The organism is Sinorhizobium chiapasense (assembly GCF_036488675.1).
Classification (GTDB): domain Bacteria; phylum Pseudomonadota; class Alphaproteobacteria; order Rhizobiales; family Rhizobiaceae; genus Sinorhizobium; species Sinorhizobium chiapasense.
On sequence record NZ_CP133148.1, the window covers coordinates 3,831,570 to 3,889,240 of the forward strand.

Consider the following 57,671-nt stretch of genomic DNA (forward strand, 5'->3'; position numbering starts at 1 on the left):
AAGATCCCAAACGATCGCTGTCAGGTGCGATGGACGATTTTCGATCTTGATATTTGGAACGTTCTAAATTATTCCATGGCGCAAATCTAGGAGGATTCACGCTCATGACCAGCCTGCTCCTGCCGCGCCAAGACGGCTCGCTCGAAGACTATCGGCTCCAGGGAACGCCAATCGCCCGGCCCGCCAAGGTCCCGGCTTTCAACCGCATCGCCTATGCGGCCGCGCATGTCGTTTCCGATCCTCTGCGCGATGCCGATCCGTGGGGACGGCCGGCAATCGACTGGGAAGCGACAATGGCCTTTCGTCATCACCTCTGGAGCCTTGGCTTCCGCATCGCCGAAGCGATGGACACCGCCCAGCGCGGCATGGGGCTCGCCTGGCCGGACGCGCAGGAGCTGATCCGCCGTTCGCTTGCCGAGGCGCGTAGCGTTCCCGGCGCCGATCTCGCCTGCGGCGCCGGCACCGACCATCTTTCTCCCGACGCGGCGCGTTCGATCGAGGACGTCGTCGCCGCCTATGAGGAGCAGATCGGCTTCGTCGAGGCCGAGGGCGGCCGGGCGATCATGATGGCGAGCCGCGCTCTGGCCCGCATTGCACGATCGGCCGATGACTACCGCCGTGTCTACGGACATATCCTGCGCCAGGCCAAGGACAAGGTCGTGCTGCACTGGCTCGGCGACATGTTCGACCCGCAGCTAAGGGGTTACTGGGGCTCGGAGAATTTCGAGGAAGCGCTGGAAACGGTGCTGTCGATCATCGAGGAGAACAGCGCCAAGGTCGAAGGCATCAAGATTTCGTTGCTCGACAACGCCAAGGAAGTAGCGCTGCGCAATGGCCTTCCGGAGGGCGTGCTCTGCTTCACCGGCGACGACTTCAACTATGCGCAACTCATCGAAGGGGATGGCCAGAGATACAGCCATGCGCTGCTCGGAATCTTCGACGCCGTGGCGCCCTCGGCTTCGAAGGCACTCGCCGCCCTGGCAGAAGGCGATGTCACCACCTTCCGCAGCGTGATCGAACCGACCGTGCCCCTGTCGCGCAAGATCTTCGAGGCGCCGACGCAATACTACAAGGCCGGCGTCGTCTTCCTCGCCTGGCTGAACGGCCACCAGCGCCATTTCACCCTGCCCGCCGGCCTGCAGTCCTCCCGCGGTCTTCTCCACTACGCAGACATCTTCCGCCTCGCCGACCAGGCAAATGTGCTCGACAAGCCGGAACTGGCGGCGGCGCGCATGCGCAATCTGTTGGCGGTCCTGGGGGTAGAGCAGGGGGGTTAACGTCGGCGAATCGCCCCTCATCCCGCTGCCGCGACCTTCTCCCCATTTTGATGGGGAGAAGGGATTTCGCTGCGAGCTCTCAGTCCCCTCGCCCCGCTTGCGGGGAGAGGGCTAGGGTGAGGGGCGATTCCTGCACTTTAGAGCGCCGTGCGTTCAAGTGAACGCACAAAGGACGCTCTAGCACTTTGATTCTAGAGCATCTTATCCGCTTTCAGTGATTCCACTTGAAAGCGGGATGCTCTAGAGAATCGAGCCTACGCCAGCCCCTTCTTCGCCAGCATCGCGTCCGGGCTCGGCAGCTTGCCGCGGAAAGCCTTGTAGGCATCCTCGGGGTCGATGGCACCGCCGACCGAATAGATGTTGTCCTTGAGCTTCTTCGCAGTCTGCGGATCGAACGGATTGCCCGTTTCCTCGAAGGCGGCGAAGGCGTCGGCGTCGAGCACCTCCGACCACATGTAGGAATAGTAGCCGGCCGAATAGCCGTCGCCGGAAAAGACGTGCAGGAAATGCGGGCTGCGGTGGCGCATGACGATCGATTTCGGCATGCCGATCTTTTCCAGCGTCGCCGCTTCCAGCGCCATCGGCTCGGCGATGGTTTCCGCCGTGTGATAGGCCATGTCGACCAGCGCCGAGGAGGTGAATTCGACGGTGGCGAAGCCGGAATTGAAGGTTCTCGCCGCCAGCACCTTGTCGAGCAGGTCCTGAGGCATCGGCTCGCCGGTCTGGTAGTGCACCGCGTAGGTCCTCAGGATATCCGGCACGGTCAGCCAATGCTCGTAGAGCTGCGAGGGCAGCTCAACGAAATCGCGCGAAACGCCGGTGCCGGATACGGACGGGTAGGTGACGTTGGAGAGCATGCCGTGCAGGGCATGGCCGAATTCGTGGAACAGCGTGCGCGCATCGTCGATCGACAGCAGCGCCGGCTTGCCGTCCGCGGGCCTCGCGAAGTTGCAGACATTGTAGACGATCGGTATTTCGCCTTCGTCGCCGTTCTTCAGTTTCAGCTTGTGCTGTGACTGGAACGAACTCATCCAGGCGCCGGAGCGCTTGGAGGACCGGGCGAAGTAGTCGCCGAGGAACAGAGCGACCAGCTTGCCGGCGGCGTCGCGGATCTCGAAGACGCGGACATCGGGATGATAGGCGGGAACGCCCTTCTTCTCCGTGGCGGTCACGCCGAAGAGGCGATGGGCGACATCGAAGCAGGCATCGATGATCTTCTCGAGCTGCAGATAGGGCTTCAGCTCACTCTCCGAGAAGCTGAACTTTTCGGCGCGCAGCTTCTCCGCATAGTGGCGCCAATCCCACGGCATGACCTCGTGATTGCGGCCCTCGGCAGCGATCAGCTTGGCGAGATCCGTCTCTTCCTCGCGGGCGCGCACCACCGCCTTCTCCCAGACCTGCATCAGCAGGCCGTTCACGGCATCCGGTGTCTTTGCCATGGTGTCATCGAGCTTCAGCGCCGCGAAACTCTCGTAGCCGAGCAGCTTTGCCTTCTCGGCCCGGAGCGCAAGCGTCTCGGCGATAATACCGAGATTGTCGGTCTCACCGCCGTTTTCACCGCGGGCCGTCCAGGCCCTGAACGCCTGTTCCCGAAGCTCGCGATTGTCGGAAAAAGTCAGGAACGGTTCGATGATCGAGCGCGACAGGGTGACCGCATATTTGCCGTCTTCGCCTCGATCGCGGGCCGCCGCTGCCATGGCATCCTTGAGGAACTCCGGGATGCCGGCGAGTTCCTCGTCACTTGTCAGAAACAGCGCCCAGTTCTTCTCGTCGGCAAGCACGTTCTGGCCGAACTTGGCGCCAAGGCCGGCAAGCTTCTCGTTGATCGCGGCAAGCCTTTCCTGCTCAGGTTTGTCGAGCTTGGCACCGGATTTTACAAAACCCTTCCAGTGGCGTTCGAGGACGCGCGTTGCCTCCAGATCGAGGCCGAGCTCTTCGCGCTTCTCCCACAATGTGTCGATGCGGCTGAACAAGGCAGGGTTCATGCCGATCTTCGAATAGTGCCGCGACATCTTCGGCGCGATCTCGCGTTCGAGCGCCTGGATTACGTCGTTGGTATGGGCGCCGGCCTTGTTCCAGAAAAGCGCCGAGACGCGTGAAAGCTCGTCTCCGGCAATTTCGAGGGCAACGACCGTGTTTTCGAAGGTCGGCGGCTCCGGATTGTCGGCGATTGAATCGATTTCCGCCTCGTGCGCCGCGAGCGCCCCATCGAAGGCAGGCGCGAAATCTTCGTCCTTGACCGCATCGAAGCGCGGCAGGCCTTCGTGTCCGGTCCAGTTCACCAGGGCAGGGTTGAGCGAAGCGCTTGCAGTCATCGGGATTCCTTTCGCATGCAGAACGGGCGGACGCACGAGAGCATCGGCGTGCCGGCGCAGACGTTTGAAGTGGTTGGCAATCTGACCAAGGTCAAGGCTTGCGCAGGCCGAAAAGACCGGGCGCCGCATGCCAGACCGCCTGCGCGGCGAAGCCGATGAACAGAAGGCCCGAGAGCCGGACGATCGCCAGCTCGTGGCGGCGATAGAAGCGGCGGACGACAGACGCACCGATGATCGCGATCAGGATCACGTCGGCGACGAGGAAACCGACGAGCGATACGGCGAGCAGCATCGGCAGGGCGTTGAACTCGAGCGCATTGGCGGAACCGGCAAGCAGCGCCGTGAACGTCGCCAGCGCCACCGGATAGCCCTTGGGATTGGTGAGCCCGAAAATCAGGCCGCGGCGCAGCGGTCGCTCCACCGTCAGCAAGGCACGGTTCTCGCCTTTCGGCCGGGCGCGAAGCGCAGTCCAGCCGATCCAGGCGAGGTAGGCGCCGCAGAACAGGCCGAGCACGTCGAAAATTGCCGTGCCGATCGATCGGGCACCGACGATCGCAACAAGCGCCAGCGTCGACCAGACGATGTCGCCGGCGAGATGTCCGCCCATGAAGAGCGCACCGGCCTTCCGGCCCTGGCCGGCGCCGATACCGAGCAGCGCCAGAAAGGCGGGGCCGGGGATAAGCGTATAGGAAAGCGCCGCGAGAAAGGCACCGACAAGAAGCGTCTCGGACATCTCGAATCCCCGGTTTTCAATCCGGCCATTCGAACGTCGAGGCGCCTGTCCGTCAAGCGGAAAGCAGCGCGGCTTCCGGATCTGGCCGACCACTCGCCGGCATGAACCGTCGGCAGGCGCCGCAAGAGGTGGCGCGCACAATTCTTTCGTCACAAAGATTTCCCTCGATACGAAGTTGCGCTAGAACGCGCGCGAGTTTCCCCCTCGAGAAGGATTTTCCATGACTGTGCGCAATCTCTTCCTTCTGCCCGGCGACGGCATCGGCCCGGAAGCCATGGCGGAAGTCCGCAAAATCATCGCCTACATGAACGCCGAGCTCGGTGCCGGCTTCGTGACGGACGAGGGCCTTGTGGGCGGCTCCGCCTATGACGCCCATGGCGTGGCGATTTCGGAAGGGGACATGGCGAAGGCGCTCGCCGCCGATGCCGTGCTCTTCGGCGCCGTCGGCGGACCGAAGTGGGATGCGGTACCCTACGAGGTGCGCCCGGAAGCGGGGCTCCTGCGCCTGCGCAAGGATCTTGAACTCTTCGCCAATCTGAGGCCCGCCATCTGCTATCCGGCGCTCGCCAACGCCTCCTCGTTGAAGCCGGAGCTGGTCGAAGGCCTCGATATCCTCATCGTGCGCGAATTGACCGGCGGCGTCTATTTCGGCGAGCCGAAGGAGATCATCGACCTCGGCAACGGCCAGAAGCGCGGCATCGACACGCAGGTCTACGACACCTACGAGATCGAGCGCATCGCCGGCGTCGCCTTCGAACTGGCGCGCACGCGCCAGAACCGCGTCTGCTCGATGGAAAAGCGCAACGTGATGAAATCGGGCGTGCTCTGGAACCAGGTCGTGACCGAAACGCACAAGACGAAATATTCAGACGTGCAGCTGGAGCACATGCTGGCGGATGCCGGCGGCATGCAGCTGGTGCGCCAGCCGAAGCAGTTCGACGTGATCGTTACCGACAACCTCTTCGGCGACATGCTGTCCGACGTAGCCGCCATGCTCACCGGCTCGCTCGGCATGCTGCCGTCGGCCTCGCTCGGCGCGCCGGATCCGAAGACCGGCAAGCGCAAGGCGCTCTACGAGCCCGTGCACGGCTCGGCACCGGACATTGCCGGCAAGGGCATTGCCAACCCGATCGCCATGATTGCCTCCTTCGCCATGTGCCTGCGCTATTCCTTCAACCTCGTGAAGGAAGCCGTCAACCTGGAAAAGGCGATCGCCAACGTGCTCGACAAGGGCATCCGCACCGGCGACATCATGGCCGAGGGCGCCCGCCAAGTCGGCACCGCCGAGATGGGGGACGCGATCCTCGCCGAGTTCAAGGCACTTTCGGCCTGACTCTTCTCCTCTCGGCATATGCCGATGAGGTTCGACAAAAAACACCTCCGGAGAGGCCCCCGGAGGTGTTTTTCATTCGGGTCTTGATTTCGGCGCGTTCGGCTTCACATGCAGGAGGATGCGGAAAAGGTAAGGTATGAATCAACCGCTTGCTTCCACAGCCTGGATCTTCCTGACGACGCTGCTGCTCGTGCTTGCGCTCGTTCCCTTCGATCCGCAATTGTCGCAATGGGCGCAACGCCTGCCGGACGAGATCGTCGATTTCAACCGGACGATCACCGATTTCGGCACCTTCGCGTGGATGATCTACACCGCGGCTTTCCTGCTGCTCGTCGCCTACATCGCCCGACGCAGCGCGCACCAAGATGCGGTCCGGCGCAAGGCTCGAACCGCGCGCAATCTGTCCGCCTACTTTCTTCTGACGATCGGCACCGCAAGCGTGCTGGTGCACGGGTTGAAATTCCTGATCGGCCGGGCGCGGCCGGAGCTTCTTGCCGACTACGGCGGCTATAGCCTCACTCCCTTCACGAGCGACAGGCTTTTTGAAAGCTTCCCTTCGGGTCATTCGATGGCCGCCGGCGCCTTCTTCGGCGCCTTCGCGATGCTCATGCCTGAGTTGAGACCCGTATTTCTGATCCTGGCGGTGGTGATCGGCGTTTCGCGCGTGGTCGTCGGCGCGCACTATCCGAGCGATGTTGCCGCCGGCCTGCTGCTCGGCCTCTGGGTCGCAGTCATGATCGCCTTCGTTTTTGCCCGGCAAGGCTGGCTCTTCCGGCTCGACGCAGGTGGCTGGCCGGCGCCGAAAAAAGCGAGTTCCCAGCAAGGGGGCAAATAAAAAGCCGGCGCGGAAGGCCGCGCCGGAGTCAGGAGAGTTCGGCGGCGGGATGAGAAGCGGATTCTCCGCCCGCATCCCGCCTCATGAGCCGCCGCTCAGTCCATCGCGTGGATGTCGCGGTCCTTGGTTTCCGGCAGGAACAGGAGGCCGATGACCAACGTGATGCCGGCAAAGACGATCGGGTACCAGAGGCCGTAATAGATGTCGCCCTGGGCCGCGCTCATTGCGAAGGCCGTTGCCGGCAGCAGGCCACCGAACCAGCCGTTGCCGATGTGGTAGGGCAGCGACATGCCGGTATAGCGGATGCGGGTCGGGAAGAGCTCGACCAGCAGCGCCGCGATCGGGCCGTAGACCATCGTCACATAGATGACGAGAACGGTCAGCACGGCGATGATCGTCGTCCAGTTGACGCGGGCCGGATCGGCCACCATCGTGAAGGCGCCGCCCTTGTCGATCGAATAGACCGCCATTTCCGTGGCGCCGCCGACTTCTTCTTTCGTCAGCAGCTTGTCGGCAATCAGCTTGTCGGCCGGCACCATGGTCTTTTCGCCGGCGCGGACAGCAGCCGCGTCGAGGGCGAGTTCCGGATTGCCCGCAACGAAGGCGTCGAGCTTGGATTCCGGTACCTTCGCCGCACCGCGCACCAGCGGGTAACCGGAGGCCTGGAGCGCCATGTTGACCTGCTTGCTGAAGGCCGCATCCTCGGCTTTCGCCTTGTCGCCCGCGGCAACCGCATCGTAGCTGGTGATCGTCGTTTCGCCGACCTTGACCGCCGCCGGCGTTCCCGCCGCCGCAGTGCTCACGACGTCATAGGGAACGGAATTCTTGGTCAGGAACGCGGTCGCGATATCGCACGAGCTCGTGAATTTCTGCACGCCTGTCGGGTTGAACTGGAAATTGCAATCCCCGGGGGCCGCGGTAACCGTGGCGCGGACGTTCTGTTGGGCTTCGGCAAGCGCCGGGTTTCCGGCCCAGGTCAGCGCCTTGAACAGCGGGAAGTAGGTGAGCATGGCAAGCAGCAGGCCCGCCATGATGATCGGCTTGCGGCCGATCTTGTCTGACAGCCAGCCGAAGACGACGAAGAAACCAGTGCCGATCAGCAGCGAGGCGGCAACCATCAGGTTGGCCGACTGACCGTCCACCTTCAAGACGCCCGTCAGGAAGAAGAGCGCGTAGAACTGTCCCGAGTACCAGACGACCGCCTGGCCGACCACCGCACCGAAGAGCGCCAGAAGTGCGATCTTGGCATTCTTCCACTGCCCGAAGGCTTCGGTCAGGGGCGCCTTGGAGCCCTTGCCCTCTTCCTTCATCCGCTTGAAGGCCGGAGATTCGTTCATCTTCAGGCGGATCCAGACTGAAACGCCGAGAAGGACGCAGGAGAGCAGGAATGGCACGCGCCAGCCCCAGGCGGCGAAGGCTTCCTTGCCGACCAGGTATTGAACCAGCAGGATGACGACCAGCGACAGGAACAGGCCAAGCGTCGCCGTCGTCTGGATCCAGGAGGTGAAATAGCCGCGGCGCCCATGCGGCGCATGCTCTGCCACATAGGTTGCCGCACCGCCGTATTCACCGCCGAGCGCCAGACCTTGCAGCAGGCGCAGACCGATCAGGATGATCGGCGCTGCGATACCAATCGAGGCGGAGCCGGGCAGAACGCCGACAAGGAACGTCGACAGGCCCATGATCAGGATGGTGACAAGGAACGTATATTTGCGGCCGACGAGATCGCCGAGGCGGCCGAAAACGAGTGCGCCGAAGGGGCGCACCAGGAAGCCGGCCGCGAATGCGAGCAACGCGAAGATGGCCTGCGTTGTCGGCGGATATTGGCTGAAGAAGGTCGCGCCGATATAGAGAGCAAGCGAGCCGTAAAGATAGAAATCGTACCATTCGAAGACGGTACCGAGCGACGAAGCGAAGATAACCTTCTTCTCCTCGCCGGTCATGGGACCGGCTTTTACGCCGTCCACGGTTGCGACATTTGCCATTTTGATGATCCTCCACTCCAAAATCGGCATATTGGAGCGCCCATTCCCCGATCCGACGTTCCTCCCTGAACATCCGGACGTGGTGCGCCTTGTGTGAAGATGTCAGAAAAATGGTGCGCGAGGCAGCGATGCTTTCGGCTTATGACTTTGGTCTAATGCGGCGATCGGGCGCGGCGCCGAGAGGGCATCACGCAAAAGTGTGGCGCGGCGATCGCTCTTTCCGGCACTGATGCTCGGGACGCGATCGCGGCAAGCGCCGGCGGCGGCTTGACTCTTGCCGAAAACCGCGTATGAGCAGCGGCGAACGAGGAAACCGCCATGCGACCGAACGGTCCGTCCATCGCTGCGCTGATCTTGCCGGCCGCTGTCGCCGGGCAAGTTCGCCATTTCTCGCTCGCTAGCAAAACAACGGCCAAAACGACGACGAAAACCGTCTGACGTCTCTGGCCCTCCGCTCTCTCCCCGGTAAGGCCGGGGACAGGAACCTCGCGGGCCTCCGTGCGGCTTCCCCCTCCACCAGACGAGGAGAGACAGAAAGAGAGCTTAGATCATGGGTTTCAAGATTGCAGTCGCAGGCGCCACCGGCAATGTCGGCCGGGAGATGCTGAACATCCTTTCGGAACGCGGTTTTCCCGCCGATGAAGTCGTGGCGCTCGCCTCGTCGCGCTCGGTCGGTACCGAAGTTTCCTATGGCGACAAGACGCTGAGGGTCTCCAACCTCGAAACCTATGATTTCTCCGACACCGATATCTGCCTGATGTCGGCCGGCGGCACGGTTTCGCAGAAGTATTCGCCGAAGATCGGCCAGCAGGGCTGCGTCGTCATCGACAATTCCTCCGCCTGGCGCTACGACGCCGACGTTCCGCTGATTGTCCCGGAAGTCAACCCCGATGCGATCACCCTTTTTTCGAAGAAGAATATCATCGCCAACCCGAACTGCTCGACGGCCCAGCTCGTCGTCGCGCTGAAGCCGTTGCATGACCGCGCCAAAATCAAGCGCGTCGTCGTCTCCACCTACCAGTCGGTCTCCGGCGCCGGCAAGGATGGCATGGACGAGCTCTTCAACCAGACCCGCGCCGTTTTTGTTGCCGATCCGATCGAGAGCAAGAAGTTCACCAAGCGTATCGCCTTCAACGTCATCCCGCACATCGACGTCTTCATGGAAGACGGCTACACGAAGGAAGAGTGGAAGGTCCTGGCGGAAACCAAGAAGATGCTTGATCCGAAGATCAAGGTGACCTGCACGGCCGTGCGCGTTCCCGTCTTCATCGGCCATTCGGAATCGGTCAATATCGAATTTGAGAACGAAATTACCGCCGATGAGGCGCGCGAGATCCTGCGCGAAGCGCCGGGTTGCCTGGTGGTCGACAAGCATGAGAACGGCGGCTACGTCACGCCTTACGAATGCGCTGGCGAAGATGCGACCTACATTTCGCGCATCCGCGAGGACGCGACGGTCGAGAATGGCCTCAACATGTGGGTCGTCTCCGACAACCTGCGCAAGGGCGCCGCGCTCAACGCCATCCAGATCGCCGAATTGCTCGTCAACCGCGGCCTAGTAAAGCCACGCAGGCAGGCCGCTTGATCGGCCCCGCTCGGGATTGAATTCAAGCCCCGCCCGATCCGTAAGGGACCCGCGGGGCTTGCCATTGGTTTTTCCGCACGTGTTGGGCGGATTCACGTGAAACATGACATCCCGTAACGCGGGACCAGTAATAGGGCCGGCAGAGTCCGGCGCTTTTGAAGACAAGCGATTGTTCGGGCAAATGACGGGGTATTCCATGCACAGGGCAAAGTGCGTAGTGGCGGGGCTTGCGGCCCTGGTTTCAACGGCGATCCTTTCCTCGACCGCGGCGGCGGCCCAATGCGGCAACGACGCGAGCGGCTTTCAGGCCTGGGTGGCCGAGTTCAAACAGGAAGCCGCCGGCAACGGAATCAGCCCCGCCGTCATCGACCAGGCGCTCTCCAATGTCGCCTACAGCAGAGCGACGATCCGCGCCGACCGCGGCCAGAAGAGCTTCAAACTCTCGTTCGACCAGTTCATGCAGAAGCGCGGCGGCCAGGCGATCATCTCTCGCGGCAGGAAGATGCGGGCGCAGAACGCCAGGCTCTTCGACAGCATCGAGCAGCGCTTCGGCGTGCCGGCCGGTCCGCTGATCGCGATCTGGGGCATGGAGACCGGCTTCGGCTCGTTCATGGGCAAGGAGCATACGCTCTCGGCCGTCTCGACGCTCGCCTATGACTGCCGGCGTTCGGACTATTTCACCAATCAGCTCTACGCGGCGCTGCAGCTCGTCGAGCGCGGCGATCTAAGCCCGGCTGCCCGGGGTGCTGCCCATGGCGAGATCGGACAGACCCAGTTCCTGCCGGTAAACGTTTTGAGATATGGCGTGGACGGCGATGGCAACGGCCATATCGACATGGTTCGCTCCAAGGCGGACGCTCTTGCCTCGACGGCAAACTTCCTGCGCGGACACGGTTGGCAGCCGGGCGGCGGCTATCAGCCCGGCGAAGTCAATTACGCTGCGATCCAGGGATGGAACGCAGCCAGCGTCTATCAGCAGGCGATCGCCATCATCGGCGCCGAGATCGACGGCTACTGATCGCGTCCAACAAAAATCGAGCGAGCCCGGTTCGAAAGGACCGGGCTCTTTCAGAGCAGGATGAGGAAAAGTGTGTGCGGCTTTCGGCCCGCATCCCGCGTCTCAACTTATCAGAATCGATCACGTTTCTGATGTCCGCCGTTTACATGCCCGGTCGCGCAAAGTCGCCGGTCTTGGCGTCCATCACCCAAAGCTCGCCGGTCGAGATGTCGAACCAGGCGCCATGAAGCTGCAGCTTGCCCTTGGTCTCGAGAATCTGGACGCAAGGAAAGGTCCTGAGATTGGCGAGCGAATTGCGGATCGACACCCGTTCGAGCGCGCGCTGGCGCTCCGCCTGGGTCATATATTCATTGCTCTGGATCTGTTCGGTGGCCGGCCCCAAGAGGTTCATCCACCGCCCGATGAAATCGCCGGGGGACAAGGGTTCCGCATCCGGATCGAGCGCCGCCTTGATGCCGCCGCAGCGCCCATGTCCCATGACGACGATGTTACTGACACGGAGCGACTGGACGGCGAATTCGAGCGCAGCGGAGGTCGAGTGATAGTGCCCGTCCGGCTCGTATGGCGGCATCATGTTGGCGACGTTGCGGATGACGAAGAGTTCTCCGGGACCGCTGTCGAAGATCGTTTCGGGTGCGGCCCGCGAATCGCAACAGGCGATAACCATCGTCTTCGGCTTCTGGCCGCTCTCGGCAAGCGTCTTGTAGCGTTGCTGCTGCTCGTTGAAACGACCGCTCATGAAATTGCGGTAGCCGGTTAGAAGATGTTCCGGAAAACCCTGCATATCCATCGATAACCCCGCGTCATTCACTCATTCATTGCTGCATCGCTCCTACTGCATGTTTCCGTAAATCGTAGCCGATTTAAGGACAAAACATGCAGCAATTCAAAGTGCTACAGCGTCCTTAGCGCGTCTGATCCGACGCGCGGCGCTGTAGGACCAATGAAGCGTCGAAGTGTTACAGCGACCGCGTCGCGCCTGAAAGGGCGACGAGCGCTTATGAGCCATTTCTTTTTTATCCGCCGCTATTTCTTCCGCACCTGGCTCGGATGCAAGAGGCGCCGCATCTGCACCATGGCCATCGGCGTCGCGAGGCTCGAGGCATCCTGCTCGAGCGTCAGCTCGTCGGCATCGCGTTTGCGGCTGCGGGCAATGATCTCGAACACGCTGGCGGTCGCCATCTGCAGCGCCCGCTCTTCCGGAAGCCCCTGGAGCAGCCGCGACAGAAACACGGCCGCCAACAGATCGCCGGTGCCCTTCGGCGGATTGTCGACCAATCGGTGTTCGGCGAGCAGCGCATGACTGCCGGACAGGTAGAGATTGCCCGTGCCACCGGTCATCATCGGGATCGCCGAGGTCACCAGCACGCGTGAAGGTCCGAGACCGAGTGCCGCGTCGAGGATCGCCGTATTCGTTTCAAGTGCTGCCCCGACGAGCCAGGAGAGCTCGAACCGGTTGGGGGTCGCAAGTGTCGCCAGCGGCAGCAGCCGGTCGCGCACCGCGGCCGCGATTTCGGCCGAAACATAAAGGCCGTTGCCGTCGCCGATGACGGGATCGCACGCATACAGAAGCTCTGGATTGCGCTGGCGCAACGCCGTCACCAGTTGCGCAACCCCGTCGACCTGGCCCGGCGAGCCCAGATAGCCTGACAGAACGGCCCGGATTTCACCAATCCAGCGCGCATTGACGAGATCATCGATGATCGATCGGAAGTCCGTGTCGGCGATCGTCACCCGTGTCGAGCGGCCGTGACCCGGATGCCATGGCAGGATCACCGTCGGCACGGCCCAGACGCGATGCCCGAGCGTCTCCAGTGCGAAGACTGCAGCCCGGTTGCCGACGGTGCCGCGAACCACATGGCTTGAAATGACGATGACGGCGCCGGGTGCTGCAGGCATTTCGGGCATCGGACAATTCCACTTCTTCGAATCGAAGTGTGATCGCGCGACTGTCACTGGCCTGTCAACAGGGCGTGTCAGACAGGGACGGAAACAGCACTTCGGCGTTTTCGTTCGTTTCTACGGTTTTTCGAGCAATTTTTGCAAAATCGCCTTCGATTTAAATGGATTTAGGCCGAAATCGCGTGAATTTCTCCAAACTTCGGCTCGATTTTGCCGAAATCGAGCATAAAACGGTCGCCATTGGCCATGGTTCTGATAGGTTCTTCTATCACGAATGGGGAGAGAGTTCATGGGCGTGAAATACAATCCGAAACGGGACAGGCATATCGACGCGGCCAAGGCGGCTGCAAGCAAGATCGGCGCCGAGGCGCTGGCGCCTGAGATCCTCTTCGGCGGGGCAAGCAATGACGACCTCGATCTCTACACCGCCGACATGCTGGCGCTGACCGCCGCGCATGCGCGCAAGGAACTGGCGCGCTGGGACGGCGGCAAGCCGCAGGTTTCGGTCGAAACCGTACCAGGGGTCGCGCCGGGTGGCACCGATGTCTCGATCATCGCCGTCACCGAACGCAACATGCCGTTCCTCTATGATTCGGTCATGGGCGAGGTGACGAGCACCCACCGCGACATCCACCTCGCGATCCATCCCATTCTGGTCATGGAACCCGGCAAAGCCATCAAGCTGTTCGATCCGGAAGAGGAAAGCGACCCGGCCCACCGGGTGAGCCATATCCAGATCCACTTGAACAAGCTCGCGCCGCTCGAAGCGCGTTCGCTGAGCAAGCGCATTGCCGAGGTGTTGGAGCAGGTCCATCAGGCCGTCCACGACTGGCCGGCGATGACGGCATTGCTTAAGCAGGCGATGCAGGAACTGGAAGACTACAATGCGTCGCGCAAGAAGAGTGATCGTGACGAGGCGCTCGCTTTCCTTCGCTGGCTAAGGGACAACAATTTCACCTTCCTCGGTATGCGGGAGTACACCTATTCCGGCAAGGGCGAGAAGGCGAAGGTCGAACGCGGCAAGGGCAGGGGCCTCGGCCTTCTCTCCAATCCTGACGTCCGCGTGCTGCGCCAGGGGAAGGATGCCGTGCTGACGACGCCGGAAATCCTCGCCTTCCTCGAGGGGCCCGAGTTCCTGATCGTCACCAAAGCCAATGTGAAATCCGTCGTCCACCGCCGTGCCTATATGGACTACATCGGCGTCAAGCGCTTCGACGCCTCCGGCAACGTGGTCGGTGAATTGCGCATCGTCGGCCTCTTCACGTCGACGGCCTACACCCGCCAGGCTTCGGAAATACCGTTGCTCAGGCACAAGATCGAAAAGATCATCGACCATTTCGGCTACGATCCCCAGAGCCATTCCGGCAAGATGCTGGCAAACACGCTGGAATCCTATCCGCGCGACGACCTTTTCCAGATCGACGTGGGGCTGCTCGCCGCCTTCTGCGAGCAGATCAACGAACTCAGCGATCGGCCGCGCATCAGGGTGTTGCCGCGTATCGACCACTTCGACCGCTTCGTCTCGATCCTCGTCTTCGTGCCGCGCGAGCAATATGACTCCGATGTGCGCGAGAAGATCGGCAACTATCTGAAGACGGCCTATGACGGCCGCGTTTCCGCCTATTACCCGGCCTTCCCCGAAGGCGGGCTGGCACGGGTCCATTTCATCATTGGCCGCTACGCCGGCAAGACACCGCGGGTTCCGCAGGCCAAGCTCGAGGAGGCAGTTCGCAGCATCGTCACTCGCTGGACCGATCGCTTCAACCTGCTTGCCCGCAAGGACGGCATCGAGATCGCGGTTGGCGAAGCCTATCAGGCGGCCTTCACGCCGACGGAGGCGTATGACGACCTCCACGACATCGCTGCCTGCAAGGCCGACGACCCGATCCGCATCTCGTTCTATCATAAACAGCAGGAAAGGCCGGACACACTGGAACTCAAGATCTTCCACGCGGAGGATCCGGTTTCGCTCTCGCGTCGCGTACCGCTTCTGGAAAACCTCGGCTTCCGCGTGATCAGCGAGCAGACCTACGACATCGGCGTCACCTCCCATGCGGAAGAACAACGGCACGTCGTGCTGCACGACATGGAGCTCGTTCACCGGGACGGACATGCGCTCAATCTCGCCAAGACAGGTCCGGCGCTCGAAGAGGCGTTTCTCGCCGCCTGGAACGGCACGACCGAGGACGACACCTTCAACCGTCTGATCCTGCTTGCGGGCCTCACCGCGCGCGAAGTCACGGTGCTGCGCGCCTATGCGCGCTATCTGCGCCAGGCGGGCATCACCTATTCGCAGGGCTATATCGCCGACACGCTGAACAAATACCCGGCGATCGCCGCCGACATCTTCCGGCTGTTTGCGACGCGCATGGATCCGAAGACCGAGGTGAAGGCGCGCACGAAGAAGAGTAACGCCTCGCTTTCGGCGATCGAGGAAGCGCTCTCGGCAGTGCCGAGCCTCGACGAGGATCAGATCCTGCGCCGCTACGTCAACGTGATCCAGTCGACGCTCCGGACCAACTATTTCCAGAGGGATGCGGACGGCAAGCCTCGCGCTGTTCTTGCCTTCAAGCTCGACCCGAAACAGCTCGACGGCCTGCCTGAACCTCGGCCTTTCCGCGAAATCTTCGTCTACGGCACCGAGGTCGAAGGCGTACACCTGCGCTTCGGCAAGGTGGCGCGCGGCGGCCTTCGCTGGTCCGACCGGGCACAGGACTACCGCACCGAGGTGCTTGGCCTCGTCAAGGCACAGCAGGTGAAGAATGCCGTTATCGTCCCGGTCGGCGCCAAGGGCGGCTTCTACCCGAAGCAGCTGCCGATCGGCGGAACGCGCGATGAAATTTTCAGGGCCGGCACGGAGGCCTACAAGACCTATATCCGCACGCTGCTGTCGGTGACCGACAACATCGTCGGCCAGGATGTCGTGCCACCGGCCGATACGCTGAGGCTCGACGGCGACGACCCCTATTTCGTGGTCGCGGCCGACAAGGGTACCGCCACCTTCTCCGACACCGCCAACGGGCTTGCGCAGGAAGCGGACTTCTGGCTCGATGACGCTTTTGCCTCCGGCGGCTCGGCGGGTTACGACCATAAGAAGATGGGCATCACCGCCCGCGGCGCCTGGGAAACCGTCAAGCGTCATTTCCGCGAGATGGACATCGACATCCAGACGACACCCTTCACCGTCGCCGGCGTCGGCGACATGTCCGGCGACGTCTTCGGCAACGGCATGCTGCTTTCGGAGAAGATCCGGCTGATCGCCGCCTTCGACCATCGCGACATCTTCATCGATCCGAATCCGGATACCGACCTTTCCTTCGCCGAACGCAAGCGCATGTTCGCGCTTCCGCGCTCGAGCTGGCAGGACTACGACCGCAAGGCGCTATCGCAGGGGGGGATGATCATCTCGCGCACGGAGAAGTCCGTGACGCTGACGCCGGAAGCGATAGCGGCAATCGGCATCGACAAGCAGAAGGCGACCCCCTTCGAGATCATGAATGCCATCCTCAAGAGCCAGGTCGACCTGCTCTGGTTCGGCGGCATCGGCACCTATGTGCGCGGCAGCAATGAAACGGACGCCGAGGTCGGCGACCGCGCCAACGACGCGATCCGCGTCGCGGCGGAAGAGGTCGGTGCGCTTGTCATCGGAGAAGGCGCCAATCTCGGTGTCACCCAGAAGGGCCGCATCGGCTTCTCGCTTGCCGGCGGGCGCTGCAATTCCGACGCGATCGACAATTCGGCTGGCGTCAATTCCTCCGACGTCGAGGTCAATATCAAGATCGCGCTTGCTTCCGCCATGCGGGACGGTCGTCTGACAAGGCCGAAGCGCAACACGCTTCTGGCGTCGATGACCGACGAGGTGGCCCATCTTGTGTTGCGCAACAACTACCAGCAATCGCTGGCGATCTCGCTTACCGAAAAGCAGGGTATCGCGAACCGTACGTCGCTCGCGCGGCTGATGGCGCGGCTCGAGGCCGACGGCCACCTCAACCGCAAGGTCGAGACCCTGCCGACGGAACTCGCCATGAGCGAGCGTTACCAGGCGGGCAAGCCGCTGACGCGCCCCGAGATCGGCGTGCTGCTCTCCTATGCGAAGCTGGTGCTGTTCGATGAGCTGATCGGCGGCGATCTGCCGGACGATCCCTATTTCACCACGACGCTCGAACGCTATTTCCCGGCAAAGATGCGCAAGACCTATGCCGGCGACATCCGCGGCCACCGGCTGCGCCGCGAAATCATCGCGACGGTCCTCGGCAACGAAACAATCAACCGCGGCGGTCCCGCCTTCGTTTCGACGCTGACGGATGCGACCGGCTTTCTTTCCAGCGACGTCGTCAAGGCTGCCGTGCTGGCCCTCGACGGCTTCGAGCTGCAGCGGATTTACGGAGAGATCGACGCGCTCGACAACAAAGTCGGTGGCGGCGTTCAGAATGCGCTCTATCAGGAGGTGGCCCGCATCTTCGCCCTCGTCACCGAGAAGGCTTTGCGCACGGGCGCCGCAAGGGGGCCGGTATCCGATGCGGTTTCGCGTCTGCGTGACGGCTTGCAGAAGCTGCGCGGCACGATGCGCACCGCGATTTCCGGCGAAGGCGCCGAAGAAGCGCGATTGAAGGCCGCGACCTTCATCGAAAGCGGCGTACCGGCAAAGCTCGCGGAGGAAATCGCCGAACTGTCGCTGATGACCCTCGTGCCGGAGATCATGCAGATCTCCACCGAAACGAAGGAAACGCTGAGCCGCACCGCGCAGGGTTATTTCACGGTGACGGAGAACCTCAGGATCAACCGGCTGCTCGCCGCGGCCGATCGCGTTCCTGCCACGGAGCAATTCGAGGCCATGGCGCTTTCGCGCGCCGTCGCCGATATCGGCGCCGCACGGCGCGATATCACCGTCGCCGCACTCGTCGAGCAGAAGCGCGAACGCAATCCGGTGCTTGCCTGGCAGGACAGCGATCGCGAACGCGTCTCGCGCGTCGACGACCAGTTGAAGCTGCTCACCGAGAAGGGCGAGACGACACTCGCCAAGATCACGGTCGCGGCCGGCCTGCTCAACGACCTTGCACGCGCCAAGGCGAAATGACACAGTCCGTCCGGGCAATCGGCCCGGAGGACTGATTCCGCTTCGGGTTTAATCGCGATTTCAACGCGTTATCGCCCTCGCCGAAACAGCCGGCGGGGGCGATAGATCCAGGAGGGGAAATTGGACGTTACGGCCGTAGCGAGGGAGCAGCCCAGGGCATCACGCCTCGGCATCATCGGCTGGATGCTGTTCGACTGGGCCGCGCAGCCTTTCTTCACCGTCATCACCACCTTCATCTTCGCGCCCTATTTCGTTTCCCGACTCACGGCCGACCATGTGCAAGGGCAGGCAGTCTGGGGCTATACGCTGACTGTCTCAGGCATCATCATCGCGGTTCTTTCGCCGGTACTCGGCGCGATCGCGGACGCAACCGGGCCGCGCAAGCCGTGGATCGGCTTCTTCGCCGTCATCAAGATCGCCTCGCTCGCCATGCTGTGGTTCGCCGCACCGGGCTCACCCATCCTCTATCCCGCGATTTTCCTCGCTCTGGCGACCGTCGCCGCCGAATTCTCGATCGTCTTCAACGATTCGATGATGACGCGCCTGGTGAGCGAGAAGGAAGTGGGCCGCATCTCGAACATTGCCTGGGGGCTCGGCTATCTCGGCGGCATGATCGTCCTGATCGCCGTCGTTGCGCTCATTGCCGGAAACCCTGCGACGGGCAAGACGGCACTCGGCCTCGACCCGATCTTCGGCCTCGATCCCGCCAAAGGCGAGGATGCCCGCATCACCGGGCCAATCTCGGCCACCTGGTACCTGATCTTCATCCTGCCGATGTTCCTGTTCACCCCGGATGCGGAAAAGGCGGCGATGTCCTTGGGCAAGGCCACCGCGACGGGCCTTTCTGAGTTGAGAGGCACGCTCGCGGAATTGAAGCAACGGTCGGGGATACTGCGCTTCCTGATCGCCCGGATGATCTTTCAAGACGGCGTCAATGGTCTGTTGGCGCTCGGCGGCACCTTTGCTGCGGGGATGTTCGCCTGGCAGACGATGGAACTCGGCATCTACGGCATCATCCTCAACGTCGTCGCAATCGTCGGCTGCCTTTGTGCGAGCTGGCTCGATGCGCGGCTCGGCTCGAAGACGATCGTGGTCGCGAGCCTTGTCTGTCTCACCATCGCCACGCTTGGGATCGTTTCGACCGGCCCCGGTTTCACGCTGTTCGGGCTGATCGAGCTTCCGGCGGCGGATTCGGGCGGTCTCTTCGGCACGGCGGCGGAAAAGGCCTACATTCTCTACGGCCTCCTGGTCGGCATCGCCTTCGGACCGGTTCAGGCCTCGTCTCGCTCCTATCTCGCCCGAAGCGTCGCGATCGAGGAAGCAGGGCGCTATTTCGGCCTCTATGCCCTTTCCGGACGCGCGACCTCGTTTCTTGCACCCGCTTCTGTCGCTACGATCACGGTGTTGGCCGATTCCGCCCGGATCGGCATGATGGCGCTGGTCGCTTTCCTCGCCGTCGGCCTCGTCATACTTATCCGCACGCCCTATCCGGCGCATCGCCCGGCATAAAAAACCGCCGCACGGCAGCGCGGCGGGTTCGCGAACAGGCTGTCGGCAGGCTCAGTGGCGGAAATGGCGCATGCCGGTGAAGACCATGGCAACGTTGTGCTCGTTTGCCGCGGCGATCACCTCCTCGTCACGCATCGAGCCGCCAGGCTGGATCACGGCGGTGGCGCCGGCGGCGATCGCCGACAAGAGGCCGTCGGCGAAGGGCAGGAACGCCTCTGATGCCACCGCAGAACCGCGCGTCAGCGGTTCGGCGAGGCCGAGCGCCTTGGCGGCTTCCTCTGCCTTGATGGCGGCGATGCGGGCGGAATCGACACGGCTCATCTGGCCGGCGCCGATACCGGCCGTCTGGCCGTCCTTGGCGTAGACGATGGCGTTCGACTTGACATGCTTCGCCACCTTGAAGGCGAATTTCATGTCTTCAAGCTCCTGCGCGGTCGGCGCGCGCTTGGTCACGACCTTGAGTTCGAGGTCCTCGACCATGCCGTTGTCGCGCGTCTGGACGAGCAGGCCGCCGGCGACCGTCTTTGCCGAAAGGCCGGGCACGCGCGGATCCGGAAGGCCTCCGGTCGCAAGCAGCCGAAGGTTCGGCTTGCGCGCGATGATCGCCTTCGCCTCGTCACTGACCGACGGCGCAATGATGACTTCGGTGAAGAGCTTGACGATCTCGTCCGCCGTCTCGGCGTCGAGCTCCTGGTTGAGCGCGATGATACCGCCGAAGGCCGAGGTGGAATCGCAGGCGAGCGCCCGGCGGTAGGCTTCCGCAAGCGACGGCGCGGTCGCCACGCCGCAAGGGTTGGCGTGCTTGATGATCGCGCAGGCCGGCGCCTTTTCCGGCAGGAACTCGGCCACGAGCTCGAAAGCGGCGTCGGTGTCGTTGATGTTGTTGTAGGAAAGCTGCTTGCCCTGCAGCAGCGCGGCGGTCGCGACCCCCGGCCGGTTCTCGCCGGTCACGTAGAAACCCGCCTTCTGATGCGGGTTTTCGCCGTAGCGCATTTCTTCCTTGAGCACGCCGCCGATCACGCGATGGCGCGGCATCGGGGTATCGAGCGCGTCGGCGAACCAGTTGGAGATCGCGGCATCGTAGGCCGCCGTGCGGGCATAGGCCTTCGCCGCCATTTTCTGGCGGAAGGCATAGTGCGTCGTGCCATCGGCGATCTCTTCGAGAAGCGGCGCGTAGTCGGCGGGATCGGTGACGATCGTGACATAGGCGTGGTTCTTCGCCGAGGCCCGGATCATCGCCGGGCCGCCGATGTCGATGTTCTCGACCGTCGTCGGATAATCGCCGCCCTTGGCGCGAACCTCCTCGAACGGATAGAGATTGATGACGGCAAGATCGATGGCGGCAATGCCGTGCTTCTCCATCGCCGCCACGTGCTCGGCGTCATCGCGAATGGCGAGCAGGCCGCCATGAACACCGGGGTGAAGCGTCTTGACGCGGCCATCCATGACCTCCGGAAAGCCGGTCAGCTCTGAAACGTCGCTGACCGGAAGCCCGGCGTCCGACAGTGCCTTGTGCGTGCCACCCGTCGAAACAAGGCGCACGCCTTTTTCATGAAGGGCACGTGCGAGCCCGACAATGCCGGTCTTGTCGGAAACCGAGAGGAGGGCGGTGCGGATCCGGACTTTGTCCGGGGCGGGGATTTTCTTGGAGGCGACAGCCATCAACCATGCTCCTTTGGCGGCGCCGGACGCTTGGGGAGAAAGTGCCGGCGATTGGGATGGCTGCCCGTTAGCATAGCTTGCCCCGTGAAGGAACCTTCAGCGCCGCCGCGAGCGGAAAATAGGCGACGATCCAGACTTGGGGCCTAGCTCTCGCGGGTAAGAGTCCACTGGATTTCCGGCTGTGCAGCGGCAGCGAAGGTGACGGTTATCTGAGACGAGGCCCGCACGCCCGAAGGATCGGCGAAGAAGATATCTTCCTCGATCGCCAACTCCCCATCCCGGCAGGCGAAGAGCCAGGCCTCACCATCGGGCGCGGCCAGATAAATCTCGCTGTCGCTCGCCCGCCGCATCGCGATCGCCGGGTGGATGTGAAAGCGGGCCACGGCACTGGCGGCGTTGGCCGCATCCGGATCGGCACCATCCCCTCGCGAAAGCCGATCGCGCCCACGAAGCAACCGGCCTCCGCTCAAGATGCTGATATCACGTTCATGAAGCAGGCCGAATGACGCGAGATAGCCGTCGTGACTGGCCCAGAGGGATTCGATCCGGCCCGGCTCGTCCCTTCGCTCGACCAGCACCGCCGAGAGCCCGGACGTCATGATCGGCCCCAGGAAACGCGATTGGGAAAAGCGGCACGAGGACGTATCGTTGACCGTCACAGTGGAATGGGCGGCGGTCGCGCGAGCCATCTGGCGAAATCGTTCGCCGGCAAACTTCGGTGCGCCGGAGTTGATGACGAACCGGTTTCTGCCCGACGACATCTCGAAGGAGAGGCAACCCGCATGGGCACTACGCGAAAGGTCGATCGAAAGCGGGCGCCCGGTATCCATGATGACGACGGTTTCGCCGAGCGACAGCCGCTCATAGTGGGCATGGGGCAGCGAGTGGAACGGCTCTCCGGCTGTTTCGTCGTAACGCAGCACCGAGGCGAGTTCGTGCGCCAGAACCGAGGTCGCGCCATTGAAAAGTGCCAGTTCGCCGCCCTGGTGACGGAAGAAACGCAAGGCCGGATACATCCGGTCGATGCAGGGAATGAGCCGCGACGGCACATCGTGGCCAAGGTTGACGTAGGTTTGCCGGAGCGGCAGCAGGTCGAGCAGAAGCTCGAGCCCCGCCCGGGGGCTGCGCGACGAATGCGCGCCGTCCGGCAGGATCTGGCGATCGAGTTCCAGATCGAGATTGCGCGAGGCCTTGCGGATGGCGGAAACCGAGGCAGGCATCGACACGGATGCCATGGCGAGCGCCATGCGCACGCGCAGGCGCGCCTCGCCGTCGCAGACCGTGTCCGCAATGTGCCGAAGGTAGCGTACCTGGAAAGCCAGGCTTTTCAGGAAGCGTCGGTAGAACCCGTGTTCGGCGTTTCGCAGCACCACGGGCGAATGCGACAGCCAGGCGATGATGCGCTGGGCAATCACGTCAGCTTCCCAGGCAATGCCCCCGATGCTGCGGCCATGGCTGCCGATCCAGTCGTCGACGATCTGCCGGAGCCTGACATAGCCGGCATCCTCGCGGATCGCGCGCAGATGCCGCAGCCAACCGAAGGAATGGAGCCGCGCCGCAAATTCATGCGACGGCAAATCGATCTCGAAAGGGGATTCGCCTTCGGTATCGAGCACGCGGCCGGCAAGCGGAAAGCGCCCCTCAAGAATCTCTTCAGCAACAAAGGGATCGATCGCCCTCAGATCGGTCGGCGCCACGATCAGCCGGTCCGGAGTTGATCCGGCAAAGCGCATCGCCGTCAGGCGACCGAGCGAGATGCGGCGCGAAAATCGACGCCAGCCTTCCCGCAGATACAGGTAAAGAAGCCTTTGCTTACCGGAAAACACCATCAGCGCCCGTCGGTTTCCTTATTCCTGCAACGGACCCTTTTCGAAGCGCCGGAGGCCACTGCAGCGACCTTCGGCGTCTGGAAAAACGCACGGCGCTGGAGCGCATGCCCGGCTTGCGCCAGAATCCCTTTCCGGCAGATGGTGCAGGAAAGATCATTAAACTTTTATCAATCCTATCGCCATTGATAGGCCGACGGCCCCGATAGCGTCAATTGTCGCTGCAAAACAGCCTGTTGACGGCGGCGATTGCACCAACAACGGCCGCTCTTCAGGCGCGCTTGCGGCGGAGCACCGCGGCATAGAAACCGTCAAGCCCGCTGGAGAAGGGTGCTGCAAGCGGCAGCATGGCGGGCGTCGTGCGAAATTCGCCGCGCTCCGTGATCGCCTCGCCGAGACCCGGCCAATCGGCGGCAGCAATGGGTACGCGCTCACAATCCTCGCCGTCCCCGACGACGCGTGCAACCACCTCCTCGCCTTCGCGCGGATCGAGCGAGCAATTGGAAAAGACCACCAGCCCACCGGGCTGTACGACGGTCAGCGCGTGGCGCAGCAAGCGTTCCTGCAGCCCAGCAAGCTTCTCGACGTCCTCCGGCCCCTTCGTCCAGAGCACATCCGGATGACGGCGCGTCGTTCCCGTGGAAGAGCAGGGGGCGTCGAGCAGCGCCGCGTCGAAGAGTTCCTCCGGCTGGAAGTCGGCCATGTTGACTTCCTTCGTCCGGGCTTCGAGGCCGAGTCGCGCCAGGTTGGCCTTCAGGCGCCGCAAGCGGCTGGACGACTGATCGAGCGCCGTCACTTTTGCACCAGCCAGGATAAGCTGTGCCGTCTTGCCGCCCGGGGCCGCGCAGAGGTCGACGACGCTCTTGCCGGTCAGGTCGCCGAAGAGCCGCGCCGGAATGGAGGCAGCCGCATCCTGAACCCACCACTCCCCTTCCGAAAATCCCGGCAGTGCCGGAATGGCGCCCGAGAAAGCTCCAAGCCGGACGGAGCCGGTCGGAAGAACCGTGCCGCCAAGGCGCTCGGCCCAGGCGGCCGGGTCCGACTTCACCGACAGATCGATAGCCGCCGGAACCTCCTGCGCCGCCGATATGCGCTCCGCCTGCTCCCGACCGTAGTGGCCGACAAGCCTATCGTAAAACCAGTCGGGCATTGCCGGAATGGCCTTCACCTTGGCGAGAATGGCGTCCTTTTCCCGCGAGAGCCGGCGAAGAACGGCATTGACGAGGCTCGCGAAGCGGCGATTGCGCGGGTCGGCTTGCGCCTGCTCCACGGCAAGGTCGACGGCGGAGTGGTCCGGAATGTCGAGATAGAGAATTTGCGCCGCGGCAACCGTCAGCACGTGGTCGAGCGCGCGAGCCCCCTCCGGCAGCGGCGTTTGCAGCAGGGAGTCGATTGCCGCCCGAATGCGTGGCAGGTGCCGAAGCGCCGAATTGAGGATGGCCCGCACCAGCGCGCGGTCGGCGTCATTGAGTTCGCGATAGGCCGGATTGCCGTGCTCCTGGTCGAGCATGCCGTCGAGGGAGGTCTTGCGGTCGACAACGGCTGCCAGGATCTTTGCGGCCGCCTGGCGGGTCTTCAAACCCGGCTTCTCCGCCGTCGCGGCACCGGCGCCGCGCCGCGTTGTCTTCGGCGGCGCCTTGTGAGCTCGGCTTCGTTTCGGGCGTGAATCGTTTTTCTTGTCGTCGGGCATCAGGACCAGGGACCTTTGGGCGGTTCGGAACCACCGCGACCCCAGCCGGTTTTCGGGACAGAGCGCGATTTGCGCACGGAATTATCAGCGCGGACCGGCGGCGTCGAGTCCATCGACATCCCGCGCGCCATCTCCTCCAGCGCCGCAACACGATTTTCGGTGGCCGGATGGGTCGAGAAGAGATTGTCCATCCGTTCCCCGGAAAGCGGATTGATAATGAACATATGCGCGGTCGCCGGGTTGCGCTCGGCGTCATCGTTGTGGATCACATGCGCCGCGCCGGCGATTTTCTGGAGTGCAGAGGAAAGCCAGAGCGGATTGCCGCAGATTTCCGCGCCGCGCCGGTCGGCGGAATATTCGCGCGTCCGGCTGATCGCCATCTGCACCAGCATCGCCGCGAGCGGCGCGACGATCATCGCGACGAGGACGCCGACGAAGCCGAGCGGATTGTTGTTGTCGCGGTTGCCGCCGAAGAAGAAGGCGAAGTTGCCGAGCATCGAAATCGCGCCGGCAAGCGTCGCCGTCAGCGTCATCGTCAAGGTGTCGCGGTACTGGATATGCGCAAGCTCATGCGCCATGACGCCGGCGACTTCCTCATAGGAAAGCGAATGCAACAGGCCCGTGGATGCAGCAACCGCCGCGTTCTCCGGGTTGCGGCCGGTGGCAAAGGCGTTCGGCTGCGGACTGTCGATGACATAGACGCGCGGCATCGGCAAACCGGCATTCCGCGCCAGATCCCGCACGATCCCGTAATATTCGGGCGCGGTGCGTTCATCCACCTCCTGGGCCCGGTACATCCTCAAGACCATGCGATCGGAATTCCAGTAGGAGAAGAAGTTCATGCCGGCGGCGATGACAAGGGCGATCATCATGCCGCCTCGGCCGCCGATGACGTAGCCGACGGCCATGAAGAGGACGGTCATGACGGCGAGCAGCATTGCGGTGCGCATGATATTCATGGATGAGCTCCAGGCATGTTTGTCTCGTCATCCGTTCGGCAATCGCGGCGGAGGCAGGCACAGTCGCTTTCTTTCCGCACGCCTTACGCGAACGTTTCACGTGAATCAGGGTTTCCGTCCGCACGGAACCGCTTATATGATGGGTATAAACCCCACGCTCTTCAATATCACGGAAATCCGGCATCCCATGCAGAACGACAACGACAATGCGCCCGATCGCCCCAAACGCCCGTTGCCGGCAGCCGCTCAGCGCGCGCTGAAGGAGGCGGAGGAGAGACGGCGGGCGGCGGAACCGCAAAAGATGCCGACCGAGCTTGGCGGTCGCGGGGGGCTCGATCCGGCGCGCTTCGGCGATTGGGAGATCAAGGGTCGGGCGATCGATTTCTGAGACGCTGCCGGCGGGACCGTTGTTTCGGCCGCGAATCGACGCTTATTCAATCGCGAAGTAATGCCCGGAAGATCTTCAGCGCAGCACACAGGCTGCGTTCGGAATCCGGCTCAGGACTGCCCCTCGCCCTGGCCCTCTCCCCGCGAGCGGGGGAGAGGGGAAGTAGATGTCGAGCCTCTCCGCAAGGCAAGGCAGGGTCGGGGAGATTGCCGCAACGTCCCTTCTCCCCGCAAGCGGGGAGAAGGTGGCCGGCAGGCCGGATGAGGGGCTTTCACGGCGCCTTCACGCTCGCCAAACCCCCTCACATCACGCGCGATTCTGGCGATTGGCGATCAGATCGTCGACCACAGCGGGATCGGCAAGCGTCGAGGTGTCGCCGAGAGAGCCGTAATCGTCCTCGGCGATCTTGCGGAGAATGCGGCGCATGATCTTGCCGGACCGCGTTTTCGGCAGGCCGGGCGCGAACTGGATCTTGTCGGGCGTGGCGATCGGTCCGATCTCCGAGCGGACATGCTTGACGAGGGCCTGGCGAAGATCGTCGCTGCCGGTCTCGCCTGCCATCAACGAGACATAGCAGTAGATGCCCTGTCCCTTGATCGGATGCGGATAGCCGACGACGGCGGCTTCCGAGACGAGATGGTGCGAGACGAGCGCCGATTCGACCTCCGCCGTGCCGAGGCGATGGCCGGAGACGTTCAAGACGTCGTCGACGCGGCCGGTGATCCAGTAGTAGCCGTCCTCGTCGCGACGGCAGCCATCGCCGGTGAAATATTTGCCCTTGTAGGCGGAGAAGTAGGTCTGGATGAAGCGGGCATGGTCGCCATACACCGTCCTCATCTGGCCCGGCCAGCTGTCGGCGATGCAGAGATTGCCGTCTGCCTGGCCCTCGAGCACATTGCCCTCATTGTCGACGAGCTGCGGCTGGACGCCGAAGAACGGCCGGGTCGCCGAGCCCGGCTTGAGATCGGTTGCGCCCGGCAGCGGCGTGATCAGGATGCCGCCCGTTTCGGTCTGCCACCAGGTATCGACGATGGGAGAGCGCTCCTCCCCGACGACACGGTAGTACCACTCCCAGGCTTCCGGATTGATCGGCTCGCCGACCGTGCCGAGCAGGCGGATCGAGGCGCGCGAGGAGCGCCTGACGAACTCGTCGCCGGCGCCCATCAGCGCACGGATCGCCGTCGGCGCCGTGTAGAAGATGTTGACCTTGTGCTTGTCGACGACCTCCCAGAAGCGGCCGGCATCCGGAAAATTCGGCACGCCCTCGAACATCAGCGTCGTCGCGGCGTTGGAAAGCGGTCCATAGACGATATAGGAATGGCCGGTCACCCAGCCCACATCCGCCGTGCACCAGTAGATGTCGCCATCCCGGTAGTCGAAGACATATTCATGCGTCATCGACGCATAGACGAGATAGCCGCCGGTCGTGTGCAGCACGCCCTTGGGTTTGCCGGTCGAGCCCGACGTGTAGAGGATGAACAGCGGATCCTCCGCCTTCATCTTCACCGGCGGGCAATCCGGCTTCACCGTGGCGATTTCCTGGTGGTACCAGAAATCGCGACCTGGTGCCCAAGGAACCTTGCCGCCGGTGCGGCGCACGACCAGGACCTTGTTGACCATGACATGCTGCTTGGCGGCGATATCGATCGCCCTTTCGGTGTTTTCCTTGAGCGGCACCGGCTTGCCGCCACGCACGCCCTCGTCGCAGGTAATGACGAAGGTCGACTCACAGTCGACGATGCGGCCGGCAAGCGCGTCGGGCGAGAAGCCGCCGAAGACGACCGAATGGATCGCACCGATGCGCGCGCAAGCGAGCATGGCATAGGCCGTCTCGGGGATCATTGGCATGTAGATGGTAACGCGGTCGCCCTTCTTGACGCCGTGTTTCTTCAGCACGTTGGCGAGACGGCAGACCTGATCGTAGAGCTGGTTGTAGGTGATCTTCTTGTCGATATAGGGATTGTCCCCCTCCCAGATGATCGCGGTCTTCTCGCCATGTGTCTTGAGATGCCGATCGATACAGTTGTAGGAGACATTGGTCAGTCCGTCCTCGTACCACTTGATCGACACCCTGCCCTTGAAGGACGTGTTCTTGACCTTGGTGTAGGGCTTGAACCAATCGATCCGCTTGCCGTGCTTGCCCCAGAACTTGTCCGGGTCGGACACACTTTCCTCGTACCATTTCAGATAGGTCGCGTTGTCGAGCAGCGTCCGGCTCTTGGCAGACTTAAGAACCGGATAGGTCTTGTCGGACATGCTTTTCCTCCCTGCACATTCCTGGTCAGGGGCAACGCTCCTAGCCGCCCCCGCTTCGGTCACGATTCATAGCAGGTCAAAGCCTGCCCGCAATTAGACAAAAGGACATTCGGTACTGAAAGAATTGCAATTTCGCGACAGGGACGTTATAGAGGCGCTCAATTCCCGGAAATCAGTGGTAGACTCCACGGCCCGCGACACCGGCGCGGACGGACGAAAGGACTATATCCATGGCTCAGCAACTGCTTATGCCCAAGGCAACCGCCGTCTGGCTCGTTGACAACACGGCGCTGTCGTTCGACCAGATCGCGCAGTTCTGCAAGCTGCACCCGCTCGAAGTGAAAGCGATCGCCGACGGTGAATCGGCGCAGGGCATCAAGGGCCTCGATCCGATCGCCACCGGTCAGCTTTCCCGCGACGAGATCGCGCGCGGCGAGGCGAACCCTAACCACAAGCTCAAGCTCTCCGAACCGAAGGTTCGCGTTCCGGACTCCAAGCGCAAGGGCCCGCGCTACACGCCGGTCTCCAAGCGCCAGGACCGTCCGAACGCCATCCTCTGGCTGGTGCGTAACCATCCTGAACTCAAGGACGCGCAGATTTCGCGTCTGGTCGGCACGACGAAGACGACGATTGAGCAGATTCGCGAACGTACCCATTGGAACTCGGCCAACCTGACGCCGATGGATCCGGTGACGCTTGGCCTCTGCTCGCAGATCGACCTCGATCTCGAAGTCGAACGCGCCGCCAAGGGTCGCCCGCTGCCGACGGCAGCCGAGGTGGGTGCGACGCTGGAGGCAGCACAGGAGACCGAAAAGGTCGGCTACAATTTCGACCGCGAGGAAGAGAAGGAAATCGACGCCGATGCCGTCTTCGCCAAGCTGAAGTCGCTGAAGTCGGATCGCAAGGACGATGAAGACGACGACTATTGATCGTTCGTCGACTGCAAGGGCATACGCAAAACCCGGATCTTGGATCCGGGTTTTTTGTTGCCCCGCTTAGTAGGCCGAGCCTGATGGATCGTTGAGATTGTGGCGCTCGGTTCCTTTCAGCGGCGGATTGAAGATGCTGACGAGGATCAGGTCCTCGATGCGGCCACCACGCAAGTAATGTTTGTCGTGCTGGTCGAGCACATAGATGTCGCCTTTTCGGATCGGGAAGACATTGCCCTGCATATCCTCGACCTCGCCTTCGCCGGCAATGCAATAGCAGGCTTCGAGATGATTGCGGTATTCGAGCAGCGAAACCGTGTTGGCGCGCACCACGGTGTGGCAGACAGTAAATCCCATGCCGTCCTTTTCCGTCAGCAACCGATGGCTCGTGCCGCTTCCCCATTCGACGAAATAGTCTGTGGCTTCGACGTCATTCAGGCTGCGCACGAACATGCGGCTCTCCTATGTAAGAAAATTTGACAAAAGCGGCGATGCGAATTCAGATCGGATCGCGATACCTCTTTATTGCTGGATTCGCTCTTTGCACAAATGACGATTCCTCACCGGATCGTTGAGGAGAATTTACATATGATGCCGCCACTCGGCGCGCTCAGGGTTTTCGAAGCGGCGGCGCGCCTGGCGAGCTTTTCGCGCGCAGCCGATGAGCTCTGTGTGACGCATGCCGCCGTCAGCCATCAGATCCGGCAATTGGAGGAATGGTTCGGGCGACCGCTGTTCCTCAGGGAAAAGCGCGGTGTCCGCCTGGCGCCGGAAGCCGAAAGGTTGGCCGAAATCCTGTCGGCCAGTTTCGAGCGCGTTTCGGCCGAGGCGGAGGCTTTGAAGCAGAGAACGAAATCCGAGATCACCGTCGCATGCATTCCCTCGATCGCGACGCGCTGGCTGATCCCGGCGCTTGGCGATTTCCTCGCCGCCCATGCCGACATCACGGTGAAGGTCGTTTACGCCATGGCCGAACAGCGTCTGCGCGAGACCGGTTGCGATGTCCTGATCACGCTTGGCGCCGACACCTCGGACGGTGTCGCCTGCGAGCGGCTCTTTTCGCGCGTAAATCGACCGGTCGCCAGCCCGCGCTACCTTGAGCGCAAGGGCAACATCGACTCGCCCGACGAGATCGCCGCGGCGGACCTGCTCCACGACGAAACGACGAGACACTGGCAGCATTGGTTTACCAAGGCGGGCCTGCCTCCCCGCCAGCCGCTTAGCGGACCGGTCTTCCAGGACTTCAATCTGTTGGCAACAGCCGCCATCGCGGGTCACGGCGTGGCGCTCTGTCCGGTCGAAGTATGCCGGCGGGAAATCGAAAACGGCGATCTGATCGTGCTCTCCGACCTCGCCGTCCTGGAGGATGAGGGTTATTTTCTCATCAGCAAGGTCTCGCGGCAAAAAGCGGTTTCCGCCTTCTGCGCGTGGTTCAAGGCGGTCGTCAACCCCGTGGCGGGCTGACGCGCCCCGCTTACAGCGCCGCGCCTCTTATCAGAAGCGCAAAGGACGCTGTAGCACCTTGAAGGCTCAAAGCCCGATGCCCTTCGCATGCAGCGCTTCAGTGATCTCGTCGAGGATCGCCGGGTCATCGATCGTCGCCGGCATCTTCCAGGGCTGCCGGTCGGCGATCTTCTGGATCGTCGCCCGGAGGATCTTGCCGGAACGCGTCTTCGGCAAACGCTTGACGCAGATCGCCATCCTGAAGGCGGCAACGGGTCCGATCCGCTCGCGCACCAGCGCGATGACTTCCCTCTCGATTTCCGACGTTTCACGGGAAACATTGGAATTGATCACCAGGAAACCGGCCGGGATCTGCCCCTTCAGCGGATCGGCGATGCCGATCACCGCGCATTCCGCCACGTCGGGATGGCTGGCGCAGACCTCCTCCATCGCTCCGGTCGACAGCCGGTGGCCGGCGACATTGATGATGTCGTCGGTGCGGGCCATGATGAAGATGTAGCCGTCCTCATCGACATAGCCGGCATCCGCGGTCTTGTAGAAGCCGGGATATTCGTTGAGATAGGCGGCGTGGAAGCGATCGTCGGCGTTCCACAGCGTCGGCAGACAGCCGGGCGGGAGCGGCAGCCTGACGACCACATTGCCCAGTGTGCCAGCCCCCACCGGGTGTCCGGCATCATCGAGGACCTGAACGTCGTAGCCGGGCAGGGGAACAGCCGGGGAGCCGTATTTCACCGGCAGCAGCCCCAGACCCATGGGATTGCCGGCGACCGGCCATCCGGTCTCCGTCTGCCACCAGTGATCGATAACCGGAACGCCGAGCGCCCGCTCCGCCCATTGGATCGTGTCCGGGTCCGCCCGCTCGCCGGCAAGGTATAGGGCCCGGAAGCGTGAAAGATCGTGGCGGGACACACAGGTGGCCTCGGGATCCTCCTTGCGGATCGCCCGCAACGCCGTCGGCGCCGTGAACATCACCGCCACGCCGTGCTCAGCGATGATGCGCCAATAGGTTCCGGGATCGGGCGTACCGACCGGCTTGCCTTCGAAGAGGATGGAGGTGTTGCCGTTGAGAAGCGGCCCGTAGACGATGTAGGAGTGACCGACCACCCAGCCGATGTCGGAAGCGGCCCAGAAGACCTCGCCGGGCCGTACCCCGAAGAAATGCTCCATCGACCATTTCAACGCGACCATGTGGCCGCCATTGTCGCGTACGACTCCTTTCGGCTGGCCGGTGGTCCCGGACGTATAGAGCACATAAAGCGGATCGGTCGATGAGACCGGAGTGCAGGGTGCCTCTTCGCCGGCCTGCTTCGCCGCTGCGAGCGCCTCGGCAAAGTCGATATCCCGGCCCGGAACCATTTCGGCGGCGAGCATCTCGCGCTGAAAAATCAGGCAATGGGCCGGCCTGTTGGCGGCGATCTCGATGGCCGCATCGAGAAGCGGCTTGTAGGCGACCGTGCGTCCGGGTTCGAGGCCGCAGCTCGCCGACACGACCAGCTTTGCCTGGCAATCGTCGATACGCACGGCAAGCTCGTTGGCGGCAAAACCGCCAAAGACGACCGAATGCACCGCGCCGATGCGCGCGGCCGCAAGCATTGCCACCGCCGCCTCAGGAATCATCGGCATGTAGATGATGATCCGGTCGCCCTTGCCGATCCCAAGATTGCGGTAGACCGCGGCCATCGCCTTCACGTCGGCGAGCAAATCGGCATAGGAAATCTTTTCGATCCGGCCGGTGACCGGGCTGTCATAGATGAAGGCGGGCTGGGCAGCCCGGCCGCCGTCCACTTGGCGGTCGAGACAGTTGTAGCAGGTGTTCGTCACGCCATCGGGAAACCAGTGTCCATAGGTTCCGCGCTCGGACTCGAAAATGCGCTCGGGTGGTTGGAACCAGTCGATCGATCCGGCCGCGTCGGCCCAAAATCCATGCGGATCGGCCTTCCACGCGGCATACACTTCGGAATAGCGGCTCGCCATATCCGTTCTCCTCCCACTGACTTTTCCGGACAAAGCCCGGCTCCTCGGTGAGCGAAGATAGGCCAACGGAGGCAAACGTGAACCCCGACGAAAGAGTAATAGGGTTCTCTGGCACGCCGACGCGCCCGCTACCCTATCGTTGCCGTTCCGTCGAACGGCCGCGGAGCCTGCGGGAGGAGCATCGCCAAGAGCATCAGCGAGTCTCGTGAAAGTGCCACCGGTCCGACAGACCACGTCCAAGCAGGAGAAAGCCCGCCCCAGGCGTGTGGAATTCGGCCAACTGCGAATAAGAAGCCTCAGCGCGCCCCGAAGATCGCCGAGCCAACCCGGACACTGGTGGCGCCGAAGGCGATCGCCGTCTCGAAATCACCGGACATGCCCATCGAGAGCTTGTCGAGACCGCATCTTGCTGCGAGCTTCGCAAGCAGCGCAAAATGCGGACCGGGGTTCTCGTCGATCGGGGGAATGCACATCAGACCCTCGATCTTCATTGCCAGTTCGCCGCGGCAGAGTTCGACGAAGGCGGCGGTGTCTTCCGGGGCAACGCCAGCCTTCTGCGGCTCAAGACCGGTGTTGACCTGGACATAGAGGCGAAGACTGCGGCCCTGCCGCTTCATCTCGGCGGACACCGCCTGGGCAATCTTTTCGCGATCGATGGTCTCGATGACATCGAAGAGCGCGACAGCGTCGGCGGCCTTGTTCGACTGCAACGGGCCGATTAAATGCAGTTCGACATCAGGCGTCTCCAGACGGAGCGCTGGCCATTTGCGCTCTGCCTCCTGGACGCGATTTTCGCCGAAGACCCGCTGGCCAGCGGCAATGGCCGGACGTATCGCGTCGGCATCGAAGGTTTTCGACACGGCAACCAGAGTGACGGCATCTTCGGGGCGTTTTGCCGCTTTTTCGCTGGCGCGAATCCGGCTCACGACATCGTTCAACCGCTCCTGCACTTCCATCCTTGCGCTCCCATGTCCGAAGACCACGATAAACCTTCTCTGCCGCATATTGAAACTTGCGATCCTTGCCAAGGCCTGCTCGCCTAAACATGGCCAAAGTGCGCTGCCAACCCCTTCAAAACTTGACGCTCAAGCGGTTTCGTGGTGAAGGTCACGCCAGCTATCATGAGGGTGCCTTGGGCGCCCCCCAGAATCTCCGGAACATCGATAAAGACATGGCGACCGAACGATATAATCCGCGTGATGCCGAACCGCGCTGGCAGCAGGAATGGGAAGCAGGCAAGGTCTTCGAGACCAGCAACGACGATCCGCGCGAAAAATACTACGTGCTCGAGATGTTCCCCTATCCCTCAGGCCGCATCCACATGGGACACGTGCGCAACTACACCATGGGTGACGTCGTCGCCCGGTACAAGCGCGCCCGCGGCTTCAATGTGCTGCACCCGATGGGCTGGGACGCCTTCGGCATGCCGGCGGAAAACGCCGCCATGGAACGCGGCGTACATCCGGCGAGCTGGACCTATCAGAACATCGCCTCGATGAAGGCGCAGTTGAAGGTCATGGGCCTTTCGCTCGACTGGAACCGTGAATTCGCCACCTGTGACCCGGCCTATTACCAGCGCCAGCAGCACCTGTTCCTCGATTTTCTCGAGAAGGGTCTCGTCTATCGCAAGCAGTCGAAGGTCAATTGGGACCCGGTCGATAACACCGTGCTCGCCAACGAGCAGGTGATCGATGGCCGCGGCTGGCGTTCCGGTGCTTTGGTAGAGCAACGCGAACTGACGCAATGGTTCTTCCGTATCACCGATTTCAGCCAGGACCTGCTCGACGCGCTCGACAGGCTCGATCAGTGGCCCGAAAAGGTCCGGCTGATGCAGAAGAACTGGATCGGTCGCTCCGAGGGGCTGCTGGTGCGATGGGAGCTCGATGCTGCAACCGTTCCGGACGGCACGACGGAACTGACCGTCTATACGACACGGCCCGATACGCTCTTCGGCGCCTCGTTCCTGGCGATCTCCGCGGACCATCCGCTCGCCAAGGAGGCCGCCGACAAGAATGCCGAGATCGAGGCCTTCTGCGAGGAATGCCGGCGCGCCGGAACCTCGCTCGCAGCACTCGAAACGGCCGAGAAGAAGGGCATCGATACCGGCATTCGCGCCAGGCACCCGCTCGATCCGAGCTGGGAGCTGCCGGTCTATGTCGCCAATTTCGTGCTGATGGACTACGGCACCGGCGCCATCTTCGGCTGCCCCTCGGGTGACCAGCGCGACCTGGACTTCGCCCGCAAATACGGCCTGCCGGTCATCCCCGTGGTGATGCCCAGGGAGGCCGATCAGGCGAGCTTCAGAATCGAGAACGAAGCCTATGTCGGCGACGGGGTAATGATCAACTCGCGTTTCCTCGACGGCCTTTCGACGGAGGAAGCCTTCGAAACGGTCGCCTCGCGGCTCGAGAAGGAAATGCTGGGCGGCGCTCCGCGCGCGGAACGGAAGGTCAATTTCCGTCTGCGCGACTGGGGCATCTCGCGGCAGCGCTATTGGGGCTGCCCGATTCCGGTGATCCATTGCGACGACTGCGGCGTCGTACCGGTGCCGAAGGCCGATCTGCCGGTGACGCTGCCGCCGGACGTGACCTTCGACAAGCCCGGCAACCCGCTCGACCGTCATCCGACCTGGCGGCATGTCGCCTGCCCGCAATGCGGCAGGGACGACGCCCGGCGGGAAACGGACACCATGGACACGTTCGTCGATTCCTCCTGGTACTTCACGCGCTTTACAGCGCCATGGGAGGACAATCCGACCGATCCGAAGGTCGCCAATCATTGGCTTCCGGTCGACCAGTATATTGGCGGTATCGAGCATGCCATCCTGCACCTGCTCTATTCGCGCTTCTTCACCCGCGCGATGAAGGTGACAGGCCACGTGGCGATGGACGAACCGTTCAAGGGCCTCTTCACCCAAGGCATGGTGGTGCACGAGACCTACAGTCGCGGTCAGGGCGCGCAACGCGAATGGATCACGCCGGCCGAAGTCCGCGTCGAGGAAATCGACGGCGAGCGGCGTGCGCTTCTGATCGAGACCGGCGAGGAAATCGCCATCGGCTCGATCGAGAAGATGTCGAAGTCGAAGAAGAACGTCGTCGATCCGGACGACATCATCGGCTCCTACGGCGCCGACACGGCCCGTTTCTTCGTGCTCTCCGATTCGCCGCCAGACCGCGACGTGATCTGGTCCGAAGCGGGTGTCGAAGGCGCCCATCGTTTCGTTCAGCGCGTCTGGAGGCTCATCGCCGAGGCAGCGGAAAACCTGCGCGCAAGCGAAGCTTCGCCGGCGAAGGAAGGCGAGGGCCTCGCCATATCCCAGGCCGCGCACAGGACGCTGCGCGCGGTCGAAGCCGACTATGACAAGCTCGCCTTCAACAAAGCGGTCGCGCGGATCTATGAACTCGTCAACGTTCTGGCCGCTCCGCTGACCCAGGTGGCCGGCGGCAAGGCCGATCAGGCGGTCACCGCGGCGGTCAAGGACGCCGTTGCGATCCTGATCAACCTGATCGCGCCGATGATGCCGCACCTGGCGGAAGAATGCTGGCGGGAAATCGGCGGCGATGGCTTGATTGCAGAGCGCGCTTGGCCGAGCTTCGATCCGGCCCTGGTCGTCGAGAACGAAATCACTTTGCCGGTCCAGATCAACGGCAAGAAGCGCGCCGATTTGACAATCGCGCGCGACGCTGATCAGAGTGCGATCGAAAGCGCCGTGCTTGCTCTCGACGCCGTCAAGACGGCGCTCGCGGGCAGCAACCCGAAAAAGATCATCGTCGTGCCGCAGAGGATCGTCAATGTCGTTGTCTGATAGAGCTGCCTTTCGCCTTCGGTCGTTTTCGATGCTGGCGGGCGGCCTGCTGCTGACCGCCCTGGCGGGTTGCCAGGTGAGGCCGCTCTATTCCGACGGCCCCACGGGCTCGACATCGTTGGCACTCGCCTCGATCGAGATTTCGGAGGCCGACGACCGTGTCGAGCAGGAAGTCAGAAATGCACTCGTCTTCCTGACGGCGCGTGGGGCTGGCGAACCGGTCAACCCGCAGTACCATCTCGCACTCAACGTCTCGCACCGGACCATGGGTGTGCTGTTCGACACGACGGATAATGACGATGATGACGACGACGCGGGAGCCGGCCGCATTGTCGTGAAGGCGGACTACAACCTGACCAGGACCGCCACCGGCGAGACCGTCAGGGCGGGCAACCGAACAGCCGTCGCGCTGGTCGACTTCCCCCAACAGGAATTCGCCAAGGTTCGCGCCGTGCGCGACGGCGAGAATCGCGCAGCAAAGGAACTGGCGGAGATCATCGGCGCCGACATCGCATCGGCCCTCGGCCGCTGATCCGGGGTTCGGATGAGCGAGATCAAATCGCACGAGTTTGACGGTTTCCTGCAGAGGGCGGCCGGGAGTTACCGGCTTTTCTTGCTCTACGGCCCCGATCGCGGTCTCGTGTCCGAACGGGCCGCACTGCTTGCTTCAAAATTCGGCATCCCGCTCGACGACCCGTTTGCCGTCGTCAAGCTCGACGCCAGCGACTTGCAGCAGGATCCCGGGCGATTGCTTGACGAGGTCAATGCCATTGGCCTTTTCGGCGGCGAGAAACTCGTCTGGATCCGCGGCGCCTCCGCCGAGAAGGCCCTTTCCGAAGCGTTGCAGATCCTTGCCAGTGAGCCGCCTACCGGCAGCTACCTCATCATCGAGGCTGGCGACCTCAAGAAGGGAGCTGCCCTTCGAAAGGCCGGCGAATCGGCCCGTTCCATCGCGTCGATCGCCTGCTACAGCGACGATGCACGCAGCCTGCATGCACTCATCGACCAGGAACTCGCCGAAGCGGGGCTTCGGCTGAGCCCTGCCGCGCGCGAGCGCCTGCTCGAAGCCCTTGGCGGCGATCGTCTCGCCTCGCGCAACGAGGTGCGAAAACTCGTGCTCTACTGTCGCGACAAGGAGATGATCGAGGATGGCGATGTGCTCGACATCGTCGGTGATGCCAGTGCCATTTCCGTCGACGATGCGGTCGATGCCGTGCTGAAGGGAGACGTGGACGGGCTGCTCCATGCCATCAGAAAGATCACAACGTCGAAGACGCCGCCGTTTCTCGTGCTCCAGGCTTGCTTGCGACAGTTCCAGCAATTGGACGCCATGCGCGCCGAAATGGATGCGAGCCGCCAGTCTTCGAGCCAGGTGATCGCGAGCCTCGGAAGGAATTTGCATTTCCGGCGCAAGCCGATTGTCGAAGCGGCACTTCGGCATTGGACCGGACCGGCAATCCGGCGGGAAATGAGCCGGCTACAGGCGACAATCTATCAAAGCCGCACACGGCCGAGCCTGGAAGACAGTCTCGTTCTGCAGAATCTCCTGGCGATAACCGTCCAGTCTGCACGGCGATAGTTCCTGCGAATGCAAAACGCGGCATTCGAAAGAATTCACCGGCAAGGAAGCGCAACGCAGTTGCCGCTGCCCACAGACTCCCGCAGTTCGGTGCAGATGACCGCAAAGCAAACCAGGAACGTGTGCAATGAGCCTTCGCCAGGACTCGTTTAGTTTTCAAAGAGTTAGATCATTTCACTGTCTCAATGCAAACGATTGAATGAGCGAAGGGTCCACAACCCGTCATCCTCGGCTCAAGCCCGACGGATGACTTCGGGACCAGTGCTACCGACGCTCCAGCAGTCGGCAAATCTCTTCAAGCTGGTCAAGCGTCTTATAGGCGATGCGCAGGTGCCCGCCGGAGGCCTTGTGGCTGACGGTGACTTCGAGACCGAGGCTGTCCGACAGCGTGCGCTCGAGAGCGAGCGTATCGGCGTCCTTTTCCTCGCGACGCGGCCCTTTGGCGAAGTTGGGGTCGTTCTGCGCCCGGATATCGTTCTGCGCTAGGCGCTCCGCCTCGCGCACCGAAAGGCCCTTCGCGACGATGTTGCGCGCCAGGGCCACCGGATCGGAGGTCGGGACCAGCGCCCGTGCATGGCCGGCCGACAGGCTGCCGTCCGACAGCATGTCGCGCACCGGCTCCGGCAGCTTCAGCAGCCGGAGGCTGTTGGCCACATGGCTGCGGCTCTTGCCGATGATGTCGCCGAGGTCATTCTGCGTATAGCCGTGTTCAGCAATCAGCTGCTCGTAGCCCAGCGCCTCTTCGAGCGGATTGAGGTCGGACCGCTGGACGTTCTCGACGATGGCGATCTCCAACGCAGTACGATCGTCCACGTCCCGCACGATCACTGGGATCTCGGTGAAACCCGCAAGTTGAGCCGCCCGCCACCGGCGCTCACCGGCAATGATTTCGTAGCGGTCACTCCCAACAGTGCGCACGACGACGGGTTGCACGATGCCGTGCTGGCGGATCGAGCTCGCAAGATCCTGCAGCTCCGCTTCGTCGAACTGCCGGCGCGGGTTGCGGGGATTGCGCGAGACAAACTCGATCGGTACGCGGCGATCGGGATTGAAGGGCGTCTGCGGCGTGGCGCCGCCTTGCAACGGCTGATCCATTTCGCCGATCAATGCCGCCAGACCGCGGCCCAGACGCCTCTTGGAGCTGTCGTCGTTCATCTGTCATCCAATCTTATTACGATTCCGAAACGATTACGCAGCCTTGCGTTGCCGCTCGCGCTGGATCACTTCAGACGCCAATTGCAGATACGCCTGGCTTCCGGCGCACTTGAGATCGTAGAGAATGGCCGGCTTTCCATAGGAGGGCGCCTCCGAAACCCGGACGTTCCGCGGGATTAGCGTGTGATAGACCTTATCACCCAGATGGGTGCGAACATCGCTCACGACCTGCTGAGCAAGATTGTTGCGGGAATCGAACATCGTCAGGACGATTCCTTGGATATCGAGGCTCGGGTTGACCGTCCGACGCACCTGATCGACCGTTTCCAGCAACTGGCTCAAGCCTTCCAGCGCAAAGAATTCGCATTGCAACGGCACGAGCACGGAATGCGCAGCGGCCATCGCGTTCATCGTCAAGAGATTGAAGGACGGCGGGCAATCGACCAGGACATAGGAATAGGCAAGAGCCTCGCTGGCGGCCAATGCCTTGCGGAGGCGAAAGACCCGGTCGGATTCCCGGGCGATCTCCATCTCGATGCCGAGCAGATCCATGGTCGAAGGTACGATCGAAAGGTTCGGTACTGCCGTGCTTTGGGCGATTTCCCCGATCGAATGGCTGCCCATCATCAATTCATAGGAGGAAAGATGCCGGTCGCGGCGCTGGATCCCGAGGCCCGTGCTGGCATTTCCCTGCGGGTCGAGATCGACAATCAGAACTTTCTCGCCAATGGCGGCCAAGGCGGTCGCAAGATTAATGGCGGTAGTCGTTTTTCCGACCCCGCCTTTCTGGTTAGCAATCGTGATAATCCGATTTCTGAGGCCAAACATGTTTTTCCGCTCGCCTATCACTTCGTCCGACGTGAAAGATTTGCAATCTCGAGCACGACCGAATCTGGCTCGACAACACTTGCATGTTTTACCAGATCGAATTGAAAGCGGCTAACGGCTTTGTCGATTTCCTGCTGGTAATCCCGCCCTTTATGAAAGTAGGCGACGGCATTGGCACCTTCTCCGAGCATCCAGGGCGCACAATAATCCAACAATTGGCCCAGATCGGCGAGCGCACGCGCCGAAATGGCATCGCAACGGGGGATGATTGCACTCGCATTTTCGATTCGAATCGGATGCACAGAACCGCGGGCGCCGGTTTCATTCAGCGCAACGCGCAAAAAGGCGCATTTCTTGTTGTTGCTTTCGACCAGATGAACCCAGCCGTCCCCGAGTTCCGACAGGCAAATCGCCGTTATCACGCCGGGGAACCCACCGCCACTGCCGAGATCGACCCAGACCTTTGGCGTCGGCGCCAGTTGGAAGATCTGCAGGCTGTCGACGATATGGCGCCGCCACAAATCTTCAAGTGTCGACGGCGCGACGAGGTTGATCGACTTCGCCCATTTCTGGAACAAGGTACCAAAGTGCTCGAGCTTCTCGATCGTTTCACGTGAAACACGCAATCCGTTCAGGCTTCCGGCAAGACTCGTTTTCATTGTATGGCTTGCCTCGCCACACGCAGCTCATCGCGATCCTGGCGCTTCAACCATGTGAGGATCAGCGACACGGCCGCCGGCGTCATCCCGTCGACCTTTGTTGCCTGCGCCAGATTGCGCGGTCTTTGCTGCGTCAGCTTCTGCTTCAACTCGTTCGACAATCCGGGCAACAGGCTGTAGTCGAAGTCCTCCGGAATGCTGGTGCTCTCTTCGCGGCGAATGCCGGCGATGTCTGCCGCCTGCCTTTCCATATAGACCGCATAGGCAGCATCGATCTCCAACGCTTCGACCACACGCCCGTCGATCACGTGGAGTTCCGGCCACAGGGGTTTCAACCCGGAAATCGACTGCTCCGGGTAGGACAAGATTTCAAAAGCCGATCGGCGCTGGCCGTCCTGATTAAGCTTCAGGCCAAACCGCTTGCCCTCTGTCGGCGTCACCGAGAGAGACTGCAACAGTGCGCGTCCGCGCTCATAGCTGCCTTTCCACTCCTCAAAGCGCTGCTTTCGCGTCCCGCCCACAAGGCAGAGATCGATGCCGATCGGCGTCAGCCGCATGTCGGCGTTGTCGGCTCGAAGCGACAGCCGATATTCGGCGCGCGATGTAAACATGCGATAGGGTTCAGTGATGCCGCGCGACGTCAGATCATCGATCATCACACCGATATAGGAATCGGTGCGGCTGAAATGGAATGGTGTGCGCCCCAAAGCGGAGAGGGCGGCATTCAATCCCGCGACCAGCCCCTGGGCGCCCGCCTCTTCATAGCCCGTCGTTCCATTGATCTGGCCGGCTAGAAACAGGCCGGGTGCCTTTCGCGCCGCAAGAGACAGTTGCAGCTCCCGCGGGTCGACATGGTCATATTCGATCGCGTAACCGGGCTGGAGGATCGTCACCTCCTCCAGTCCCGGAATGGTCCGGATAAAGGCATCCTGAACCTCCTCGGGCAGTGAGGTCGAAATGCCATTCGGATAGACGGTATCGTCGTCCAACCCCTCCGGCTCCAGGAAAATCTGGTGGCCATCCCGTTCGCCAAAGCGAACGATCTTGTCCTCGATCGACGGGCAGTAGCGAGGTCCAACGCCTTCGATCTGTCCGGAATACATTGCAGAACGATGGATGTTCTCGGCGATGAGCTTGTGCGTGGCTTCGGTCGTGCGCGTCACACCGCAGTCGATCTGCCTATTGGCGATCTTATCGGTCAAAAACGAGAAGGGCACCGGATGCTCATCCGGTCCCTGGCGACCGACGCGGTCCCAATCGATCGTCCGGCCATCGAGCCGCGCCGGCGTACCCGTCTTCAATCGTCCGAGATTAAGCCCAAAGCGCGCCAATGTTTCCGAAAGACCGATCGACGGTTCCTCTCCCGCGCGACCGGCCGGAATCTTGCGATCGCCAATATGGATCAGGCCTCTCAGGAAAGTGCCGGTTGTAAGCACCACCGCCGCCGCCCGAAAGATCCGACCGTCCTTCATGACAACGCCGCAGACCACGCCGTCTTCGGTCAGCAAGTCAAAGGCATCGCCCTCGATCACTGACAGATTGTCCACCGCGCCGATCGCCTGTTGCATCGCCTCGCGATAGAGCTTGCGGTCTGCCTGCGTCCGGGGACCGCGCACCGCAGGTCCCTTGCGGCGATTAAGCAGGCGAAACTGGATGCCCGCGGCATCGGCGACGCGCCCCATCAGCCCATCGAGCGCATCAATCTCCCGGACGAGATGGCCCTTGCCCAAGCCGCCGATAGCGGGGTTGCAAGACATCACCCCGATTGTGTCGCGCCTATGCGTGATGAGAGCCGTGCGGGCGCCAAGTCGCGCCGAGGCCGAAGCGGCCTCGCAGCCGGCATGTCCGCCGCCAATCACGATGACATCATAACTCGACATTCCAATGCTCCAGCTGGTTCCAGCCCTGATTCTGAATTTCATTCTCGCGAGTCAAGTGGTTTCACGTGAAACGCTGCGAATGACTCGCTATCGTTGTGCCTGCGCTGCTTACTTGCCAATGCAGAACTCGGAAAATATCACATCGAGCAGGTTCTCGACATCGATGCGCCCCGTGATGCGCCCGAGAGCATCGCCCGCAACGCGCAGTTGCTCTGCCTGAACATCCAGCCCCAAGGCCTCTGACAACAGGCTCCGCTCCAGGGCAGCACTTGCCTGACGAAGGCAGTCGACGTGACGCTTCCGCGACGGCATCGACAGTGATGTCTTGCCAGCCAGGTCCGGAAGATAAGCGCCCAGCGCGTCCAACAGATCAGCGATGCCGGCACCGGTCCTGGTCGACAGGAATATATCCGCATCGCTCGGCAGCCACGAGACGTCGTCCCGGTCGATCTTCGTCGCGACCCTTATGATCGGGATGTTTCCAGGAACGGCCTCACTCACGGAGAAACGTGCCGGATTGTCCGATAGCAAGAGCACGAGATCGGCTCGTCCGATGGTTTCATGCGCACGCCGAATTCCCTCGCGTTCGACGAGCTCGTCGGTTTCCCGCAATCCGGCCGTGTCGTACAGTTTGACCGAGAATCCGGCTAATGAAAGGTCGACCGAGATTATGTCACGGGTGGTGCCGGCGATTTCCGTGACGATCGCCACGTCGCGCTTTGCCAGCGCATTCAACAGACTCGACTTGCCGGCATTCGGCTCGCCGGCAATGACGATCCTCAGGCCATCGCGAATAATCTCCGCCAGGCCCGCCTGACCGATATGCTCCTCGATTTCACGTCGAAGCGTCTGCATGTCCTTCCAGATCGAAGCGCTCACCGAACCGGGAACATCGTCCTCGTCCGCAAAATCGAGCTCAGCTTCAATCATTGCGCGTGCATGCGTCAGGCGCCGCGCCCACCCATCGTAAAGCGCCGACTGACCGCCACCCGAATGCTCGAGCGCCAGACGACGCTGCATCTCGGTTTCGGCCGCGATCAGATCGGCAAGGCCCTCGACCTCCACCAGATCCATCTTGCCATTTTGAAACGCGCGCCTCGAAAACTCGCCCGCCTCGGCGTGGCGGAGGTCAGCGATTGCGGCAAGCTCATCCAATATCGCCTGAACGACCGCTCGCCCGCCATGCACCTGCATTTCGCAGCAATCCTCGCCGGTGAAGGATGCCGGTCGCGGAAAATAGATGACCAGCCCACTATCCAGCGCCTCACCATTTCGGGTCCGAATCGTTTTCAAGGTCGCGGTCCGGGCTTGCGGCAGAGGCCCGCAAAGTCGCGCAATTGCCTGGGCCGTGGCCGGCCCGCTGATGCGGATAACAGCAACGCCGGCCGGCAAAGCGCCGCTCGAAAGGGCATATATCGTATCCGTAAATTGCATCGGGCCACCGGGCATCCCGAGCGCAACGCGTTGGCGGTGAACTCGGTTTCATTTTCCGTCGTTGAGGGCTACCGCATGTATCCTGAAATCGGCTCCGATTTAAGGATAAGAACATACAGCAATTCAAAGTGCTACGGCGTCCTTTACGCATCTGATCAACAGCGCGGCTCTGTAGGGGCGGTTGCCTGCTCCGACGGCCATCATTTTCCGTCGAGCAACTCTTACCATTTCTACGCGGGGATGCGGAGCGCCGCGACTTATGCACCTCCCGCCGTCGGAAATCAAGCATCTCTCCTGGCGCTGCTACGCGCACGCGGGACGGTGGGTGTTTCACGTGAATCATCGTGGACCGATAGGGATCCACGGCTCTGCCATAGGTGCCTTCAGTGAATCCGGCTAAATAAAATCGCGGGTCCGCACAAAAAATGGCCGAGGCGCGGCACGCCTCGGCCATTCTTTACAGAGAACCTGAAAACGTCGTCAGGTATTCATCGATTCGAAGAAATCGCCGTTGTTCTTCGTCTGCTTCAGCTTGTCGATCAGGAACTCGATCGCATCGGTCGTGCCCATCGGAGCGAGGATCCGGCGCAGAACGAAGATCTTCTGGAGATCCTGTCGCGGAACCAGCAGGTCCTCCTTGCGGGTGCCGGACTTCAAAATGTCCATGGCCGGGAAGATACGCTTGTCCGCGACCTTGCGGTCGAGCACGATTTCCGAGTTGCCGGTACCCTTGAACTCTTCGAAGATCACCTCGTCCATGCGGCTGCCGGTATCGATCAGCGCGGTGGCGATGATCGTCAGCGAGCCGCCTTCCTCGATGTTACGCGCGGCGCCGAAGAAACGCTTCGGACGCTGAAGTGCGTTCGCGTCGACACCGCCGGTCAGGACCTTGCCGGATGATGGCACTACGGTGTTATAGGCCCGACCGAGACGGGTGATCGAATCGAGCAGAATGACGACGTCCCTGCCATGCTCGACGAGGCGCTTGGCCTTCTCGATGACCATTTCCGCGACCTGGACGTGGCGCGTCGCCGGCTCGTCGAAGGTCGAGGAGACCACCTCGCCCTTCACCGAGCGCTGCATGTCTGTGACTTCTTCCGGACGTTCGTCGATCAGGAGCACGATCAGATAGCATTCCGGATGGTTCGCAGTGATCGAATGGGCGATGTTCTGCAACAGCACCGTCTTACCGGTGCGCGGCGGCGCCACGATCAGCCCGCGCTGGCCCTTGCCGAGTGGTGCCACAAGATCGATGACGCGAGCGGAAAGATCCTTCGACGTCGGAACCTCCAGCTCCATCTTGAAACGCTCGTTCGGGTAGAGCGGCGTCAGGTTGTCGAAATGCACCTTGTGCCGGATCTTTTCCGGGTCGTCGAAGTTGATCGTATTGACCTTCAGCAGCGCAAAGTAGCGCTCGCCTTCCTTGGGACCGCGGATCGGCCCTTCGACCGTATCGCCGGTCTTCAACGAGAAGCGCCGGATCTGCGAGGGAGAAATATAGATATCGTCCGGGCCGGGCAGGTAGTTTGCATTGGCGGAGCGCAGGAAGCCGAAACCGTCCTGCAGCACCTCGACGACGCCTTCACCGATGATCTCGATTTCCTGCGTCGCAAGCATCTTGAGGATTGCGAACATCAACTCCTGCTTGCGCATGGTGCTGGCGTTCTCAACCTCGAGCTCTTCGGCAAAGGCCAGGAGATCGGTCGGCGTCTTGTTCTTAAGTTCTTGAAGCTTCATTTCAGCCATGAAGAGTCCATGTGTAGTATGGGAATGGAAGTTGGCGTGATTTTTGTAAGGGAGCTGCGAGAGGGAAAGAGGCAGGCTCTAAACTTGGTCAGGCCACAGGAAGAAGGAGATGGGTGAAAATAGCGATTCACGTGAAACGCCGCAAGGGGCTGCGGCAAATTAGCGACAACTATTGCAGCTAAAAATCGATTGAATTCAAAATGGTTTCACCACGACCATGACGACGATGAGAATCATCAGCAGCGTCGGCGCCTCGTTCATCAGTCGCCAATAGCGCGCGTCACGGCGGTTCTCGTCATGCTCGAAGGCTTTCACCGCACGGCTGAAGTGCACATGCACGATGGTCAGGAGCACGACGAAGAAGAGCTTCGCGTGCAGCCAGCCACCCCGGAAGCCGTAGATGCTCCATGCGAGATAGAGCCCGAGCGCCCATGAGATCATCATCGCCGGGTTCATGATGACCTTCAGCAGGCGCTTCTCCATCATCTTGAACGTTTCCGACTGCGCCGATCCGGGCGCCGCATCGGTGTGATAGATGAAAAGACGGGGCATATAGAGAAGTGCTGCCATCCAGGACATGACGGCAATGACGTGCAGCGCCTTGATCCAGAGGTAGAGGTTGTCCGGCTGCCAGACGAAAAGGCCGACCAGTAGCAGGGCAAATGCGGAAAGCGCGATCCCTGCGCGCAGACGCGCCCTGTTCCCCGGTCCCCGGTCGGTCTGGCGCTCCGCCATCATCGCCCCTCACGGACCCGCGACACCAATGCCCTCACGTTCTCCGGGTCTGCCTGCGGTGTAATCCCGTGTCCGAGATTGAAGATCAGCGGTCCGTTGCCAAGCACATCGAGAATCCGGTCGATTCCGCTTTCCAGCGCCGCCCCGCCGGCCACGACTCGCATCGGATCCAGATTGCCCTGCACCGGGCCATCCTTCTGCAACTCCGCCGCAAAGGATAACGGCACCGACCAATCGAGCCCGATCGCATCCGCACCCGTCGCCTGCCGGTAATCCTTGAGCAAGAGCCCCGCGCCTTTCGCGAAGGCAATGACCTTGGCCGACGGCCGCTGTGCGCGAACAGACGCGATCATCCGGCGCACGGGTTCGGCGGCAAAGCGGGCAAATTCGTCCTCGCCGAGCACACCCGCCCAGGAGTCGAAGATCTGTACCGCATCCGCACCCGCGTCGATCTGCTCCACCAGGTAGTCTGCGGAAATGTCAGCGAGGAACGCGAGCAGGTCGTCAAACGCCTTCGGATGGCGATAGGCAAAGAGGCGAGCAGGGGCCTGATCCGGCGTTCCATGACCAGCGATCATATAGGTTGCGACCGTCCACGGAGCGCCACAGAAACCAAGCAGCGTCGTTTCCGCCGGCAATTGCCGCCGCAGTCGCGAAACCGTCTCGATGACAGGCCGCAGGTGATCGGAGACGCCGGCAGCGCGAAGCCGCGCAATACCCTCCGCATCGATCGGATCCATCTTCGGCCCATGACCCTCCTCGAAGCGAACATTTCGCTGAAGCGCGTCCGGGATGACCAGGATATCGGAAAAGAGGATCGCCGCATCGAAGGCATATCGCCGGATCGGCTGCAGTGTCACCTCCACGGCCAGATCGGGCGTGTAGCAGAGATCAAGGAAGCTTCCCGCCTTGGCTCGCGTCTCACGATATTCCGGGAGGTAACGACCCGCCTGGCGCATGAGCCAGATCGGTGGAGGGGTCAGGCATTTCCCATCCAGCACCTCGAGAACCTTGCGACGTATCTCGCTCACTCGCGGCTTCTCCAATCTATAATAAAACTGATTTTAAAAGGGTTTCTATTTCTTAGAGTCGGTGGCTATCAAGGATTAAAATCAATCCGCAATTCATCCAATGGTCCTGCTGCAGCGGTGTGATGCGGGGAGAAGAAGGCCGATCTCGCGAAAAAGACCAAGGAGAGGGTAGAAAACGCTGAAAAATCGGGATCTTAAGCTCTTCCCCAATTTTGCACTTCCTGTGGACAAGCTGTCGAAGCGCGTGACATTTTGTCGTCGCCATGAGTCTTGTCCACATGACGCGTTCGATGTTCTCCGGCTGGGTCGCGGATGTGAATAACTCGGCGCTTTTCCACTTGCCTGAACAGCCGCCGCGCCGTTAGCTGTTTCTGTCCCGGCCTATCAACAGCCCCCGGAGAATTGCGTGGAGAACCGAAAAAACTATTTCCACCTGCACCTCGTCTCCGATTCGACGGGCGAGACGCTGATTGCGGCGGGGCGTGCCGCTGCGGCACAGTTCCAGTCGTCACACGCGCTGGAGCACGTCTATCCGTTGATCCGGAACCGCAAGCAGCTGATGCAGGTGCTGGACGCGATCGACGGTGCGCCGGGCATCGTTCTCTACACGATCGTCGACCGCGAGCTTGCCGACGTCATCGATCAGCGTTGCCGCGAGATCGGTGTGCCATGCGTCTCGGTACTGGATCCGATCATCGACCTGTTTCAATCCTATCTCGGCTCGCCGTCCCGTCGCCGATCGGGCGCGCAACACGTGATGGACGCGGAGTATTTTGCCCGGATCGAGGCGCTGAACTTCACCATGGACCATGACGACGGCCAGATGCCGGCGGATTTCGACGAGGCCGACGTCGTTCTTGTCGGCGTAAGTCGTACATCGAAGACGCCGACGAGCATCTATCTTGCCAATCGCGGCATCAAGACGGCCAACATCCCGATCGTGCCCGGCGTGCCGCTGCCGGACGGTCTGCTCAGCGCGACGAAACCGCTGGTCGTCGGGCTTATCGCGACAGCCGACAGGATCTCGCAAGTCCGCCAGCACCGGCTGCTTGGATCGACCCAGACCTTCCACGGCCAGGATTATACAGACCGGGCCTCGATCGCCGAGGAGTTGAAATATGCCCGCTCGCTCTGCGCGCGCAACAATTGGCCAATGATCGATGTGACGCGCCGCTCGATCGAGGAAACCGCCGCCGCGATCGTTGCCCTGCGTCCGCGGCTCAGATAGAGCGAAACGAAGAACCCGGGATGGAAGAATGACGACTACCCTTGTGTTGGCTTCCGCCAGTCCATTTCGCCGCGCCCTGTTGGAAAACGCCGGACTTACGTTTCAGGCGCGGGCCGCCGAGGTAGACGAGCGGGCCTTGGAGCAACCGCTCGAAGCGGCAGGCGCTTCGCCTGTGGATGTCGCGCTGGCGTTGGCGGAGGCCAAGGCAAAGGATGTCGCTCGGCATTTCGATGGCGCGCTCGTCATCGGTTCGGACCAGACGATGTCGCTCGGGTCGCGCGTCTACCACAAGCCCAAGGATATGGCGGAGGCCGCCGACCACCTGTTGTCGCTGTCCGCCAAGACGCACAGTCTGAATAGCGCGGTCGTTCTTGTCCGTGACGGCGAAGTCGTCTGGCGCCATGTTTCCTCCGCCCACATGACCGTCCGCCCGCTTACTCGGGGCTTTATCGAAAGGCACCTTGCAAGGGTTGGCGAGAAGGCACTTGCCAGCGTCGGTGCCTATCAGCTTGAGGGCGAGGGCATCCAGCTCTTCGAAAAGATCGAAGGCGACTATTTCACGATTCTCGGTTTGCCGCTGCTGCCTCTGCTTTCCAAACTCCGTGACCTGGGCTCGATCGATGCGTGATTCACGTGAAACATTTGTTAACCATGCTTTCGTCACGGGATTTCCGGTGAAGCATTCGCGCTCGCCGCTGATCCACGGCTATTGGCTGAAACAGCTGGGAATCGCCGGCAGCTACCGGGCCCATGAAGTCTCGCCAGAATATTTCCCGGATTTCATGCGTCAATTGAGGAACGGCGCTGCCGGATTCTGCGGCGGCAACGTCACCATTCCCCACAAGGAAGCAGCTTTCCGTCTTTCCGATCGCCCGGATGAACTGAGTGCCGAGCTCGGCGCTGCCAACACCTTGTGGGTTGAAGGCGGAGATATTTGCGCGACGAACACCGACGGCCAAGGCTTCGTCGCCAACCTCGACGAGCGTGCGAAAGGGTGGGAGCGGATTTCGACCGCCGTCGTCCTCGGCGCCGGCGGCGCCAGCCGCGCCGTCATTCAGGCGGTTCGCGACCGCGGCATCAAGGCAATTCACGTGGTAAACCGAACGCCGGCCAGGGCACAGGAACTGGCGGATCGGTTTGGCACGGCTGTTCACGCTCACCCGCTCGAGGCGTTGTCGGAGGTGATGACCGGTGCCGGCCTTTTCATAAACACGACCTCGCTTGGCATGGATGGGGAGCCGGCCCCTAAGATCGATTTCTCGATGATGGCGAAGGAAGCGGTCGTCACGGACGTTGTCTATGTGCCGCTCAAGACTCCGTTGCTGCGTCAGGCCGAAGAGCAGGGCTTTGCGATTGTCGATGGGCTTGGCATGCTGTTGCATCAGGCGGTGCCTGGATTTGAAAAATGGTTTGGCCGTCGGCCGGTCGTCGACGATACCCTTCGGCAGATCATCATTCGCGATATGGATAGTCACAAATGATCATTGTCGGCCTCACGGGATCGATCGGAATGGGCAAGTCGACCGCGGCCGAGATGTTCCGCGAGCTCGGCGTTCCGGTGAACGATGCCGACGAGGCCGTGCACGAACTTTATCGCGGCGAGGCGGTGGCACCGGTCGAGGCGGCGTTTCCCGGCGTGGTAAAGGACGGAGCCATTGACCGGGCAGAACTCTCACGGCAGCTTCTCGCCGCGCCAGAGCGGCTTCGCGAACTGGAGCAGATCGTCCATCCGCTCGTTCGTGCCAAGGAGAGGGAGTTCATTGCCACGCACCGGGCTGCCGGTGCCCCCTTTGTTGTCCTCGATATACCGTTGCTTTTCGAGACGAAGGCGGAAGGGCGCGTCGACCAGGTCGTCGTCGTTACCTGCGCGGCCGATATACAGCGGGAACGGGTGATGAAGCGGCCGGGAATGACAGCGGAAAAATTCGCGATGATCCTCGCGCGCCAGGTGCCCGACAGCGAAAAGCGCGCACGGGCGGACCACATCATCGACACGAGCGACAGTTTCGATGTCACCCGGGGGCAAATTCGGGCGGTTGTCGACCGATTGCGCGCAAACTAGGCGGGGATGGGCGGTCCCAGTGCCGGTTTTTCGCCCACACAGTGTTCCAAGTTGCTAGAATTCAGTCGCGCTTGGTTTGCGGATTGATTCGCTCCGATTCAGCGTGACCTTGGAGAGATTGCATGCGTGAAATCATTTTCGACACGGAAACGACCGGTCTCGACAGCCGAGACGATCGCGTGATCGAAATCGGCGGCGTCGAGCTCGAGAACCAGTTTCCGACAGGGCGCACGCTGCATCTCTACATCAATCCTGGCGACCGCAAGGTCCACCCGGATGCCTTGGCCGTTCACGGTATCACCGACGAGTTCCTGAAGGACAAGCCGGGCTTTGCCGATGTCGCCGACCAGATCCTCGATTTCTTCGGCGGCGCGCGCTGGGTGGCGCACAACGCGACCTTCGACATCGGCTTCATCAATGCTGAATTTGCCCGTTTGGGCCTTCCGGCGGTGGCAGGCGAACACGTGACGGACACGCTTGCTCTTGCCAGGCGAAAACATCCGATGGGCCCGAATTCGCTCGATGCTCTCTGCCGCCGGTATGGCATCGACAATTCCCATCGCGCCAAGCACGGCGCACTGCTCGACTCGGAACTGCTCGCGGAAGTCTACATCGAGATGATCGGCGGCCGGCAGGCGGCGCTTGGCCTTGTGACGAGCGTGGCCGGTGGCCAGACGATCGAAGCGGAGGACGGGCCGATCATCGTGCTGCAGAGACCGAGACTCTTGCCCGCGCGATTGACCGAGGTCGAGGTCGCGGCGCATGCAGCCCTTGTCGCCAAGATCGGCACCAAGGCAATCTGGTCGAAATACGAGTGCTGAAATGAAAAAGGCCCGGCGATAAAACCGGGCCTTTTCCTCGAAGAGGCAGCAGTCCGATGGCCGATCAGTTGGCCGTATCGTTGCTATTGGCGACCTGAGCGCGGACCTTTTCTTCAGCCATGCGCTGGGTGAACATCTGGGCGAAATCGATCGGGTCGATCATCAGCGGCGGGAAGCCGCCGTTGCGGGTCGCGTCGGCGACGATCTGGCGCGCAAACGGGAAGAGCAGCCGCGGGCACTCGATGAAGAGCAGCGGCAGCATGTGTTCCTGCGGGAAACCGGAAACGCGGAACACGCCGCCATAGGCGAGCTCGACGTTGAACAGAACCTTGTCTCCGTCCTTCGCTTCCGCATTCAAAGAAAGAACGACATCGAAATCGTTCTCGGCGAGCGGATTGGCGTTGACGTTGACATTGATGTTGATCGACGGCGCGCGCTCGCGAGCCTGCAGAGAACGCGGCGCACCGGGATTCTCGAAGGAAAGATCCTTGACATACTGGGCCAAGATGTTGAGGGCAGGGCTTTGCTGCGCGCCGCCGTTGCCATTGGATGCGGTATCAGTCGTCATAAGAGTTTCCTCGGACTTCAAATCGGTGAGGCCATCTAACATTTCGGACTTGGGCTTACAACCCTTGCCAGCCGGGCCTTTTTTGGGGCGCTGGGCAAGCGGTTTTCGCGCTTTCCCGTAGCCGTGCGGCAGACATTATAGACCTGTTGCCGCGTCGATGCGCCAAAAGCGCGAAGGGCCTTCCCACTTGCTGTCGTTTCGATTTCTACCGGGAAATCCGATTCGTCGGCGGGGATCCGTCGTCATCCTTCTTCTCGCGGGAGAATTCATCCTCATCGAGATCGATGACGCGCGGTCCGGCGCGTCCTTCGCGCCCGCCAGGACCCGAGCGGTAGAAACCGGTTCCCGCCGTCACTATAGTCATTCTTGTCTGCAGGAATGTGGCGATGGCACGCCTTACCGGCGGCAGAAACAAGATGAGGCCGATGATGTCGCTGATGAAGCCCGGCACGATCAGGAGGATCGCTGCGACGAAGACCAGCGCGCCCTCGAGCACCTCGCGGCCCGGGTCACGTCCCGCCCGAGCGGATTCCTGCACGCGGCGAAACACCTCGAAACCCTGGATTCGCAGCAGCGCGATACCGACCGCGCCGCTCAGGAATACGAGGAGCAGCGTCATCAACAAACCGACTTCGCGACCGACGATGACGAAGCTGGCGATTTCCGCGAGCGGCAGCCCGAGGATGACGAGCGGGAGGATCAGGGAACGCATCGACGACGCTCACCAGAAGATTCGTGCAATTGGTTGGCCTCCGGTTTAAGGGTGCGACATCGCCATTTGAATGGTTTATCCTTGCGGACTATATGGGATAGTAAGAGAAATTCTAACAGCGGTTCCGGGTGGAAATGGGCTCTTTCGACTTCATCACGTTTTTTTTCCTGATCGCTGCCGTGGTCATCTTTCTGCAGTTGCGCAGCGTTCTGGGGCGCCGTACTGGCAATGAACGCCCGCCTTTCGATCCCTATTCGCCGCGCGAGATGAGCAAGGGGCCGGAAAGCGCCGACAATGGCAAGGTGGTGCAACTTCCCCGCCGCGAAAGTGCCGCCGAAGACGAGTCCCGCTACGCGGCCATCGATACCTTCGCCAAGGTCGGCACGCCTTTGAACGGCCAGCTCAGGGCCTTGAGTGACGCCGACCGCAGCTTCATTCCCGAGGATTTCGTCAACGGCGCCAAGATGGCCTATGAGATGATCGTGATGGCCTTCGCCGATGGCGACCGCAAGACGCTGAAGGGACTGCTGTCGCGCGAGGTCTATGAGGGCTTCGATTCCGCCATTGCCGAACGGGAGGCGAAGGGCGAGGTCGTCAAGTCGACCTTCGTCGGCATCGAGAAGGCCGACATCACCCATGCAGAGATCAAGGACAACGAGGAAAACATCACCGTCCGGATCATCAGCCAGCTCATTTCCGCCACCTATGACAAGCAGGGCAAACTGATCGACGGCGATGCCGACTCCGTTGCCGAAGTGAACGACCTCTGGACCTTTTCGCGTGATATCCGATCGCGCGATCCGAACTGGAAACTGATCGCCACGGAATCGGATAACTGAGGCGACTATGGCCTTTCAGCTCGAGCCGGTCGCCTTTTCCGAACTGCCGGGCTGGCAGTCGGACGACCCGACACCCGTTATCGCCGCCCTCCGCCGCTGCCATCACCACGTCACCACGACGAAACCCTACAAGACAGGCTCGCTCGGCATTTCCGTGGCCGATCTGTTGCCCGCTTTCGAGGCCGCCCGCGCGCAGGTTTCCGACGCGACGACGGCGCGCGCCTTTTTCGAGGAGCAGTTTCTTCCATTCAGGCTTCGAACCGGCGAGGGCGGTACGGGGTTTGTAACCGCTTTTTACGAACCGGAAATCGAGGTCCGTGCCGAACCGGACGAGATTTTTCGCTTCCCTTTCTACCGCCGGCCGGCCGATTTGATCGACATCGACGACGGCAACCGGCCGGAAGGCATGGACCCGTATTTCGCCTTCGGGCGCCTTCGTGGCGACCAGATCGAAGAGTATCCGGACCGGGAGGCGATCGAGCGGGGCTTTCTTGCGGGACACGGGCTTGAGATCGCCTATGCCCGGTCGAAGGTGGACGTCTTTTTCGTTCATGTTCAGGGTGCAGCCCGGCTTCTCTATCCGGACGGATCGAGGCGCCGCATCACCTATGCGGCAAAGACCGGGCACCGCTTTTCCGCAATCGGGAAGCTGCTGATCGATCGCGGCGAAATCGATGCGGCGACCGTGTCGATGGCCAGCATCCGCGCCTGGCTTGCGGCACATCCCGAAAGGGTGGACGAGACCCTGTGGCACAATCGCTCCTTCATCTTTTTCCGCGAGGCGTCGGTAGACGATGACGGGTTGGGCCCGGTCGCGGCGGCCAAGGTGCCACTGGAGCCCGGTCGATCGCTCGCCGTTGATCGGCTGATCCATACGTTCGGTGTCCCTTTCTATGTCGCCAGCGAGACCCTTACCCATCTCGACGGCGGACGGTCGTTCGCGCGCCTTATGCTCGCGCTGGACACCGGTTCGGCGATCGTCGGGCCCGCGCGCGGAGACATCTTCACCGGGTCCGGTGATGAGGCGGGCAATCTCGCGGGATCGGTCCGCAATGCCGCGGACTTCTTCATCTTCGTACCTCGAATGGCCGCGGCCAGATACCGCCATGGCTAGGGAAAAGAAGCTTTCGCCCGAGGATCGCATTCTTTGGGGGAAGGTCGCACGGTCGACCCGGCCAATGCCGGGCCGTCTCGAAGATCTCGCGGATCTCCTTGGAGAGGGCGAAGAGGTTGCGCCTGCGGCGCCGGATTCGCAGAAGACCGCGGCAACTCCGCAGGAAAAACCCGAGCAGGGCTTTGCGCTCAGCAAAGGCAAGGACGAGCGCCGTCATCATCCGCTTGAAAGGCCGGTGAAGCGCAAGCTCGCAAAGGGTCACCTGGCGCTGGAGGCGCGGATCGACCTCCACGGCATGATCCAGAGCGAAGCGCATGGCCTGCTCTTGCAGTTTCTTCTGAAGGCGCACGAGCGCGGCCTTCGTCACGTCCTGGTCATCACCGGCAAGGGCACGTCGCTTGGAAGCGACGGTGCGCTGAAGCGGGCGGTGCCGCTCTGGTTTTCGCTCCCGGAGTTTCGTCCGCTGATCTCGTCCTACGAGCCGGCGTCGCGCAACCATGGGGGCGAGGGCGCGCTCTATGTCCGCCTGGCGCGCGCCAAGGGAAGTGCGATATGACGCCCTTTGGCGAGGCCATGCGCGAATTGCGGCGCAGAAAGGGTGTGTCGCAAAAGCAGATGGCGGCGGCGATCGGCGTTTCCGCTGCCTACCTTTCGGCGCTCGAGCATGGCAAACGCGGTGCGCCGAGCTTCGACTTTCTTCAGCGCGTCGCCGGCTATTTCAATGTGATCTGGGACGAGGCGGACGAGCTCTTCCGGATCGCGGATATTTCCGATCCGAAGGTGGTGCTCGATACGTCCGGCCTGCCGCCCGGCCACACCGCATTTGCCAATCGGCTGGGGGGGCAGATACGCGGTTTGTCGGAAGAGACGATCCGGGCCTTGGAAGATATTTTGGAAAAAGCCACAATTCCTGATAATGACAGGGGATGAAAGCCTGTTCCCGACCGCCAGGCGCGGCCCGGGATTTGGAAGCCGTGGACAAATTTCCTATAGTCCGCAAGGCCTCCGCGCTGTGATTCGCACCGAATCACGACGTCCGCAACCTGGAAAGACCTGAAGCCGAATGACCGATTTTCCTGAGACCGAAGCCGGCGCCATCGCCGAATATGGTGCCGATTCCATCAAGGTGCTGAAAGGGCTCGATGCCGTCCGCAAGCGGCCGGGCATGTATATCGGCGACACCGACGATGGCTCCGGTCTGCACCACATGGTCTATGAGGTGGTCGACAACGCGATCGACGAAGCGTTGGCCGGTCATGCGGATATTGTCACTGTGACCCTCAATCCGGATGGTTCGGTAACGGTCACCGACAACGGCCGCGGCATCCCGACCGATATTCACAAGGAGGAAGGCGTGTCCGCCGCCGAGGTCATCATGACTCAGCTTCACGCCGGCGGAAAATTCGACCAGAATTCCTACAAGGTCTCGGGCGGCCTGCACGGGGTCGGCGTTTCGGTCGTCAATGCGCTCTCCACGTCCTTGAAGCTCAAGATCCGCCGCGGCGGGAAGGTCCACGAGATGAGCTTCACCCACGGGGTAGCCGACGGCCCGCTTCAGGCAACGGGCGATGCCGGCACCGACACCGGGACGGAGGTCACCTTCCTGCCGAGCGAGCAGACCTTCTCGAACGTCGAATTCGAATACACGACGCTCGAGCACCGCCTGCGCGAACTTGCCTTCCTGAATTCCGGCGTCCGGATCGTTCTGACCGACAAGCGCCATTCGGACATCCGCCGCGACGAGATGATGTATGAAGGCGGGCTGGAGGCGTTTGTCGCCTATCTCGATCGCGCCAAGAAGCCCCTTGTGCACAGCCCGGTCTCGATCCGCGGTGAGAAGGATGGCATCACGGTTGAAGTGGCGATGTGGTGGAACGACAGCTACCACGAAAACGTGCTTTGCTTCACCAACAACATTGGGCAGCGTGACGGCGGCACCCACATGGCCGGCTTCCGCGGCGCGCTGACGCGCCAGGTGACCTCCTATGCGGAGTCGTCCGGGATAACCAAGAAGGAAAAGGTCACGCTTCAGGGCGAGGATTGCCGTGAGGGACTGACAGCCGTGCTGTCCGTCAAGGTGCCCGATCCGAAGTTCTCGTCTCAGACCAAGGACAAGCTCGTTTCGTCCGAAGTCCGGCCCGTGGTCGAGAGCCTGGTCAACGAGGCGTTGAATTCCTGGTTCGAGGAGCATCCGAGCGAAGCCAAAGTCCTCGTCGGCAAGGTCGTCGAAGCGGCGGCCGCCCGCGAAGCGGCGCGCAAGGCGCGCGAACTCACCCGCCGCAAGGGCGCGCTCGACATTTCGTCGCTGCCCGGCAAGCTCGCCGACTGTTCCGAACGTGATCCGGCCAAGTCGGAACTGTTCCTGGTCGAGGGCGATTCGGCAGGCGGTTCGGCCAAGCAGGGCCGTTCACGGGAAAGCCAGGCGATCCTGCCGCTGCGCGGCAAGATCCTCAACGTCGAGCGCGCGCGCTTCGACAAGATGCTGTCGAGCCAGGAAATCGGCACGCTGATCACGGCGCTCGGCACCTCGATCGGCAAGGACGAGTTCAACGCCGACAAGCTGCGCTACCACAAGATCATCATCATGACGGATGCCGACGTCGACGGCGCCCATATCCGCACGCTGCTGCTCACCTTCTTCTTCCGGCAGATGCCGGAACTGATCGAGCGCGGGCACCTCTATATCGCCCAGCCGCCGCTCTACAAGGTGACGCGCGGCAAGTCCACGCAGTACTTGAAGGACGAGAAGGCGCTCGAG

General features: G+C 62.0%; 46 protein-coding genes (1 of these 46 only partly in view). 23 read left to right on the plus strand and 23 right to left on the minus strand.

Annotated elements, in window-relative coordinates; all coding sequences use genetic code 11:
* Positions 1–104 precede the first annotated feature (104 nt).
* The gene (locus RB548_RS18290; protein WP_331372630.1) at positions 105–1,277 is read left to right on the plus strand and encodes a dihydrodipicolinate synthase family protein; all 1,173 of its coding nucleotides are present in this window, start codon (positions 105–107) and stop codon (positions 1,275–1,277) included.
* Between the two features lie 254 nt (positions 1,278–1,531).
* On the opposite strand, the gene RB548_RS18295 is transcribed toward RB548_RS18290, so the two are convergent.
* Positions 1,532–3,592 (minus strand): M3 family metallopeptidase, encoded by a 2,061-nt coding sequence (locus RB548_RS18295; protein WP_331372631.1) that lies wholly within the window; start codon positions 3,590–3,592, stop codon positions 1,532–1,534.
* 91 nt (positions 3,593–3,683) lie between these two features.
* A complete protein-coding gene (locus RB548_RS18300; protein WP_331372632.1) occupies positions 3,684–4,325 on the minus strand; it encodes a LysE family translocator in 642 nt (213 codons plus the stop codon).
* Between the two features lie 220 nt (positions 4,326–4,545).
* Between RB548_RS18300 and leuB the strand changes: the two genes are divergently transcribed.
* Both leuB and RB548_RS18310 read left to right on the plus strand, forming a co-directional pair.
* Positions 4,546–5,658, plus strand: a complete 1,113-nt coding sequence (gene leuB / locus RB548_RS18305; protein ID WP_331372633.1) for a 3-isopropylmalate dehydrogenase — start codon at positions 4,546–4,548, stop codon at positions 5,656–5,658.
* Between the two features lie 136 nt (positions 5,659–5,794).
* Entirely contained in the window at positions 5,795–6,493 is a 699-nt protein-coding gene (locus RB548_RS18310; RefSeq protein ID WP_331372634.1) for a phosphatase PAP2 family protein, read from the plus strand.
* Between the two features lie 95 nt (positions 6,494–6,588).
* Here the strand turns inward: RB548_RS18310 and RB548_RS18315 are convergent, their stop codons facing one another.
* A complete protein-coding gene (locus tag RB548_RS18315; RefSeq protein WP_331372635.1) occupies positions 6,589–8,478 on the minus strand; it encodes an MFS transporter in 1,890 nt (629 codons plus the stop codon).
* 550 nt (positions 8,479–9,028) lie between these two features.
* Here RB548_RS18315 and RB548_RS18320 point away from each other — a divergent pair.
* Both RB548_RS18320 and RB548_RS18325 read left to right on the plus strand, forming a co-directional pair.
* Positions 9,029–10,063: an aspartate-semialdehyde dehydrogenase gene (locus tag RB548_RS18320; protein ID WP_331372636.1), complete on the plus strand. Its 1,035-nt coding sequence runs from the start codon at positions 9,029–9,031 to the stop codon at positions 10,061–10,063.
* A gap of 196 nt (positions 10,064–10,259) precedes the next feature.
* Positions 10,260–11,081 carry a lytic murein transglycosylase gene (locus RB548_RS18325; protein WP_331372637.1) on the plus strand — a complete coding sequence of 274 codons (822 nt, stop codon included), beginning with the start codon at positions 10,260–10,262 and terminating at the stop codon, positions 11,079–11,081.
* A 142-nt stretch (positions 11,082–11,223) separates the two neighbouring features.
* Here RB548_RS18325 and RB548_RS18330 read toward each other — a convergent pair whose 3' ends face one another.
* Both RB548_RS18330 and pdxY read right to left on the minus strand, forming a co-directional pair.
* Positions 11,224–11,871: a carbonic anhydrase gene (locus RB548_RS18330; RefSeq protein WP_331372638.1), complete on the minus strand. Its 648-nt coding sequence runs from the start codon at positions 11,869–11,871 to the stop codon at positions 11,224–11,226.
* A gap of 236 nt (positions 11,872–12,107) precedes the next feature.
* Positions 12,108–12,989, minus strand: coding sequence for a pyridoxal kinase PdxY (gene pdxY, locus RB548_RS18335; protein ID WP_331372639.1), 882 nt, complete (start codon positions 12,987–12,989; stop codon positions 12,108–12,110).
* 283 nt (positions 12,990–13,272) lie between these two features.
* On the opposite strand from pdxY, the gene RB548_RS18340 reads away from it, so the two are divergent.
* Together RB548_RS18340 and RB548_RS18345 are read left to right on the plus strand one after the other, a co-directional pair.
* Positions 13,273–18,060: an NAD-glutamate dehydrogenase gene (locus RB548_RS18340; RefSeq protein WP_331372640.1), complete on the plus strand. Its 4,788-nt coding sequence runs from the start codon at positions 13,273–13,275 to the stop codon at positions 18,058–18,060.
* Between the two features lie 120 nt (positions 18,061–18,180).
* Entirely contained in the window at positions 18,181–19,569 is a 1,389-nt protein-coding gene (locus tag RB548_RS18345; RefSeq protein WP_331372641.1) for an MFS transporter, read from the plus strand.
* Between the two features lie 51 nt (positions 19,570–19,620).
* Here the strand turns inward: RB548_RS18345 and purH are convergent, their stop codons facing one another.
* From purH to htpX, 4 genes are all read right to left on the minus strand, one after another.
* Positions 19,621–21,231: a bifunctional phosphoribosylaminoimidazolecarboxamide formyltransferase/IMP cyclohydrolase gene (purH, locus tag RB548_RS18350; RefSeq protein WP_331372642.1), complete on the minus strand. Its 1,611-nt coding sequence runs from the start codon at positions 21,229–21,231 to the stop codon at positions 19,621–19,623.
* 143 nt (positions 21,232–21,374) lie between these two features.
* Complete coding sequence (locus RB548_RS18355) at positions 21,375–23,060, minus strand: heparinase II/III family protein (protein ID WP_331372643.1); 1,686 nt, start codon at positions 23,058–23,060, stop codon at positions 21,375–21,377.
* Positions 23,061–23,328: 268 nt separating this feature from the next.
* A complete protein-coding gene (locus tag RB548_RS18360; protein WP_331372644.1) occupies positions 23,329–24,747 on the minus strand; it encodes an RsmB/NOP family class I SAM-dependent RNA methyltransferase in 1,419 nt (472 codons plus the stop codon).
* Complete coding sequence (gene htpX / locus RB548_RS18365; protein WP_331372645.1) at positions 24,747–25,706, minus strand: zinc metalloprotease HtpX; 960 nt, start codon at positions 25,704–25,706, stop codon at positions 24,747–24,749. Before htpX ends, RB548_RS18360 begins: the two co-directional genes overlap by 1 nt.
* Before the next feature lie 136 nt (positions 25,707–25,842).
* Here htpX and RB548_RS18370 point away from each other — a divergent pair, with 136 nt between their 5' ends.
* Positions 25,843–26,094, plus strand: coding sequence for a DUF1674 domain-containing protein (locus RB548_RS18370; protein WP_331372646.1), 252 nt, complete (start codon positions 25,843–25,845; stop codon positions 26,092–26,094).
* Positions 26,095–26,400: 306 nt separating this feature from the next.
* Here RB548_RS18370 and acs read toward each other — a convergent pair whose 3' ends face one another.
* Complete coding sequence (acs, locus tag RB548_RS18375) at positions 26,401–28,350, minus strand: acetate--CoA ligase (RefSeq protein ID WP_331372647.1); 1,950 nt, start codon at positions 28,348–28,350, stop codon at positions 26,401–26,403.
* A gap of 230 nt (positions 28,351–28,580) precedes the next feature.
* Here acs and RB548_RS18380 point away from each other — a divergent pair, with 230 nt between their 5' ends.
* Positions 28,581–29,279, plus strand: a complete 699-nt coding sequence (locus RB548_RS18380) for a DUF1013 domain-containing protein (protein ID WP_331372648.1) — start codon at positions 28,581–28,583, stop codon at positions 29,277–29,279.
* Positions 29,280–29,345: 66 nt separating this feature from the next.
* Here RB548_RS18380 and RB548_RS18385 read toward each other — a convergent pair whose 3' ends face one another.
* Complete coding sequence (locus RB548_RS18385) at positions 29,346–29,732, minus strand: ectoine synthase (RefSeq protein WP_331372649.1); 387 nt, start codon at positions 29,730–29,732, stop codon at positions 29,346–29,348.
* A gap of 135 nt (positions 29,733–29,867) precedes the next feature.
* Here RB548_RS18385 and RB548_RS18390 point away from each other — a divergent pair, with 135 nt between their 5' ends.
* Positions 29,868–30,743 carry a LysR substrate-binding domain-containing protein gene (locus tag RB548_RS18390; RefSeq protein WP_331372650.1) on the plus strand — a complete coding sequence of 292 codons (876 nt, stop codon included), beginning with the start codon at positions 29,868–29,870 and terminating at the stop codon, positions 30,741–30,743.
* A gap of 66 nt (positions 30,744–30,809) precedes the next feature.
* Here the strand turns inward: RB548_RS18390 and RB548_RS18395 are convergent, their stop codons facing one another.
* Entirely contained in the window at positions 30,810–32,717 is a 1,908-nt protein-coding gene (locus tag RB548_RS18395; protein WP_331372651.1) for an AMP-binding protein, read from the minus strand.
* 296 nt (positions 32,718–33,013) lie between these two features.
* Entirely contained in the window at positions 33,014–33,673 is a 660-nt protein-coding gene (locus RB548_RS18400; protein WP_331372652.1) for a YggS family pyridoxal phosphate-dependent enzyme, read from the minus strand.
* 215 nt (positions 33,674–33,888) lie between these two features.
* Here RB548_RS18400 and leuS point away from each other — a divergent pair, with 215 nt between their 5' ends.
* Genes leuS through holA form a run of 3 tightly spaced genes read left to right on the plus strand, consistent with a single transcriptional unit; the run spans position 33,889 to position 38,101 of the window.
* Positions 33,889–36,522, plus strand: a complete 2,634-nt coding sequence (gene leuS, locus RB548_RS18405) for a leucine--tRNA ligase (protein WP_331372653.1) — start codon at positions 33,889–33,891, stop codon at positions 36,520–36,522.
* The gene (locus RB548_RS18410; protein WP_331372654.1) at positions 36,509–37,054 is read left to right on the plus strand and encodes a hypothetical protein; all 546 of its coding nucleotides are present in this window, start codon (positions 36,509–36,511) and stop codon (positions 37,052–37,054) included. Before leuS ends, RB548_RS18410 begins: the two co-directional genes overlap by 14 nt.
* Positions 37,055–37,066: 12 nt before the next feature.
* Entirely contained in the window at positions 37,067–38,101 is a 1,035-nt protein-coding gene (gene holA / locus RB548_RS18415; protein ID WP_331372655.1) for a DNA polymerase III subunit delta, read from the plus strand.
* Between the two features lie 264 nt (positions 38,102–38,365).
* Here the strand turns inward: holA and RB548_RS18420 are convergent, their stop codons facing one another.
* From RB548_RS18420 to hemE, 8 genes are all read right to left on the minus strand, one after another.
* Entirely contained in the window at positions 38,366–39,256 is an 891-nt protein-coding gene (locus tag RB548_RS18420) for a ParB/RepB/Spo0J family partition protein (RefSeq protein ID WP_331372656.1), read from the minus strand.
* 33 nt (positions 39,257–39,289) lie between these two features.
* On the minus strand, positions 39,290–40,084 hold the full coding sequence (locus tag RB548_RS18425) for a ParA family protein (protein ID WP_180939524.1): 795 nt from the start codon (positions 40,082–40,084) through the stop codon (positions 39,290–39,292).
* A gap of 17 nt (positions 40,085–40,101) precedes the next feature.
* Positions 40,102–40,743 (minus strand): 16S rRNA (guanine(527)-N(7))-methyltransferase RsmG, encoded by a 642-nt coding sequence (gene rsmG, locus RB548_RS18430; RefSeq protein WP_331372657.1) that lies wholly within the window; start codon positions 40,741–40,743, stop codon positions 40,102–40,104.
* A complete protein-coding gene (gene mnmG / locus RB548_RS18435) occupies positions 40,740–42,623 on the minus strand; it encodes a tRNA uridine-5-carboxymethylaminomethyl(34) synthesis enzyme MnmG (RefSeq protein ID WP_331372658.1) in 1,884 nt (627 codons plus the stop codon). The genes rsmG and mnmG overlap by 4 nt, the downstream gene beginning before the upstream one ends.
* 108 nt (positions 42,624–42,731) lie before the next feature.
* On the minus strand, positions 42,732–44,057 hold the full coding sequence (mnmE, locus tag RB548_RS18440) for a tRNA uridine-5-carboxymethylaminomethyl(34) synthesis GTPase MnmE (RefSeq protein ID WP_331372659.1): 1,326 nt from the start codon (positions 44,055–44,057) through the stop codon (positions 42,732–42,734).
* Between the two features lie 480 nt (positions 44,058–44,537).
* Positions 44,538–45,803: a transcription termination factor Rho gene (rho, locus tag RB548_RS18445; RefSeq protein ID WP_331372660.1), complete on the minus strand. Its 1,266-nt coding sequence runs from the start codon at positions 45,801–45,803 to the stop codon at positions 44,538–44,540.
* 195 nt (positions 45,804–45,998) lie between these two features.
* Positions 45,999–46,541, minus strand: a complete 543-nt coding sequence (gene hemJ / locus RB548_RS18450) for a protoporphyrinogen oxidase HemJ (protein WP_331372661.1) — start codon at positions 46,539–46,541, stop codon at positions 45,999–46,001.
* Positions 46,538–47,569, minus strand: a complete 1,032-nt coding sequence (hemE, locus tag RB548_RS18455) for a uroporphyrinogen decarboxylase (protein WP_331372662.1) — start codon at positions 47,567–47,569, stop codon at positions 46,538–46,540. Before hemE ends, hemJ begins: the two co-directional genes overlap by 4 nt.
* A 406-nt stretch (positions 47,570–47,975) precedes the next feature.
* Here hemE and RB548_RS18460 point away from each other — a divergent pair, with 406 nt between their 5' ends.
* The 5 genes from RB548_RS18460 (at position 47,976) to dnaQ (ending at position 51,680) form a co-directional block, all read left to right on the plus strand.
* Complete coding sequence (locus RB548_RS18460) at positions 47,976–48,797, plus strand: pyruvate, water dikinase regulatory protein (protein WP_331372663.1); 822 nt, start codon at positions 47,976–47,978, stop codon at positions 48,795–48,797.
* 28 nt (positions 48,798–48,825) lie between these two features.
* Positions 48,826–49,425, plus strand: a complete 600-nt coding sequence (locus RB548_RS18465; protein WP_331372664.1) for a Maf-like protein — start codon at positions 48,826–48,828, stop codon at positions 49,423–49,425.
* Positions 49,418–50,278, plus strand: a complete 861-nt coding sequence (locus RB548_RS18470; protein WP_331372665.1) for a shikimate dehydrogenase — start codon at positions 49,418–49,420, stop codon at positions 50,276–50,278. Before RB548_RS18465 ends, RB548_RS18470 begins: the two co-directional genes overlap by 8 nt.
* Complete coding sequence (gene coaE / locus RB548_RS18475) at positions 50,275–50,859, plus strand: dephospho-CoA kinase (protein WP_331372666.1); 585 nt, start codon at positions 50,275–50,277, stop codon at positions 50,857–50,859. Before RB548_RS18470 ends, coaE begins: the two co-directional genes overlap by 4 nt.
* A 122-nt stretch (positions 50,860–50,981) precedes the next feature.
* A complete protein-coding gene (gene dnaQ / locus RB548_RS18480; protein ID WP_331372667.1) occupies positions 50,982–51,680 on the plus strand; it encodes a DNA polymerase III subunit epsilon in 699 nt (232 codons plus the stop codon).
* A gap of 64 nt (positions 51,681–51,744) precedes the next feature.
* Here the strand turns inward: dnaQ and secB are convergent, their stop codons facing one another.
* Together secB and RB548_RS18490 are read right to left on the minus strand one after the other, a co-directional pair.
* On the minus strand, positions 51,745–52,248 hold the full coding sequence (gene secB, locus RB548_RS18485; protein ID WP_331372668.1) for a protein-export chaperone SecB: 504 nt from the start codon (positions 52,246–52,248) through the stop codon (positions 51,745–51,747).
* A gap of 205 nt (positions 52,249–52,453) precedes the next feature.
* Positions 52,454–52,960: an FxsA family protein gene (locus tag RB548_RS18490; protein ID WP_331372669.1), complete on the minus strand. Its 507-nt coding sequence runs from the start codon at positions 52,958–52,960 to the stop codon at positions 52,454–52,456.
* A gap of 134 nt (positions 52,961–53,094) precedes the next feature.
* Here RB548_RS18490 and RB548_RS18495 point away from each other — a divergent pair, with 134 nt between their 5' ends.
* The 5 genes from RB548_RS18495 to gyrB form a co-directional block, all read left to right on the plus strand.
* A complete protein-coding gene (locus RB548_RS18495; RefSeq protein WP_331372670.1) occupies positions 53,095–53,799 on the plus strand; it encodes a Tim44/TimA family putative adaptor protein in 705 nt (234 codons plus the stop codon).
* A gap of 7 nt (positions 53,800–53,806) precedes the next feature.
* Positions 53,807–54,913 carry a murein transglycosylase A gene (gene mltA / locus RB548_RS18500; protein ID WP_331372671.1) on the plus strand — a complete coding sequence of 369 codons (1,107 nt, stop codon included), beginning with the start codon at positions 53,807–53,809 and terminating at the stop codon, positions 54,911–54,913.
* Positions 54,906–55,469: a Smr/MutS family protein gene (locus RB548_RS18505; protein ID WP_331372672.1), complete on the plus strand. Its 564-nt coding sequence runs from the start codon at positions 54,906–54,908 to the stop codon at positions 55,467–55,469. The genes mltA and RB548_RS18505 overlap by 8 nt, the downstream gene beginning before the upstream one ends.
* Entirely contained in the window at positions 55,466–55,843 is a 378-nt protein-coding gene (locus RB548_RS18510; RefSeq protein WP_331372673.1) for a helix-turn-helix domain-containing protein, read from the plus strand. The genes RB548_RS18505 and RB548_RS18510 overlap by 4 nt, the downstream gene beginning before the upstream one ends.
* A 133-nt stretch (positions 55,844–55,976) precedes the next feature.
* A protein-coding gene (gene gyrB / locus RB548_RS18515) for a DNA topoisomerase (ATP-hydrolyzing) subunit B (protein ID WP_331372674.1) crosses the window boundary here: on the plus strand, positions 55,977–57,671 show its 5' portion. Its footprint extends 741 nt past the window's final position; 1,695 of the gene's 2,436 nt are visible here — the first part of the coding sequence; the start codon lies at positions 55,977–55,979; the stop codon falls past the right edge of the window.

Bases quoted from the DNA above. Each gene is read 5' to 3' on its own strand.
- RB548_RS18425 (WP_180939524.1), bottom strand. From the start codon at position 40,084: ATGTTTGGCCTCAGAAATCGGATTATCACGATTGCTAACCAGAAAGGC.
- rho (WP_331372660.1), bottom strand. From the start codon at position 45,803: ATGGCTGAAATGAAGCTTCAAGAACTTAAGAACAAGACGCCGACCGAT.
- RB548_RS18360 (WP_331372644.1), bottom strand. From the start codon at position 24,747: ATGCCCGACGACAAGAAAAACGATTCACGCCCGAAACGAAGCCGAGCT.
- htpX (WP_331372645.1), bottom strand. From the start codon at position 25,706: ATGAATATCATGCGCACCGCAATGCTGCTCGCCGTCATGACCGTCCTC.
- mnmG (WP_331372658.1), bottom strand. From the start codon at position 42,623: ATGTCGAGTTATGATGTCATCGTGATTGGCGGCGGACATGCCGGCTGC.
- RB548_RS18380 (WP_331372648.1), top strand. From the start codon at position 28,581: ATGGCTCAGCAACTGCTTATGCCCAAGGCAACCGCCGTCTGGCTCGTT.
- RB548_RS18290 (WP_331372630.1), top strand. From the start codon at position 105: ATGACCAGCCTGCTCCTGCCGCGCCAAGACGGCTCGCTCGAAGACTAT.
- RB548_RS18355 (WP_331372643.1), bottom strand. From the start codon at position 23,060: ATGGTGTTTTCCGGTAAGCAAAGGCTTCTTTACCTGTATCTGCGGGAA.
- acs (WP_331372647.1), bottom strand. From the start codon at position 28,350: ATGTCCGACAAGACCTATCCGGTTCTTAAGTCTGCCAAGAGCCGGACG.
- RB548_RS18385 (WP_331372649.1), bottom strand. From the start codon at position 29,732: ATGTTCGTGCGCAGCCTGAATGACGTCGAAGCCACAGACTATTTCGTC.
- RB548_RS18295 (WP_331372631.1), bottom strand. From the start codon at position 3,592: ATGACTGCAAGCGCTTCGCTCAACCCTGCCCTGGTGAACTGGACCGGA.
- RB548_RS18340 (WP_331372640.1), top strand. From the start codon at position 13,273: ATGGGCGTGAAATACAATCCGAAACGGGACAGGCATATCGACGCGGCC.
- RB548_RS18410 (WP_331372654.1), top strand. From the start codon at position 36,509: ATGTCGTTGTCTGATAGAGCTGCCTTTCGCCTTCGGTCGTTTTCGATG.
- leuB (WP_331372633.1), top strand. From the start codon at position 4,546: ATGACTGTGCGCAATCTCTTCCTTCTGCCCGGCGACGGCATCGGCCCG.
- RB548_RS18390 (WP_331372650.1), top strand. From the start codon at position 29,868: ATGATGCCGCCACTCGGCGCGCTCAGGGTTTTCGAAGCGGCGGCGCGC.
- RB548_RS18465 (WP_331372664.1), top strand. From the start codon at position 48,826: ATGACGACTACCCTTGTGTTGGCTTCCGCCAGTCCATTTCGCCGCGCC.
- holA (WP_331372655.1), top strand. From the start codon at position 37,067: ATGAGCGAGATCAAATCGCACGAGTTTGACGGTTTCCTGCAGAGGGCG.
- RB548_RS18490 (WP_331372669.1), bottom strand. From the start codon at position 52,960: ATGCGTTCCCTGATCCTCCCGCTCGTCATCCTCGGGCTGCCGCTCGCG.
- RB548_RS18320 (WP_331372636.1), top strand. From the start codon at position 9,029: ATGGGTTTCAAGATTGCAGTCGCAGGCGCCACCGGCAATGTCGGCCGG.
- RB548_RS18470 (WP_331372665.1), top strand. From the start codon at position 49,418: ATGCGTGATTCACGTGAAACATTTGTTAACCATGCTTTCGTCACGGGA.
- RB548_RS18395 (WP_331372651.1), bottom strand. From the start codon at position 32,717: ATGGCGAGCCGCTATTCCGAAGTGTATGCCGCGTGGAAGGCCGATCCG.
- mltA (WP_331372671.1), top strand. From the start codon at position 53,807: ATGGCCTTTCAGCTCGAGCCGGTCGCCTTTTCCGAACTGCCGGGCTGG.
- leuS (WP_331372653.1), top strand. From the start codon at position 33,889: ATGGCGACCGAACGATATAATCCGCGTGATGCCGAACCGCGCTGGCAG.
- coaE (WP_331372666.1), top strand. From the start codon at position 50,275: ATGATCATTGTCGGCCTCACGGGATCGATCGGAATGGGCAAGTCGACC.
- RB548_RS18300 (WP_331372632.1), bottom strand. From the start codon at position 4,325: ATGTCCGAGACGCTTCTTGTCGGTGCCTTTCTCGCGGCGCTTTCCTAT.
- RB548_RS18495 (WP_331372670.1), top strand. From the start codon at position 53,095: ATGGGCTCTTTCGACTTCATCACGTTTTTTTTCCTGATCGCTGCCGTG.
- RB548_RS18315 (WP_331372635.1), bottom strand. From the start codon at position 8,478: ATGGCAAATGTCGCAACCGTGGACGGCGTAAAAGCCGGTCCCATGACC.
- pdxY (WP_331372639.1), bottom strand. From the start codon at position 12,989: ATGCCCGAAATGCCTGCAGCACCCGGCGCCGTCATCGTCATTTCAAGC.
- RB548_RS18420 (WP_331372656.1), bottom strand. From the start codon at position 39,256: ATGAACGACGACAGCTCCAAGAGGCGTCTGGGCCGCGGTCTGGCGGCA.
- RB548_RS18510 (WP_331372673.1), top strand. From the start codon at position 55,466: ATGACGCCCTTTGGCGAGGCCATGCGCGAATTGCGGCGCAGAAAGGGT.
- purH (WP_331372642.1), bottom strand. From the start codon at position 21,231: ATGGCTGTCGCCTCCAAGAAAATCCCCGCCCCGGACAAAGTCCGGATC.
- RB548_RS18400 (WP_331372652.1), bottom strand. From the start codon at position 33,673: ATGGAAGTGCAGGAGCGGTTGAACGATGTCGTGAGCCGGATTCGCGCC.
- hemJ (WP_331372661.1), bottom strand. From the start codon at position 46,541: ATGATGGCGGAGCGCCAGACCGACCGGGGACCGGGGAACAGGGCGCGT.
- secB (WP_331372668.1), bottom strand. From the start codon at position 52,248: ATGACGACTGATACCGCATCCAATGGCAACGGCGGCGCGCAGCAAAGC.
- rsmG (WP_331372657.1), bottom strand. From the start codon at position 40,743: ATGAAAACGAGTCTTGCCGGAAGCCTGAACGGATTGCGTGTTTCACGT.
- RB548_RS18325 (WP_331372637.1), top strand. From the start codon at position 10,260: ATGCACAGGGCAAAGTGCGTAGTGGCGGGGCTTGCGGCCCTGGTTTCA.
- RB548_RS18330 (WP_331372638.1), bottom strand. From the start codon at position 11,871: ATGGATATGCAGGGTTTTCCGGAACATCTTCTAACCGGCTACCGCAAT.
- RB548_RS18505 (WP_331372672.1), top strand. From the start codon at position 54,906: ATGGCTAGGGAAAAGAAGCTTTCGCCCGAGGATCGCATTCTTTGGGGG.
- RB548_RS18370 (WP_331372646.1), top strand. From the start codon at position 25,843: ATGATGGGTATAAACCCCACGCTCTTCAATATCACGGAAATCCGGCAT.
- mnmE (WP_331372659.1), bottom strand. From the start codon at position 44,057: ATGCAATTTACGGATACGATATATGCCCTTTCGAGCGGCGCTTTGCCG.
- RB548_RS18310 (WP_331372634.1), top strand. From the start codon at position 5,795: ATGAATCAACCGCTTGCTTCCACAGCCTGGATCTTCCTGACGACGCTG.
- dnaQ (WP_331372667.1), top strand. From the start codon at position 50,982: ATGCGTGAAATCATTTTCGACACGGAAACGACCGGTCTCGACAGCCGA.